Origin of the sequence: Lentibacillus jeotgali, assembly GCF_000224785.1 — a bacterium.
GTDB lineage: Bacteria > Bacillota > Bacilli > Bacillales > Amphibacillaceae > Lentibacillus > Lentibacillus jeotgali.
In genome coordinates, this window is record NZ_AGAV01000014.1 from 230,687 (window position 1) to 288,357 (window position 57,671).

Genomic DNA, 57,671 nt, shown 5'->3' on the forward strand with positions numbered 1-57,671 from the left:
CATACGGAATCAATTCACTCCAGAGCAAATCAGCCAAAACTTGCCCAGGGCCAACTGATGGCAGCTGATCCTCATCTCCTACAAGCAATACTTGCATATCATCCGGAATTGCCTTGAACAGACTATTGGCAAGCCAAATGTCAACCATAGAAAACTCATCAACAATTATATATTTGCCCGCTAGCTGCTCGTATTCATTTTTCTCAAAACCATTTTGTCCGTCCCAGCCCAATAACCGGTGGATCGTTACTGCTGGAAGACCGGTTGATTCGCTCAGCCGTTTGGCAGCCCTGCCAGTTGGCGCTGTTAAAACAAACGGATAATCTGTTTCAGAATCATAGGCATCCGGATCGGAGGACATTCCGTGAATGTCTGCATAGGCGTTGAGTATCCCTTTGACAACGGTTGTTTTACCAGTTCCCGGCCCTCCGGTGACAATCATTATTTTGGACCTGAGTGCCTGCTGGATTGCCTCGAATTGTTCTTTGCCATAACTGAGCACTTCCTGTTCCTCAATATCGCCGATAATCTTCATTAGTTCTGCTAAAGGGGTATCATGTTCAACAGGCTTGGTGATCAGTCGTTTAACATTAGCGGCAAATCCGTCTTCAGCATAATAAAGTGACGGCAAATACACATTTCCGCCGCTCATGATTACTGTCTTTTCTTGATTTAATTCTTCCAGACGATCTGTCACCATTTTATCTGTGAGGGAGGCATCAGGATTCACCAGTAAATCAATAACCTGGCGCACACACGTTTCCACCGGCAAAAATACATGACCAGCCTGGACGTTTTTTTGCAGAATATAAATACACCCGGCACCGATACGGCTGGGGTGTGTTAATGACAAACCATTCCCGCGGGCTATCTGATCAGCTGTCTGAAAGCCAAACCCTTCAATATCAAACACATACTGATAGGGGTCTTCCTGCAATACGTTAATGGCTTCGTCCTTATATTCCTTATAAATTTTTTGAGCCATCTTAAGGCCTATTCCGTATTTGGATAAATAAACCGCGATATGCTCAAAACCCTGATTTTCCGCCAGCTTCTCAGCAAGCTTGTCTGCTTTATCTTTTTTTAAGCCTGGAACATCAGCCAGGATATTTTTATCATTTAAAATCTTGGAAATCGCGTTGTCTCCCAGTGCTGTGACAATTTTTTCGGCCGTTTTTTTGCCGATTCCATGAAACATATCACTGGAAAGATATGCAATGAGTCCGTCTTTTGTATCCGGAATAAATGTCTGGTACGCGGACACTTTGTATTGCAGGCCAAACTTAGCATGCCGTTCAAAGTCTCCATAAAAATAATAGGCAGCTGTTTCCTCCAGACCTGAAAAATAACCTTTTATAACAATATCTTTTTCCGGGAAATCCTCATTTGTATCAAGAATTTTTATTTTGGCGATGGAGAAGTCTTCCTGATCACTATGAAATATCGTATACAGCAATTCTCCTTTTATAAACCCTTGCTCCTGCTGAGACTGTCTATCCGTTGTCATACGAATAACCTCGCTAACTTACATTTCGGTATTATCCCATACCTCCATGATCTGTTTTTTAGCATTTGCTGCCAGGACATGCTCAGGCTGAATCGCCAGCGCCTGATTGAAATGATCCAGTGCCGCGGACAGACTCTCCTCATATAGGGCAACCACTCCCAGGTTATAGTGTGCATCGCTGTGATCATCATCGAGCTTCAGCACTTCTTGAAAGACTGGCTTGGCTTCATCAACATGCTCGCTTTGCGCCAGTGACAGCCCGTATTGAAACAAGTACTCTGTATCCTCAGGGCTTAATTCCGCAGCACGCATTAAGTACGGGAGCGACAGTTTATACTGCTCCTGATGAAAGAACGTCATGCCAAGCAGATAATAGGCATCGGCTTCTTCCAAACCGATTTCAATGGTCTTCAACAAATATTTTTGCGCTCGTGGATAATCGGATTCTTCATAGCAGAGGTTTCCCAGACCATAATAGGCGGTGGCTGCATTTCCGTCCAGTTCGATTGCCCGTTCATAAAAGCGCCATGCACGTTCTGCGTCATTTATATGCTGCAATAAATTACCAAAATTTATATAGCCGACCGGGTCTTTTGGATTTTCTTCAATAATATCATTAAACAGTCCTGCTGCTTCTTCATATTTCTGTTCTTTCATGAGCTTAATCGCCCGTTCATTTTTATCCATCATCTCACCTCATCCTGGATAAACGTCCATTTCATTTATCATACATATAACGAGCCGTAATCCGTCTACCCGACATAGTCGAGGTAATAGTCATCTTTGATGATGTCATCGATTGTTCCGCCGCCTAAACAAACCTCGCTATTATAAAATACTACTGCCTGTCCGGGTGTTATTGCCCGTTGTTTTTCGGCAAATTCAACATGCACCTTGCCGTTTTCCATTTTGGTAACAGTGACAGCACTATCCTTCTGACGGTAGCGGAATTTTGCTGTACATGAAAATGATTCGTCAGGTATATTATTGATCCAGTTGACATCTGATGCAATCAGACCATCTGAATAAAGTTTATCATTATCAAAACCCTGATCAACATATAATATATTTTCATCCAGGTTCTTACCGACAACAAACCATGGCTCACCTGATCCGCCGATGCCTAACCCCTGGCGCTGGCCAATGGTGTAATACATAAGTCCGTCATGGCGTCCTTTTTCCTTACCGTCCAGCGTTTTCATCTGACCGGGTTGCGCCGGGAGATATTCACTCAAGAATTCCTTGAAATTTCGTTCGCCGATAAAACAAATACCGGTGCTATCTTTTTTCGAAGCGGTCACCAGATCATGTTCTTTGGCGATCTCCCTCACTTCACGCTTGTCAAGATGTCCCAGCGGAAACATAACTTTCTCGAGCACATCGTGAGACAACTGGTTCAAAAAGTATGTTTGGTCCTTGTTGTCATCAATACCGCGCAGCATTTCGTACTTACCGTCATTTTCTCTCACTTGTGCATAATGACCCGTCGCCAGATAATCCGCTCCGAGTGACATGGCATGTTCGAGAAATGCTTTAAACTTGATTTCTTTATTGCACATCACATCGGGATTAGGGGTGCGCCCTGCTTTATATTCATCAAGGAAGTAGGTGAACACTTTATCCCAGTATTGTTTTTCAAAGTTAACTGCAAAGTACGGGATATCCAACTGATTGCAGACCCTGACAACATCATCATAATCTTCGGTCGCAGTACATACGCCGTTTTCATCTGTGTCATCCCAATTTTTCATAAAAATACCGACAACGTCATAGCCTTCTTCTTTCAGTAGTAAAGCTGCTACAGAAGAATCGACACCGCCGCTCATACCAACAACGACACGTGTATTTTGTTTGTCTTTCATCGTTTTCACCACCTTTTAATTTGCTGCCCTTTTGACGATCTTTGCAACACGCTCAGCTGCCTCGCTTACATTCTCCGGTGTATTAGAGGATCCGAAACTGAACCGGATTGAATTCGTGGTCCGTTCATTATTATCGTCATACATGGCTGAAAGTACATGAGAAGGCTCGACTGACCCTGCAGTACATGCGCTTCCGCTCGATGCTGCCATCCTGTCCAGATCAAAATTGGTCAAGAGCGACTCCACGTTGGTACCCGGAAAACTGAGATTGAGAATCGCTGCAACCGCTTGTTCCAGGTTACCATTCACGTAATATTCTATCCCGTTTTCAGAGAGCTTTTCCATAAATTGTTCCTTGTAATTCATGTACGTTTGTTTTCTTTCTTCCTTTTCTGCCATCACCAGTTCAACAGCCTTTTGAAAACCAGCAATGGCTGCAACGTTTTCTGTACCCGGACGGCGTTTCCGTTCCTGTTCTCCGCCAAACTGAAGTGCTTCAATCTTTACATCTTTTGAAACATATAAAAACCCGATACCTTTGGGACCGTTTATTTTGTGGGATGAAACCGTCAGAAGATCAATCCCGGATTCCTTAACGTCAATATCCAATAATCCAAAAGCCTGTACAGCATCGGTATGAAAATACGCCTGATGATTTTTTAGCAGATTTCCAATTGTCTCGATTGGCTGAATCATGCCCGTTTCGTTATTAACATACATGACCGATACTAAAATGGTCTCGTCCGTCAAAGCATCATTCAGTTCATCAACACTAACCCTTCCCGTTTCATCAACGGGAAGATAGGTCACATCAAACCCCTGCTCCTCCAGAAATTCAGCTGTATGGAGCGCAGCATGGTGTTCCTGGACAGTGGTAATGATATGGTTCCCTTTTTCTTTATTAGCCATAGCGGTACCTATCATTGCCAGATTGTCTGCCTCAGTCCCGCCGCTTGTAAACACAATCTCTTTTTCGTTTGCCTGAATGCTTCCGGCCATTGTTCGTCTTGCTTCATCAAGATAAAGCCTTGCTTTGCGTCCAAATGAATGAACACTTGACGGATTACCGAAAACTTCCGTCATTACAGGCGTCATGGCTTCAATCACCCGCTGATCCATCGGGGCAGTTGCTGCATGATCCAAATAGATATATTCCATTTTTATTACCCTTTCAAGATGTTTACTAATTGAGATACAGTTAAAAAGCTTGGCTTACCGCCAATCTTTAATGGTGCCTAAGTTGTACTTATGCAGTAGAGGGTGGTACAAAAGCGTTTTTATAAATTCCGAACTATTCGTCTTTAAAGTTGTTTTTTGTTATGCTCCAGCCTCTTCATGCAAACATACAATAGCGTTCATTAAATCTTAAATATAAAACATATATGCATCCTGCACTTGATCATTTTCATGCTGTTTCAGATCTTCCAGTGTTGTTGTATCCAACACTTCTTTAACCGCATCCCTGATTCGTATCCATAGGGCCTGTTTTGCCGGTTCCTCTTCCTCTATCCCTTCGACAGGAGAAATTGGGCCTTCAAGCACGCGGATAATATCGCCTGTTTTTATGTCACGCGGATCTTTTGTCAATTCATAACCGCCATACGCGCCGCGGACACTTTTAATCAGCCCTGCATTCCTCAGCGGTGATGCCAATTGTTCCAGATAATGCTCGGATAACCCTTTCTCCCGCGCGATTGCCTTCAGGGATATTGGTCCCTTGCCATATTTTCTGGCGAGTTCCAGCATAATGGTTAAACCGTAACGGCCTTTTGTTGAAATTTTCATTGATTACACCTCGCGTTAGCTACAACGTTCATTAGTCACAATACAAAACATTATAGCATGAATAACCTGTTTCTTGCATTTTAACACAATCAGAATTACGCTTTTAAATATACATCTTATTATTTTATAAAAAGGACGATCAAATTGAAACAAAAACCACTTGCATTTCGTATGCGCCCTGAACACATAGATGACATTATCGGACAGGAACACCTGGTTGGCGATGGGAAGATACTCTCACGTATGATTGAAGCTGAGCGATTGGCATCGATGATTTTGTTCGGCCCCCCCGGGACAGGAAAAACCTCCATGGCATTTGCACTCGCCAAGAGCCTTGAGTTGCCGGTCAGAATGCTTAATGCGGTCGTTGACAAGAAAAGAGATATGGAAATTGTTGTCGAAGAAGCAAAGATGAGCGGGCAGGTCGTATTAGTGCTTGACGAGGTTCACAGGCTTGATAAGGCAAAACAGGACTTTTTACTGCCTCATATTGAAAGTAACTTGGTCACACTAATTGGCTGTACAACCAGCAACCCTTATCATTCTATTAATCCTGCAATCCGCAGCAGATGTCATTTATTTGAGCTGCATCCATTAACATTAGATAATATTAAAACAGCGGTTAATCGGGCTTCAGAAGATGAACAAAACGGATTGGGCTCTCAACCTGTCGAGCTGACAGAAGATGCATTGGGGCATTTTGGATTGGCAGCCAATGGCGACATGCGTACAGCGTTGAATGGCCTTGAACTTGCTGTATCTTCCACACCGAAAGATGCGACGGGCAACATTGTTATCACACTCGATATTGCCGAAGAATGCATGCAAAAGAAAAGCTTTTCCCATGATAAAGATGGGGATGCACATTATGACGTCTTATCAGCGTTTCAAAAGTCGATCCGCGGCAGTGACGCCAACGCTGCACTTCATTATCTCGGCCGGCTGATTGAAGCAGGCGACCTTGACAGCATTGCCCGCCGCATGATCGTATGCGCCTATGAAGATATTGGTCTTGCCAACCCGCAAGCGGGACCGCGTGCCGTGTCAGCAGTGCAGGCAGCCGAACGCCTCGGTTTCCCAGAGGCGCGTATACCATTGGCAACAGCAATCGTAGAACTCGCCTTGTCACCTAAATCAAATACAGCTTATAAAGCGCTGGATGCAGCCCTCTCCGATATACGCAACGGAAAAAGCGGAGACGTACCTGCACATTTGAAAGATTCCCATTATCAGGGTGCACAAAAGATGGGCCGGGGGATTGATTATAAGTACCCGCATAATTATGAAAACACCTGGGTCAATCAACAATATTTGCCAGATGCCATAAAAAATAAAGATTATTACAAACCGAAAGACAGCGGTAAGTTAGAAAAACAGCTCAAACAGGTTCATGAAAAAATTCAGTCTAAAAAAAATAATACTAGATTTTAGGAGTATAATTCTTTTTTCAGACGGTCAAACTAGACAATAAAGGTAAACCTATCGTTTGACTGGTATTGAAAAAGGAGTGGAAAGTAATGGCTAAAGTAAGACAGGATGCGTGGTCACACGAAGATGATCTGCTTCTGGCGGAAACGGTATTACGACATATAAGAGAAGGAAGCACACAATTACATGCGTTTGAGGAAGTAGGCGATAAATTGAATCGCACCTCAGCTGCCTGCGGATTTCGCTGGAATGCCGAAGTAAGAAATAAATATAATGATGCAGTTGAACTTGCAAAACGGCAGCGGAAAGAGAAGAAACGCGCGAATGCCAAAAAAGTAAAACAACCCGTCATCACGGTTCCCCCAAACGAGCAGAAAGAAACTGTAGAAACAACGGAAGCATCTGAGCAGCAGTCCATAACAATGGATTCTGTTATTCAATTTTTGAAGCAATTAAATAGAGACTATCAGGCTTCCAATCAATCAAAACAGTCATTGGAACAAGTACAGCAGGAAAATGAAACACTGAAGAACCACGTAAATGAATTGGAAACAAAATTGACACGGACGGCAAAACAGCTCGAAACCGTACAAGAAGATTACCAGGTATTCATGCAGATTATGGACAGAGCACGGAAAATGACTGTTTTTGAAGACCAGGATTCATTAAAATCCCCATCTTTCAGGATGGATAAAAACGGCAATCTGCAGCAGGTCGCCGATGGTCCAAACCAATAAGGGCAAAATGATGCAGTAAATAAACAAGGAATCGGCAGTTTAACCGATTCCTTTTAATTTGGCTGCATAGAATTATGTATCTATCAATCCCAATTGTGCCGTCTGTTGAGAAGTTTTGATCCCGCTCCAGGCAGGTGGGTGCCCTGTTCCATACTTGTTGTGCTTCCCCTATCGGGGCATGCACGCAATATGAAAACCTATTCGGGCTCCCGTTAATATAAGTGTTCGGTCAAAACGAATGTACCAGACGTACACATCAGGATTGACAGCCTTTTCCGGCTCATTGCCTTTAAATACATATTAACATACACATAACACATTATCAATATTCACTTTAACAAAGTATTCGTAACAAACGTTACAATTAACCAACTTTTTTAACATCAGCCTTATTTCTCATCATTAATTTGAATTGCCAGTTCATCCAGCTGACCCTTACTCACATCATTTGGAGCATCTGTCAGTAAATCTGAAGCCGAAGCTGTTTTTGGAAATAGGATTGTATCTCTTAGATTTGAACTTCCTGCCAGCAGCATGACAATTCTGTCCAGACCCAGGGCGATTCCGCCATGAGGCGGGGCACCATATTCCAATGCTTCGAGCAAAAAGCCAAACTGTTCATCTGCCTCTTCTTGTGTAAAACCTAATACGTCAAGCATCTTCATTTGCTGATCTTTCTTGTGGATACGCAAAGACCCTCCGCCAAGTTCATAACCGTTCAATACAAGATCATAAGCGTTGGCCCTTACATCACTCGGATCCATATCGAGCTTGTCAAGGTCTTCCTCAACCGGCATCGTAAACGGATGATGAGCAGCAAAATAGCGTTCAAGATCTTCATCATACTCAAGCAACGGCCAATCGGTAACCCAGAGAAAATTGAATTTGGTTTCGTCAATCAGATTCAATTCTCTTCCAAGTTTAAGTCTTAAAGCACCTAAACTGTCATAAACGACAGATGACTTATCACTGCCAAATAAAAGCAGGTCACCATCTTCAGCTGCGGACCTTTCAATCAGGCCGTTTGTCTCGTCATCAGAAAGGAATTTAGCTATCGGACCAGTCAGTTGACCGCCATCAACTTTTAGCCACGCCATCCCTTTAGCGTCATATATCTTCACAAAGTCCGTCAGTTGATCGATATCTTTTCGGGAATAATTGGCCGCTTGTCCTTTAGCATTTAACAGACAGACTTTACCGCCTGATTCAACGGCTCCCTTAAAGACTTTAAACGATGAATCTTTCACGATATCGGAAACATGAATTAATTCCATGCCAAATCGTGTATCGGGTTTATCGGATCCAAACCGTGACATTGCCTCGTCATAAGGCATCCGCGGCAGCGGCAGGGAAATATCCACATTTTTAACTTCTTTTAACACATGTCTCATCATTTGCTCAGTCATGTCCATAATCTCATCACTGGTCAGGAATGATGTTTCGATATCGACCTGAGTGAATTCCGGCTGCCTATCCGCTCGCAAATCTTCATCCCTGAAACAACGGGCTATTTGATAATATTTTTCAAAGCCACCCATCATGATCAGCTGTTTAAACAATTGGGGAGACTGCGGGAGTGCATAAAATTGGCCATGATGAACCCGGCTTGGCACAAGATAGTCCCGTGCGCCCTCAGGCGTGCTTTTTGTTAAAATGGGAGTTTCCATTTCCAAAAATCCATCATCATTCAAAAAATTCCGGATTGCCTGCGTCGTCCGATGCCGCATTTTAAATGTTTCCTGAAGTTTATTTCTGCGCAAATCAATATAACGATACTTTAAGCGCAAGTCCTCGGCAACATCTGTCTCTTCCTGGATCAAAAATGGCGGTGTTTTAGCTTTATTCAAAATGGTCAAATCTTTAGCGATGACTTCAATCCGGCCTGTTCCCATCGCTGGGTTAACTGTACCTTCATCACGCTTAACCACACTGCCCGTAATTTCCAGGACATACTCTGTTCTGACTGCTTCAGCTGCTTCAAGGGCAGCTTTTGAATGATCCGGATTGAACACAACCTGTACAAGACCGGATCTGTCGCGTAAATCGATAAAAATCAGTCCGCCAAGGTCCCGGCGCGTTTGCACCCAGCCTTTCAGCAATACCGATTGATCAACGTCATTTTCACTTAATGTTCCGGCTAATACACGTTCACTCATTAACATTTCCTCCTGACAGTTTTCCATACAGAAATTCAGGCAATTCAGCCAGTGATACTTCTTCCTGATCACCAGTTGCCATTTCTTTGACATTGATTATCTGCTGCTTTAGTTCATTTTCACCGAGAACGAGGACATATTTGGCATGATAACGGTCTGCAGCTTTAAACTGTGACTTCATCTTTCTGCCCTGATAATCCCGGTCGATCTGAACACCTTTTTTGCGCAGATTATGGAGAATCTTTACGGAAGCCTGTTCAGCTTCATCGCCAACAGCCACGAGAAAGCAATCCAATTCATCACCTGAAGGAATAGCGACATCCTCAGCTTCCAATGCCATCAACAGACGTTCAAGCCCCATACCAAAGCCGATTCCCGGAGTTTCGGGCCCTCCAAGTTCCTCAACAAGCCCGTTATATCTGCCCCCACCGGCAAGCGTGGTGATAGCGCCGAACCCTTCCGCTTCACTCATGATTTCAAACGCTGTGTGATTATAATAATCAAGACCGCGCACCAAATTTGGATCAACCTCATAGTCAATATTCATCAGTGATAAATAGGCTTTGACCTTTTCAAAATAAGCTTTAGAATCCTCATTCAAATAATCGAGAATTGACGGCGCCGCTTTCATGGCGGGATGATCTTTATCCGTTTTGCAATCCAAAATGCGCATTGGATTTTGAGCAAGCCGGGTCTGGCAATCACTGCACAATTCATCTTTATGTGGCGTGAAATGATCAACTAATGCCTGACGGTGGCGCTCGCTGCTCTCCTTGTCCCCTAACGAATTAATCACAAGTTTTAGCGACTTTAAACCAAGTTCGCGGTAACAGGTCATCGCTAGATCGATTACCTCGGCATCCACTGCCGGATCTGCACTTCCCATTACCTCAACCCCGAATTGATTCAGCTGCCGCATTCTGCCCTTTTGCGGGCGTTCATAACGAAACATTTGGGCAAAATAATAAAGTTTGACCGGCTGGCTGGGGTTACCATGCATTTTATGCTCAACAAACGGACGAACAACCGATGCAGTGCCTTCCGGCCGTAATGTTAGACTCCTGCCGCCCTTATCCTCAAACGTGTACATCTCTTTTTGAACAATATCGGTCGAATCGCCGACCCCACGCTGAAAAAGTTCGGTGTGTTCAAATAAAGGTGTACGGATTTCTTCAAAATGAAATCTTTTGCAAATATCTTTAATGGTTTCTTCAATAAATTGCCATTTCGCCGCTTCCTCTGGCAAAATGTCAGCCGTACCACGTGGTGCCTTTATATTCATCATCAATACCCCCTAAATCATTTAAAATATGGCGCCTTTAGTGTCGGTTACAGCTTGCAGCATAAACATCATTATCGTTTAACAAAGCTAAAAAGATAATAAAAACTCCCGTCCCTTATTATAAGGGACGGGAGTTAGTTCCCGCGTTGCCACCCTGGTTGGTGCTGTTAGAGCACCCGCTCTTCACAGTTAACGCCTGCAAAACGTCTATATCTACTACCGTTTATTCGATACAGAACCTAAGGAATGTCGTTCATCAGGACTAATTGCGAAAATGCTTCCAGCCGATGACATTTTCTCTCTTTGCACTAGCGACCTAATTACTCTTTCCCTCGCTGGTTAGTTTCGTTTTCATATTGAATGACTACTATATTAATGTTTCATGATAATATTGTCAAGTACGGATGATTTTTTTCTTAAGTCTTTTAACTTCACCAAGGGAAATACCCAGCTGTTCTGCTATTTCCATATGATTAAACTCGTCTTCCATTTCCGTAAAACGATGAAAATCTGCACCAAAGATTTCCTTATTTACATTTGTACTCCACTGTTTATCATTTACGCGCATCAGGTTTACCTCCCTCATTCACTTTAGTTTTGTCTATTTTACAACTTTTTATTACAATTAGAGGAGATAATGAATATAATGGGAGGAAACCGTGTGCGTTTTAAAAAATCAGCCGGATTGTTGTTGATTCTTTGCTTTGTTTTTATCCCCGTTGTACAAGCCGATAAAGCGGTTGTAACCACTGACGGACTAATCATTCGCTCCGGCCCGGGAACGGATTACAGCCGGATTGGACAGGTTAACACCGGTAAAGAACTGTATATTACCAGAGTTGAGAATGGCTGGGTGGAAATAGCATTCAATAATGGAAGTGGCTGGGTAACAAGTGAATATGTTGACATCCATTCAAATTCAAGCGATGGTTCTGACAACACCAACTCTGACGATGGAAGTAATGGCCTCGGCAACATATTTATTCAGCACGATAATACCCATTTGCGCAAAGGGCCTTCAACTTCATCAGACATCATCGGTTTTGCAAATAAAGGCGAGGAATTTAACGTGTTGTCAGAAGAGGAGAATTGGTACGAAATTGCAAACGATGAAATCTCCGGCTTTATAGTGAAAGAATTTGCCGCTAGTCATAGTATATTATCTTCAACGGGGCTTGAAGATAAAACGATCGTAATTGATGCCGGCCACGGCGGACGTGACGTAGGAGCAATCGGTGCGAGTGGCACATATGAAAAAGATTTTACATTCCAGACGATGAAGGAATTAAAAAAAGAATTGGTCATTCTGGGTGCTGAGGTTGTTTTGACCAGAAGAACGGATCGATTTGTTTCGCTCGATAGCAGAACGAGTCTGGCCAATATAACAGATACGGATGCTTTTATCAGCATCCACTATAACAGCTTTCCACAAACACCAGAGGTAACCGGAATCGGAACGTATTATTATCATAAACATAGCGAAGAACTTGCGCGGTCTGTGCAGGAAAGTCTAATCAGCAAAACCGGAGCAAATGATCGTGAAGCGCTCAACGAAGACTATCATGTTATCAGACAAAGTTTTAACCCATCCATTCTCGTTGAACTTGGCTTCATTTCCAATCCTGAAAAAGAGCAGCTGCTTGAGACTAACAGTTACCAAAAACAATTAGTCTCAGGAATTGTTGCAGGTCTTAGCAAATATTTTAAATAGGCTGTAAAATAACGAGGTTGGGACAAAATTTCAGTATAATAATGGAGTGAGTATTACCACCGCTGCGGAAAAATACGTCGCTTTCCGGGGGTGGCTGATGAGCCTCCTCGTGCCTTCAGCACTGCGGGGTCTCATCTATGCCTTGCTCCCCCAGGAGTCTCCGCATTTTTCCTCGCTGGTTTAGATGAATACACCTGTACTGTAACTTTTATCCCCTCCGCGGTTATTTATCATCTGAATCCAAAATAATAGTCACCGGTCCTGAATTTGTCAGCCGGACTTGCATCATTTCACCAAATTCGCCTGTTTTCACATGAATATCATGCTGAGCAATTAGTTGGTTAAAATACTGATAAAGCTCATTGGCCTGATCAGGTTTGGCTGCATTCATGTAGTTCGGCCGCCTTCCTTTCTTTGTATCAGCATATAACGTAAATTGTGATATTGACAGAACTTCTCCGGCAACATCTTTTAACGAGTGATTCATTTTACCATTCTCATCATCAAAAATACGCAAATGCACCAGTTTATTTACCAGATAGTCAGCATCTTCTTTTGTATCATCGTGTGTGACACCGAGTAGAACAACAAGGCCATGATCTATCGCGCCTGTTTCTGTCCCCCCGACTGTCACACTTGCATCCGCCGCACGCTGGATGACTGCTTTCATTGTCTTATGACCCCTTTTCAGATTATTAACTTATTGAACGGTCCGTGTTACTGTATAAACATCTTTTATCTGTTTAATCCGATCAACAATCCGTTTTAAATGTCCGGTATTATGAATAAGAATCGTAATGTTGATAACAGCCATTCTGTTTCGATCGGAGCGGCCGTTAACATACGTAATATTCGTCTTTGTTTCATTTACAGCCTGCAGGACCTCATTCACTAAGCCCCGCCGGTCAAATCCCGAGATCTCCAGGTCAACATGATACTGTTTCTTCTCGATATCATTGTTTTCCCATTCAACATGCAGACGGCGCTGCCTGGCTTCTTCTGTCTGGATATTGGGACAGTCCGCCCGATGTACGGAGACACCCCTGCCTTTAGTAATATAGCCTTCAATAGCATCCCCAGGGACCGGATTGCAACATTTAGCAAGGCGAACTAATAAATTATCAACACCCTCTACTTTGACACCTGCATCCCGTTTCTGGACCTTTCTGGTTACCTTATCAGTCTTCACTTCCTCGATTGTTTCTTCGAGGTTTTGTTCTTTTTCCTTTTCATGGCGCAATTTATCTGTCAGACGAGTTGCAATTAATGCCGAAGTAATACCTTGGTATCCTACCGCAGCATACATGTCATCCTCGCTGGAAAAATTAAACTTTTCGAAAACACGTTTAAGATTATCCTGTATGAGCACGTTTTTTGGTTCAAATCCAAGTGACCTGATTTCTTTGTCGACAGCTTCCTTTCCCTTACTGATATTTTCATCACGCCGCTGCTTTTTAAAAAATTGCTTGATTTTGCTTTTGGCCTGTGATGTCTGGGTAATCGACAACCAGTCTTGGGAAGGCCCATATGAATGTTTGGATGTCATCACTTCCACAATGTCACCATTTTTTAATTGATAATCAAGCGGCTCCATTTTTCCATTCACTTTTGCACCAATTGTCTTATTGCCAACCTCTGTGTGAATCCTGTAGGCAAAATCAAGCGGGACCGAACCGGACGGCAATTCGATGACATCACCTTTTGGTGTAAATACGTATACCATATCGGAAAACAGATCAACCTTTAATGTTTCCATAAATTCTTCGGCGTCATGTGTTTCGCTTTGCCAGTCAAGTATTTCCCGGAACCAGGTTAATCTATCCTCAAACGATTTGCTGCCTTTGGCTAATTGCTTTCCTTCTTTATAAGCCCAATGTGCTGCAATTCCATATTCGGCGATTTCATGCATCTCTTTAGTGCGGATTTGCACTTCAAGCGGATCGCCTTTCGGGCCGATGACAGTGGTATGCAACGACTGGTAAAGATTCGGTTTGGGCATTGCTATATAATCCTTGAACCTTCCCGGCATCGGTTTCCAGCAGGTATGAATGATGCCGAGCACTGCATAACAGTCCTTAATGCTGTGAACAAGAATCCGTACTGCCAGCAGATCATAGATTTCATTAAATTGTTTATTTTGTTTGGCCATTTTCCGGTAAATACTGTATAAATGTTTTGGCCTGCCTGATATATCTGCTTCAATATTGACATCGTCCAGCTGTTTTTCCAACTCATCAATAACCTCATCGATATAGGTTTCGCGCTCTTCACGTTTTTGCTTCATCAGCTGGACAATCCGGTAGTATTGCTGTGGATTCAGATAACGTAATGCGGTATCTTCAAGTTCCCATTTAATCGTCGAAATCCCGAGCCTGTGGGCCAATGGTGCAAATATTTCCAGCGTTTCGTTTGAAATCCTGCGCTGTTTATTCGGGGGTAGGTGTTTTAACGTACGCATATTATGCAAACGATCTGCAAGTTTAATAAGAATGACCCGGATATCCCTTGCCATCGCCACAAACATTTTCCGGTGATTTTCCGCCTGCAGGGCTTCTTTCGATTTATACTTAATCTTGCCCAGCTTTGTAACGCCATCCACGAGCATTGCCACTTCTTCGTTGAACGAATCCTCCAGCTGCTCAAGTGTCACTTCCGTATCCTCGACAACATCATGTAAAAAGCCGCCCGCTATCGTTACAGGGTCCATTTCAAGATCAACCAGAATCCCGGCAACCTGAACTGGATGAACGATGTAGGGTTCGCCTGATTTCCGGAACTGATCCTTATGGGCATCTTCGGCAAATTCATAAGCACGGTGAAGAAACACAGCATCCTCTTCCAAAAGGTACCCCCGGGCTCTATCAATCACTTCTTTACTTGTTAACAGTTCGTCTTTAGCCATAAAATCACCTGAATTCAGTTTGACAAAAACTTTACTACCGCCGGATTTTCCCTGGCTTCTCCGCGGGCCCCGGCCTGTCTGTATAGCAGAATTTGTTCAGAACCTTTTTCTATTGTCTATAGTATTAAAAATTTTTGCTGAAAAGTAAAGAAAAACGTCAGCTTTTTCACTTCAGGACTGTTCAGACAGTCTCATGAATAATTACAGGTCTGATAAATAATTTCAATCAGACCTGTAACATAATACTGAACCCTAATATCGCATTAACGTCAGCACGTCATACCCATCCAATTTTTCCAGTCCATTCAGGTAAGATAGTTCAATCAGAAAAGCACATCCGGCAACAATTCCACCCAGTTCTTCCACTAGATTGATTGTTGCCTCAATGGTTCCTCCTGTTGCTAGTAGATCATCAGTAATCAGAACCCGCTGTCCGGGCTTGATAGCGTCCTTATGAATCGTCAACACGTTTTCACCGTATTCGAGACCATAATCAACTTTAATCACTTCACGCGGTAACTTTCCTTCTTTTCTTACAGGCGCAAAGCCTACTTCCAGTGCATAGGAAACGGGGCAGCCAATAATGAACCCTCTTGCTTCAGGTCCGACGACAAGGTCTATATCTTTTTGTCTGGCGTATTCTACAATTTCATCTACTGCTGATTTAAACGCTTTTCCATTATCCATTAATGGTGTAATATCTTTAAATTGTACGCCTTCTCTTGGCCAATCATCAACAATTTGTATATGTTTTTTATAGTCCATAAACTACTTCCTCCTTGGAGCTCACCCTGTCTTTCAGGCATTCGGACAGCCACGTTTTCAGCTCATCATACGTTGAATAATATAGAGTTTTTTCAATTTCGGCTTTTGTCAGCCGTTCCTGATAGACAGCTGATGCCGTTAAATCGTTTTGAACAGGATTTGGATTAATTGTAATGAAACCATCCTCTATTTTAACAAACTCAAGGTCGAAAAACACGTCGGTCATAAATTTGATACGTGGTCTCGTCCATCCTTTTGCTTCCATGATCATGGGCAAGTCCTTATTTATATCAACCCTTTTTCGCTTGAACAGAAGTGCATACAGCCATTTAAAATCCTCTCTTGAGGGGAAAACATTCATGAACGCACTATCCTGCAGTTGAAAACATGCATGGATATTAGTCGGATTCAGTCGCTGCAGCAGTAATTTGAAAGTTTCCAAATCTGTTGGCATATCGAACAAGAATAACGTTTGAGCCTCTTCTAAGCTGTTCACATATGTATCATATGTCATACACCGTACATTACCGGGGAAATCAGTCTTGTTCGGCATTACCTGAAAAACTGCCGCATACTTATGATCAGACTGTACATATGGCGTTAGCTCTATCTGGTTCTTGCCCCGATGATCAAATAACTGGTGCTCATCAATTTTCATATCCTGCAACACAATCTGCACTTTCCGATAGCCATTCCACTCATTAATACCAAGCTCACCGACAACCGATATTGGTGTTTTTGGCGTCAGGTGGTTATATAAATCGCCTAACCCAAAGCCAATACCCTCAAGTGTTTTATTTTGATGACGGAAGTGCATTTTTAAATGTTTTTTATTATTTCCAATTTGCTTTATGTCTACAGGCACCTCTTCTAAATGGAAAACAGGTTTGGGGTTGGCCATGCCAAATGGTGCCAGTTGCCTGATTTCTTCAACTAATTCTTCATTAATCTCCGGTAAGGCTATTGACTTAGCAACCTCAATTTCCTGGGTGAAATCTTCTGAAGTCAGTTCCTGGTGGATCAGATTATTCAATTCGGTTCTTAACCTCTGGAGGTTGTCTATCGGGAGCGTCATTCCAGCAGCCTGGGCATGACCGCCGAAATGTGTGAACACATCCCTTATCTTCATACAGTTTGAAAATAAGTCAAAAGCGGGGATACTCCTGGCAGAACCTTTCATGACCCCATCTTCGGTCATAATGGACAGAACGATTGCCGGTCGATCATATTTTCTAACCAGGTTTGATGCGACAATACCCAATACACCCTGATTCCAGCCTTCTTTTGCTACAACAATGACGCCCTGGTCTTCAATAGGACCTGTCATTTCTTCAGCCTCTTTCACAATAGCACTGACGATATCTTTTCGTTCCTCGTTGATTGATTGGACCATCCCTGCAATTTGATCAGCTTCATCCTGTACATCTGTCAACAGCAGATGGACTGCCAAATCGGCATCCTGTAACCTTCCGACCGCATTCAACCTTGGCCCGATTGAAAATCCGATATCTTGTTCGGAGACGCTATCATCAATGCCACTAACTTTCATTAAAGCCTTCAGCCCTGGTTTGGCGGAACGTGACAAAGCTCTCAGGCCGTAATAAGCAATAATGCGATTTTCCCCCTGTAACGGTACAAGATCGGCAATTGTTCCAACAGCCGCATAATCAAGCAGCTGTTTCGGAAAATACCCGAGCAGACGTTCAGCAAGCTTAAGTGCGACACCTGCCCCTGCAAGCTCTTTAAAACCATAATCAGGGGAACATTTTGGATGAATGATCGCGTAAGCATCCGGCAGTTGCTCCTGTGGTTCGTGGTGATCCGTAATGATCAGATCTATCCCAAGATTTTTAGCGAAAGCTGCTTCATTTACTGCAGCAATACCGGTATCTACTGTTATAATTAAATAGTACCCATTTTCATATGCCGCTCTGAATGCTTCTTCGTTCGGGCCGTAACCTTCTGTGAAGCGATTCGGGATATAGTAATCACAGTGGGCGCCTAGCTCCCGCAGTGTTTTGATCATAATCGCTGTTGAACTGACTCCATCAGCATCATAATCACCGTATACAAGAATTTTTTTATCAGCTTTAATTGCTCTATGTACCCGTTCTGCAGCTTTATCTATATCTGACAACAACTGTACACTATATAATTGATCTAAATCAGGAGAAACAAACGCTTCAGCTTCTTCATGTGTTGTAATGCCCCGCTGAAGTAACAATTCTTTGATAAGCGGTGAGAATCGGTTGGAATCCCAATTAGGTATATCATTTTGACTGTCTCTGAATTTCCATTTCATTTTACTCTCTAACATAAACTCACCCCTGACTAACCCAGTATACAGGAGATAGCCACGGGGAGCAATCAGGTTTATTTATCGTCGGTTTCTTGTTTGTTATTGGCTGACTGGTCATATCCTTTCTGTTTGTAGGCATCTGTTGTATGTAAGCCATGTTTAGTCAAGATCTCTTTCATTTGTTTATTTTCTGATATGAGTGTATTGCGTTCGCGCTGCAGGCGGATCATTTTTACAAGTCCGACGGCTGCTGTTATGATCCCGCCCATTAATACAGAAAACAGGATAACCAATATTAACGGTGCCTCACCACTGCCAAAGAAGTAATTGACTTCCACTGGATCAACATTAATCACTGCAAAAATGGCGACAATTAATACAAAAATAATGGCTAGAATAACATAAGTCTGTCCTCGCAAATTTATCCTCCTTAATAAACGGCTTTGTAGTTAAGTTACCCTTTTTCATTTCTGGATAACCATAAGGAAACCCCTGAAGTTCTCTAACCTCAGGGGTCTGATTTAACCCACATGTAACTGTCCCTAAATGCCCGGTTCTGTTCAACTCCCACTGATTAAAGTTTCACTTTACTATACTTGCGGGCCTTCCGTACGTTTCTTTTTGGCATAGACAACCGGTTTGTTCTTGATATTTCTTCCGCGCCAGACAAGCCACAGCTGAGACGCAAGGAATAATGACGAATACGTACCGGCAAGAAGACCGACTGCCAGTGCGATGGCAAAGCCGGTAATCGACTGCGCACCAAGGAATAAGAATGCGAGTACCGCAATCATGGTTGTAACTGTCGTGTTAATACTGCGGGTCATTGTCTGCACAAGACTTCGATTGACAATCCTAGCTAGTTCCTTAAACGATTTAACCCGTTTCTTTTTCTTGAGATTTTCACGTATTCGGTCAAACGTGACAATCGTATCGTTGATGGAATAACCGATAATCGTGAGTATCGCTGCAACAATCGTCACATCAAACTCGATCTGCGTCAGACTGAAAACTGCCAATATGAAAAATGCATCATGGACCAGGGCAATAATCGCTGTAATACCGAAAAACAATTCAAATCGGATGGTGACATAGATGATCATGCCGATAGAGGCGATTGCCACTGCATAAAGCGCATTTTTCACCAGTTCCTCGCCAACTATCGGAGAAACAACACTGACACTCGTATCCGCATTGAAATTCTCCTGGAAGTACGATTGTATATCAGAAATCCGGTCTTCATCAATTACCCGGTCATAGCGGAGAATGGCTCCCCCATTATTATCGCCTGTCAGTACAACTGACTCGGCTTGCAAGTCCAGTTCTTCCAAACCGCTTTCTATTTCCTCAGTATTCAGGCTGTTTTCTGCCGATAGCTGAATTCTAGATCCGCTTGTGAAATCAATTCCGGGATTGAGCTGAAACATTCCCAGTGAAGCCGTTCCAAGAATAACCATCAACGCAGAAGCTACAAAGAATTTTTTGCGATGCTGAACCACATTGGGCTCCCGGTTAAACACTTTCGGCTCATATTCATTTGAATCGGCTATATCCTTAATATCTTTTCGCTTTACACCGAACCAGCCTGGGCGGTTCTTCAAGAATTTGCTCTTAACCCAGAGCCCCATCAATAATCTTGTGCCATAAACTGCTGTCAGAAAGCTGACAACTATACTGAGAATCAGCATCGTGGCAAACCCTTTAACAGCGCTCGTACCAAAAATGAACAGGACTGCTGCCGCCAGGATTGTTGTAATGTTAGCATCCACAATGGCTCTGAGCGAGTTTTTCGAACCTGCTCTGAAGGAAGCCTGTACGGATTTGCCTTCTCTCAGTTCTTCTTTAATCCGTTCAAAGGTAATCACATTCGCATCGACTGCCATACCGACACCAAGAATCAGCGCCGCTATCCCCTGCAAGGTGAGCACACCGTTCATCAGATTAAAGACTAATAGTACCAAAAAGATATAAACACTTAAATTAATAGCTGCAATAATGCCAGGGAAACGATATACAGCCATCACGAACAGAAAGACAATGGCAATGCCGATAATGCCTGCGAAGACAGTTTTATCCAATGCCTGTTCACCGAACTGTGCCCCGACTGTATTGGAATAGAGCTCAGTCATGTTGACCGGCAATGACCCGGCATTGATAATATCGGCCAGCCGCTGGGCAGATTCTACGGTAAAATCACCGTTAATCATCACATCCGTCGTATTCAGGGTTTGATCAACCTGAGGAGCTGAAACATATTTTGGATCCTCTGTGCCATATTCCTCTGCAAATGAATTACCTTCCTGATAGTCCATCCACATGACAAGCAGGTTATCCGGATAAGGCGTTTCCGGGTTTTGTTTGTCTTTTATTCTGCTGGTGATTTCACCAAATTGTGATCCATCCTTCAGCTGCAGTGTGACGATCGGTTGGTTTGTCTGCTGGCTGAAATCCTGCTGTGCAGCGCCTTCTACAAAGTCTGAACCATCCAGAAGCCTCTCGTCTTCAACATTCCGTAAAGACAATCGTGCAGATGTTGATAATAAGTCACGGGCTTCTTCTTGATTTTCAACCCCTGCCAGCTGTACGCGTATTCGATCGTCGCCTTCGATATTTATATTTGCCTCACTGATACCCAGACTGTTCACACGCTCATTAAGAATTCTGACGGTATTTTCGAGGAGTTCTCTGTCAGTTTCCTGGTCTTCCTCAACAGGCTCAACTTGATACAAAATTTCAAAACCGCCCTGAAGATCGAGACCCAGCTTAATATCTTTCGCAATTCCAGTTACCGTTGAACCAATCGTTCCTGCCAATACAAGTACGATCAGAAAAAAGGCAACAATTCTGCCTCTGGTTTTCATCTGTCGTTTTTCCTCCCTTAAATTCCGAGGGTCATTCGTTATGTATCATTCATTTATTTCTTCCTGATCATTTTCAGTCAATGCTGCAATTGACGCAGCCAGGTTATCATCCTGATAGGCGTTGATTGTTAAATAACTCATATAAATATTTGAAGACAAATGAAAAATATCCTGAACCACTTCATATAAACGTTTGGAAGGATCCCCCTTCCATACTTTCTCTTCAAGACATTGCCATACATCCTCAGCAGTTGCATGATTATACCCTATAAGCCGCAGTTCACCTGCTTTACTTTTTAACGCCGGTTCGATATCCGCTTTCCATTCACTGACTGCTTTCATCATACTCTCAACCATCCCCCCTTCGCAAACCCTTTGCCGCTTTATATCGTGATGCTTGTCATGCTTGGCCCACCATATTGCATATATATCATTGTATCTGAAAATATATTTTTTGAGAAGGTAGGTCGGCAATATTGACCAAACAAACATTTCTGCAGGGAACGCTAATCCTGATAATGGCAGGCATGATAACAAGACTGCTCGGCTTTATTAACCGACTGGTTATAGCAAGGGTGATGGGCGAGGAAGGTGTCGGTTTATATATGATGGCACTTCCCACACTATTTCTGGTTATCACACTCACACAGCTTGGGCTTCCAGTCGCGATTTCCAAACGCGTATCTGAAGCGGAAGCCAAAAATGATAAAGCTAAAATCAAGCGGATTCTTGTCATTTCAATGCTCGTAACCGGTATAACGAGTGTTGCTTTTACAATTGGTATGATTACCGCAGCTCCCTTTATTGCAACAACATTGCTGACTGATGAACGGACACTGTATCCGCTGGTTGCCATCAGCCCAATTGTACCGATTGTTGCCATCTCTTCTGTTCTCAAAGGCTATTTTCAGGGAAGGCAAAATATGAAGCCGCAAAGCTATGCACTGGTCATCGAACAGTTTATAAGAATTATTTTTGTTGCTTTTTTTGTAAAACTGCTGCTGCCTTATGGCGTTGAATTCGCTGCAGCCGGTGCCATGTTTAGTGTTATACTCGGTGAACTTGCATCGATGTTATATTTGAGCGGTGTTTTTAAACGGCAAAAAATTGTACGAGTCCGGAACCGATTCTTTCATTATGTCAAGTCCAGCAAAAGTACATTGCAGGAACTGTTTTCCATTTCATTGCCAAGTACGGGAAGCCGGCTGATCGGCAACATATCACACTTTCTGGAGCCGATACTCGTTGCGCAAAGTCTCGCCATCGCTGGTATTTCCAGTTCACTGGCGACTAAGCAATACGGTGAATTGACCGGATATGTATTACCATTGCTTTTTTTGCCTACATTTATTACAAATTCGCTATCAATTGCATTGGTCCCCTCCATATCGGAGGCTGATGCACATCAAAATAAACACCTAATCCATTATCGGATTCATCAATCCATCAGAATCTCATTTGCATCAGGAGCGATTGCAACCGTTGTGCTTACTTTATTCGCAGCTCCAATCTTAAATTATATGTATGGAACCGATAATGCAAGTCATTTTTTAGTACTTATGGCTCCTTTTTTCATCCTGCTCTATATTCAATCGCCACTACAGGCTGCACTGCAGGCACTCGACCTCGCAAGACCAGCCATGTGGAACAGTTTAATCGGTGCAGCCATTAAACTCACTGTTCTCTTCTTGTTGGCGTCAAATCCGAATTTTGGCATAAACGGTGTTGCAATCGCCATGTCCGTCGGTGTTATCCTTGTGACATTATTGCATCTAGCCAGCCTTTATAAGGAAATCGGATTTATGATAGCAGGCGGGGACCTGGTGAAAATGGGCATGCTTGTCTCTCTGACATGGATTTGCGGGAGTTTTTTACGAGGGATGTTTACAGGTCTGGAGTCCAACCTGTTTGTGTTTGCCCTGACGCTCATTGCTTTACTGGTCATCTATACCATTCTGCTCTTTATTTTACGGTTCCTTACAAAAGAAGAGCTGAAGCAAATACCTGTCCTGCAAAAATGGCTGTCATAGTATGAACAAGTGAAGACTCAAACAGCTGTTTTGCCTACTCTATATACTAAATTTTTATATCCTTCTGTTCTTTCTTTCCATATAAAAAACGCCGGTGCCCCCGGCGTTATATTTTTGCAACTAAAGCTTTCGCCATTAAAGCTTGGCGATCTGCCGGGTTTTCTAAACATTAAGACATATATGGAATTAAATACCGAATGTAAATATAAATTGTTGATACCACCAGTGATAAAACAACAAACGGAATGCCGTACAGCATATAACGAATGAACGACAGTTTTTCCCCCTCCCCTTCAGCGAGACCCGCCACCACCACATTGGCAGAAGCTCCGATAAGCGTTGCATTACCTCCCAGACAGGCCCCCAACGCCAGAGACCACCATATAGGATCCAAATAGACCATGCCATATCCCTGGAATTCTTCAACAACCGGAATCATTGCTGCCACAAACGGGATATTATCAACAATACCTGAAAACAACCCGGATACCCACAAAATTAAAATAGCTGTGGCAGCAAAGTCGCCATCGGTCCAAAGAATAATGGCTCTTGCCAATTCATCAATGATCCCGGCAGATTCAAGCCCGCCTACCAGCGTAAAAAGCCCGATAAAGAAGAATAACGTCACCCACTCAACCCTCGAAAAAATGTGTTCCGCATCCAACTCTTTTTCAGTCAACAAGAGTAAGAGAACTGCGCCGCTCAATGCAATGACAGTCAAATCGATATGTAGGAATGCATGCAGCAAAAAACCCAACAGTGTCATGGTCAAAACAGCTATTGACTGATATAGCATCGGCGAGCGCACAAGATAGGCAGATGCGTCAGCTTTCATCAATTCCTCCGCGCTGCCATTTTCAGAGCGCAGTGACCTTCTGAACAAAGGCAGCACTACCATCAGCATAATGATGAACATCAACAAGGCTACTGGTGCCAAGTGGTTGATAAACGACAAAAATGTCAAGTGGTCAACGGCCTGTCCGATCATTATATTTGGCGGATCTCCAATAAGAGTGGCAGTCCCTCCAATATTAGAACTGAAAATAACGACAAGCAGATAGGGAAAAACCGGCAGTTTTAATTGTCTTGTAATTTTCAGGATGATTGGAACAAGTATAAGAACTGTCGTAACATTATCCAATAGCGCTGAACCCATGGCAGTAAGTATGCTCACAGCAATTAACAGCGGAACCGGCGAACCCCGCACTTGCTGGGATAGCCGAACGGCAATAAACGAAAACAGACCGGTCTTTTCGGTAATCGAGATGAGAACCATCATTGAGAACAGTAATGCGATTGTGTTCCAGTCAATATATTTCGTAAACATGTCATCAACGCTGTAAATTCCGGTTAATAGCAGCAATGTTCCACCAGCCATTGCTACAACAGCCCGGTTAATCTTTTCAGTCATGATAAATAAATAACTGACAGCAAAAATGACTCCAGCCAATATAACGTCCATAAAGCATCCTCTTTCAGTGTAATAGGTGACCCTTCTTACAAATATATGCCAGAGACCATAAAATATTTTCAGTCTTTTTTTCGGTTTGGACGAATATGATAATGATGCATGGACACATGGACAATCATTTGGAGGGAGGCTGAACGAGCGTGCAGAAACAGCAATTTATTGGCCTGCTGTATGGATGGATTATTATTCTCGGGTTGTTACTGCTGACAAGTATCATTCTGGCATTTTTACTTCGATTTACCGGGATGAATGAAATGACGCTCTCCTGGATCACATTGGCTGTTGGACTGATCAGTTTATTTATCGGCGGCATTGTTGCCGGTGTTAAAGGAAAAGAAAAGGGCTGGGTCATAGGAACAATAACAGGGGCAGGTTTTACACTATTTACCTTCCTTGTGCAATACCTGGGCTACCAGCAAGGGTTTTCACTGGAACAGTCACTGCACCATGCAGGCTTCATATTGGCAGCACTTCTTGGTGGCGTTATCGGAGTGAATACGATCAAATCGGAAAGCTAAAAACATAAAGAAGTCAGTTGCGGATGCACTGACTTCTTTTTATTGGCGCTTTTTAGCTTCTGCCTTTATGTATTAACTCATAAAGTTCTACTGCGCATTATCAGTTTTAACTTCGCGGATTGCTGAACGATCATACGTCAGTTTCGGACCGTCACCAGCCTGAAGCACGACTGTATCTTCATCAAGTGCATGAATCTCGGCATGAAGACCGCCGATTGTCACCACTTTATCACCTTTTTGCAAATCAGCCTGCATTTGTCTTACTTGCTTCTGCCGCTTTTGCTGAGGGCGGATGAGCAGGAAATAAAAAATCACAAACATTAAGATAATCGGTAATAGTGACACTAATGTATTCACTTGCATGTCCCTCCTTTATTAAAAGTTCTTCGCATTCTCTTTATTAAAACCATACTGTTCAAAGAATGCTTCTTTAAAATCGCCAAGCCTGTCTTCAGCAATTGCTGTACGTACTTGCTCCATTAATTTTAACAGAAAATACAAGTTATGGTAAGTAGTAAGCCTGAATCCGAATGTTTCATTGCATTTTACCAAATGCCTGATATAGGCACGCGTATAATTCCAGCATACATGACAATCACAATCTTCATCAATCGGGCTGAAATCCCGGGCATATTTGGCATTACGTACAACCAGTCTGCCATCCGAAGTCATACATGTCCCATTACGGGCAATACGCGTCGGGAGTACACAATCAAACATGTCGATGCCGCGGATTGCTCCGTCGATCAATGAATCCGGTGAGCCGACACCCATTAAATAACGTGGTTTACCGGAAGGCAGCAGCGGGGTTGTATATTCCAACATGCGGTTCATGATATCTTTGGGTTCACCGACTGACAACCCTCCAATCGCATAACCGGGAAAATCAAGCGATACCAGATCCTCTGCACTCTGTTTTCTCAGATCTTTGTGCTCTCCCCCCTGGACAATACCGAATAATCCCTGTTCAGAAGTGCGTTCGTGGGCTCCCAAACAACGCTCTGCCCAACGTGATGTCCGTTCAACCGAAGCTTTCATATAATCATGTGATGCCGGGTATGGCGGGCATTCATCAAAGGCCATCATAATGTCTGAACCAAGTGAATTTTGAATGTTCATTGCTTTTTCAGGAGAAAGGAACAATTTCTCTCCACTCAAATGATTCCGAAAATGAACGCCTTCCTCCTTTATATCCCGCATATCACTCAGGCTGAAGACCTGAAAACCGCCTGAGTCAGTTAAAATCGCGCCACCCCAGTTCATAAATTGATGCAGTCCCCCTGCTTCCTCAACAATATCTTCCCCAGGCCGCAACCATAAGTGGTATGTATTGGACAAAATAATATTGGCATTCATCTCTTTTAATTCTTCCGGGCTCATCGTCTTTACGGTCGCCAATGTTCCAACTGGCATAAATGCCGGTGTGTCAAATGACCCATGCGGTGTATGGACCTTTCCAAGACGCGCACCTGTCTGCTTGCATGTTTTTATTTGTTCATACGTAATTGCGTTCATATTATTCGTTCCTTTGCTGTAAAGTGAAACTTCAATAAGGGGGCTCTTTTATCCCCCACTGATTGTTAGTTGAACAGAATCGGGCATTTAGGGCCAGATAGACGCTGTATTTTCTGCGGATTACTGTCCATTAGATGCGGGATATAAGATTCACCTTTTACTATCCTAATTTGAATTATAGAATTAACATCGCATCTCCAAAGCTGAAGAAACGATAGCGTTCATTTACGGCTTCCTGATAAGCATACATGATGCTCTCCCTTCCGGCAAATGCGCTAATCATCATGATCAACGTCGATTTAGGCAGGTGAAAATTAGTGATCAGTCCATCAATCGCTTGAAATTCATACGGCGGATAAATAAAAATATCCGTCCATCCGCTTGATTCAGCAAATTTACCATCATTGTCACGCACAATCGTCTCCAAGGTCCTTGTTGAGGTTGTACCGACTGAAATAATTCGCCCGCCCCGTTTTCTAACTGATGTAAGTGCATCAGCAGTTTCTTTTGACATGTGATAGAACTCTGCATGCATTTTATGATCTTCAATGTTATCGGTACTGACTGGCCTGAATGTGCCCAAACCAACATGCAGCGTAATAAACTCAATGCTCACGCCCATGTCCCGAATCTCGCCAAGGAGTTCATTTGTAAAATGCAATCCTGCAGTCGGAGCGGCAGCTGAACCTTCCTCTTTCGCATAAACTGTCTGATAACGCTCTTTCTCCGGTAACTGCTTTTTTATATAAGGCGGAAGCGGCATTTCTCCAAGTTCATCGAGTATTTCATAAAATATACCCTCATACTCCAACTGCAAAATTCGGCCGCCATGCTCTTTAAGTCCAACGCACGTTGCGCGGAGTTTCCCGTCACCAAAAACGATAACTGTTCCAACCTTAGCCTTCTTGGCCGGTTTTACAAGGACTTCCCATGTAGCCTCTTCCTGCTGATGAAGCAGCAGCACTTCTACTTTTGCCCCAGTTTCCTGCTTGATGCCATATAACCTGGCCGGTAGAACCCGTGTATCATTCAGTACAAGACAATCGCCTTTTTTTAGGTAGTTTTTGATATCTGTAAATTGTTTATGCTCCACTTCTCTTGTTCCACGCTGCAATACAAGCAAACGGGAGGCTGTGCGATCTTTCAAAGGTGTTTGTGCGATTAACTCTTCCGGCAGATTAAAATCAAAATCCTCTATATTCATGATGCTCTCCTAACTATATCTAGCGAAATTTTCCTATAATAAAAAAGATGAGTGTCAAAATGATACTGACAACAATTGATGTCATGATCGGGAAATGGAACGTAAAATTATCACGTTTAATGGTGATATCTCCTGGCATTTTGCCGATAAACGACCAGATGATACCAATCACAACAAAAATAATACCGAGAATGATAAACATTTTGCCCATATTCATTTACTATCTTTCCTTATGCCAAAATGATGGTATGCTTTCGGTGTCACAACACGTCCTCGTGGTGTGCGCTGAATAAAACCGATTTGCAGTAAATACGGCTCGTACACATCTTCAATCGTTTGCGATTCTTCTCCGATTGTCGCTGCTATCGTATCCAACCCCACTGGACCACCCTGAAAACCGTCGATAATAGCATTCAGTAATTTATGATCAATATGATCTAGTCCAGCCTTATCTACCTGCAGCATATCCAATGCATCATCCGTTGTTTGCAGACTGATCTCCGCCTCCCCTTTGACTTGCGAGATATCGCGAATCCGCTTCAGAAGTCTGTTAGCAATCCGGGGCGTTCCCCTTGAACGGCTGGCAACCTCCAGGGCTGCTTCATGGGTAATCGATGTTTCAAAAATCTCGGCTGTCCGTTCGACGATATCACACAATTCGTTTGAACCATAAAACTCCAGCCTGCTCAAGACCCCAAAACGATCTCGCAATGGAGCTGATAACAACCCGGCCCTTGTAGTCGCACCTACCAATGTAAACGGCGGCAAATCAATCTGCACAGACCGTGCACTCGGTCCGTTCCCAATAACAATATCAATAAAAAAATCTTCCATTGCCGGATACAATATTTCTTCAACAGACCTTGGCAATCGGTGTACCTCATCAATAAACAGAACATCACCGGGCTCAAGGGATGAAAGGATTGCAGCAAGATCACCAGAACGTTCTATCGCGGGGCCCGATGTTGAACGGAACTGAACCCCCATTTCATTGGCAATAATTGCTGCCAGCGTTGTTTTACCTAAACCCGGAGGTCCATATAATAATACATGGTCAAGCGCTTCATCACGCATTTTAGCAGCTTGAATAAAAATACTTAAATTATCTTTAACTTTCTTCTGACCGATATACTGATTCAGATTTGTGGGGCGGAGACTGAGTTCAACAGAGGAATCCTCATTCTGTAATTCACCTGTGACCATGCGCTCATCCATCATTATCCCACCTTGTTAATTTTTCATTAGCAATGCCAGTGCTTTACGTACGATTTCATCGGTATTAGTATTGCCTACGTTTTGCAGTTCAGGGGTAATTGTTTTAATTTCCCGCTCGGTGTAGCCAAGTGATTTTAATGCTTCCCGGGCTTCCTGCAGCTCTCTTGAAATTTCGCGAGATGGGGTATCCCCGGCAGATTGGACAGGTATAGCTGCGATGGCAGACAATTTTCCTTTTAAATCAAGAATAATCTGTCTGGCCGTCTTTTTACCTATACCTGGAAAACTGGTCAGAAATTTGTCGTCTTCGCGTTCAATCGCTTCAATGAATCCCTGTGTATCAACACCTGCGAGGATAGCTAATGCACCTTTTGGCCCGATCCCGGATACGGAAATAAGTTTTGTGAACAGCAATTTCTCATCTTCATCCCGAAAGCCATACAGAACCTGTGTGTCTTCACGGACATAATGATATGTATGAATGGTTACTTTGTCATCTAATGATGCCTGAAACGCAAATGGGCTGGCACAGAAAACCTCATATCCAACTCCCTGTACATCAACAATGACAGCATCTTCATGTATATTGATCAATGTTCCTTTTATATAAGCAATCATATGACTTCTCCTTATAGATCGTGTTCAAAAAGGAGGATAAAAAGAACCGAGAAGTTCGAGGCGGCACAGTTTCGAGCACAGGAGAAACTTCCTGAATTCACATCCCATGCGTCCCACGCGACATTAGTGCTATTCTTTTCCAAGGAGCGGAATGTACGCGTTTAGATACCTGAGCTGCGGAGAAACAAGCCAACTAGAAACACCGATGTGTCATTTTTACCGGACTTTTTGAACATCCACTTATAGACCTCACCCTAGTTTAACATAAGTATCCAGGTTAGCCAGAAAGAAAACTTCCATTCTCCATACAGAAGAATAGAAGTCTCTTGGATTAACTCGATGTTTCCATGTTGTGATGGATATCCTGTGTATCCTCACTGTCTTCCAGCATATCAATCAGGTTCAGCATCTTTTGTTCATCATCTTCGGAAGGGGTGCTGTAAGTTTGCGGGAAAAATGTTACGTCTGCTTGGTCGATTTCATAATTATTTTCACGCAATTGATCACGGACATTTTGAAAATTTTCCGGGTCGGTGTATATTGCATATACACCATCCTCGGCGACAATATCATCTGCACCGGCTTCAATTGCTTCCATGCTTATCTCATCCTCATCAATGGAGTCATCTTTATCTTCAACGAGAATGTAGCCTTTACGGTCAAACATAAAAGTTACACTGCCATTCTCCCCAAGATTACCGTTATTTTTCTTAAAAGCATGCCTGACTTCTGAAGCTGTACGATTTTTATTGTCCGTTAATACATTCACAATGACAGCGACACCTCCAGGTCCATAGCCTTCATAGGTGATTTCTTCATAATGAACACCATCAAGATCACCGGTTGCCTTTTTGATGGCACGCTCAATATTATCGTTCGGCATATTGTCCGATTTTGCCTTATCAACCGCTGTCCTTAGTGTCGCATTCATATCCATGTCACCTCCGCCCTCTTTGGCGGCAGTATATATATTTTTGGCATGGCGCATAAATATTTTGCCCTTTTTGGCATCCTGGGCGTTCTTTCTCCGTTGTATATTATGCCATTTAGAATGACCAGCCATAGGACATTCTCCTCTCTCCTCAAAAATTTCCTTTTTAACTATATCAAAAAAAAGCCAATCAATAAAGCGAAACTTCATTTAGTGAGGTGCCCTCCCACACTAAATGTTAGTTGAGCAGAATCGGGCATTTACGGACAGTTAGCCCAGGTTTTCCGGGGATTACTGTCCGTTACATGCGGGGTAAAGTGAAACTTCATTTAGTGAGGTGCCCCTGGTGGGGTGCCCCTCCCACACTAAATGTTAGTTGAGCAGAATCGGGCATATAGCCATTTATCGACAAAGCTTAAAAATCTTCTCTGTCACGGTTGAAGAATTCACGCAAAAACTCCCGCATATCCCCATTTAGTTGATCGGGCCGCGCATCCTTGTTACGCATGCGGTCCCAATATATATCATCTGTATAAACGTAAATTTCTTTTGTCGGGACCATATCCTGAACTTCCTGCTCGATTCGTTCGCGCATATCCGATGGTGCCTGATCGGTCAGCATAACGCCAACGACCACCCTGTCTTCAGATACGGCAACCTGTGCTTGCCGGACATCTTTACGATTTTTTAAATGTTTCGAAATGGACATCGACATTTCATTTGTGAACAAATCACTTTGCGCGTCTTCATCTCCGTCGTTCAGCTCTTTCTGTTCACTTTGCAGGTAACCGCCTTGTTCGTCAATTCCTTGGTCCTCTCTTCCAAGCCGTTCGTTCTGTTCCTTTTCTGTTTCATAATTGATTAGCTGGGAATTCATGTGTTCCTCGGAACCTTCTTCCCCTGTTTCATATTGTGCACAGCCGATAAATAAAAAGGAAACGGCTGGTATGGTTATCCATTTGATTATCCGCATAAAAAAACCTCCCTTATCTTTAGGGTGGATAAGCGAGGTTTTTTTAAACAGTTAAATAAAGGAATTATTTATCCGTACGGTGAAATTGCTTAACGGGTTCTCGTTTATGAGCAGTTCGCCGGTGCATGCTATCAATGATTTCTCTGTCCTTATCCGGGATTTCTTTACCCTCCAGATAGGCATCAATTTTATCATAAGTCGTTCCGATTTCTGCTTCATCCGTCTGTCCTTCCCAGAGTCCGGCGCTCGGTTTTTTTGTTAAAATGTCATCTCTGACACCCAGGTACTTTCCAATTTCTCTCACCTCTTGCTTGGTAAATTCCACCAATGGGAGAATATCCACACCGCCGTCACCATATTTTGTGAAATATCCAATATGCCACTCTGCCGCATTATCTGTTCCGACAACCAGATAGTTGTAATGCGCTGCAATCGTGTAAAGGGTGCTCATTCGCAGACGTGCCCTGAGATTGGCACCTGCAAGCTGATCATTCTCCTGTTCGAATGAATTATTCTGTTTTAACTCATCGCTTATCGACGCGTACATCATTTGATGTGTTTCAGTCAAATCAACTGTCATCTCATTGATGCCTGAGCTCTCAGTCACTTTTTTCGCATGATCCATATCCTCCGGGTTACTGTTAAGCGGCAGTATCACACCGAGTGAATCATCGGGAAAGGCGCGTTGAATAAGATGAGCGACAACTGCTGAATCCAATCCGCCGCTGACACCGACCAACACCCCGTTGACGCCCGCTTCACGGACACTTTCATGGAGCCATTGCACAATTTGATCTACTGTTTTTTCCATAACTACCACCTTATTGTTATTCAAATTTCCTATAGTTTAGTTTAGCACGGTTTGAACCATTTTCAAAAAAGATTGACGCTTATTCCAATTTGTCTCAAGTTCAGTTAAATAATCGTGGGCTAATCGGCTAGAATTACCATTAATATAGTGCAGCCATTCCCGCATAATATCACTTGGAAGCAGTATTGCATCCAGCCACAGCTTCAGGTGCTTTTCGTGAACCATTTTATATGACATGAGCCGGTTCAAATCCCAGTCCAAATAAGGCAGAAACCGTTGACCGAGCTGTATATAATCATATATACCCGAAGTGCATGTCAATAAATCAAAATCGATCATAAAAACGTGGCCGTCATACCGGATAAAGTTATGTGAGGCGACATCACCATGTATCCAGATGCCTGTTTTCAGAGATTCGTTTTCTAAATTAGATAAGGGTGAATGCGCTAGTTCCTGCAATTGGTGTTCAGTTGTTTGAACAATATTCAGGAACAGTGTGGCAAAGCCCAATTGTTTAAATAAATGCTCTGTGTTTTTAAACCTTTGCAGTCTGTTGTACCAGCGTTGATAAAACAATTCCTTTCTGAAAGGTCTATTAATCCTAATGCCTTTTGTTTCGGTATGAAATGTTTGTAACGTCCGTAAGCTAGCTGCACGATCACCGGGGGAGGCATAGTTTAATTTGCGCCCTGGGATATATGGTGAAATTGTCCAGCAGTATCCATTGTCAATCAGGAATCGCTTGTCATTCGGGAATCGTCGAAATGGGACAATGAACGAACATGTCTGCCGGTCAAAAAAATGCCATTGATGTTCAACTCTCAGCCTGTTGTTATGACGTTTAAGAATTAATTGGTCTCCATTTTCCGCTTCCATATAAAAGACATGCTTTTGAATCCGATACATATAAGTCGTTTTCAGCATGCTTTTTTTCCGCAAAAAAGAAGAGAGACGATCTAAACTCATCTCGTCTCCTTGATTTAAATTATTCATTTGCTGAATCTTCTTCATCTTCGCGGAACCAGGTGTCAAAACCAGGCGGTTGCGGCATTGGAGCATGACTGTTGTACGGCAAGGTTGACGGTGGCATTTGCGGGTTATGATAGCCGTGTTGCATTCCCATCGATTTTGGCGGGAATTTCGGCCCATATGCCCCATGGTTGGTCATATTGTGGTTTTGTGACGGGCTTTCCGGCATATTCATATAGGACGGTTGTTCCATCATATTACCATAATGCGGTAACTGCGGCATTTGTCCTTGATGGTGATACATGGGATGCATTTGCATCGGCTGCTCCATCGGCTTTGGCACCGAATAATGAGGCATCGGCATTGGTTGATGATACACTGGCATTTGCATTGGTTTCGGTCCGCCGCATCCGCAATCCTTGTATCCGCCGGAATATGGGCTTACTTGCGGTGCTGGTGGTGGCGGACAAGGCTCATGCTGATAAAATGCCAGATCAGGTTTAGGAAGTGAATGACAGCATATCTTTTCTTTTTCAATTGGTTTATCCTCAGGCTGCTTGTAGGCAGGTATTTGTGGAAGATTAATTGTGGTGTAGTAGTTCATTTCCTGCTCCATAGAAGGCATTTTCGGCTGCATCGGCATCTTAGGCTTTATATCTTTCGGCTGTTTAACATCATCTTCCTTTGTAACCGGCATTGGTTTTGGCGATGTGTCTTTATACGGCTTTTCAGCAATGGGCTTCTGTGTTTCTTTCTGAACTTCCTTATGCTGCATTTCCTCTTTTTTGACTGGTTTTGATGAAGCAGGTATTTTGATTTTCATGCCTGGCATAATCATATCCGGACTTGACAGCTGCGGATTCAACTGTTTTACTTGTTCAAAATCAGCCCCGTATTGTTTTGCTATTTCCCATAATGTATCGCCTTTTTGTACAATGTGAATTCTCAATTATAAACAGACTCCTTTCAATCCAGATTCGTACTGGGCAAATCACTCATTATCACCATATGCAGACAGATATCAAATGTTGAACTAAAAATAATAAAAAGCCGCCTGCACCTGATCAGTAACAGACGGCATTAATTATAAAGTGAAACTTAATCAGTGGGATTTTTCTTTATTCCCCACTTATCCTTTTTGGTTTTACATGCGGGACAAGTCGATTTGATAAACAGGGTATGTACCTAGAATTGTCACATTACAGCCGAGGGCTTCCAGTTCAGCTTTGACTCCGGGAAATAAAACATCATCATAAGGCTGATTGACATCAACAATGAAAAAATAATTCCCTAAACCTGTTTTCATTGGTCTTGATTCAATTTTGGAAAGGTTCATCCTGCGCCAGGCAAATGCTGCAAGCACTTGGTACAATGCACCGGCATAGTCACTTGGCAGTGTAATCAGCAGACTTGTCTTTTCCGCTCCAGCTTCGTGTTTAACATTGACGATCTCTTTATCTTTTGCCAGCACTGCAAACCTGGTATGGTTATTTGGATAATCGTGAATATTCTCATGGAAAATATCTAGGCCATATTCACTTGCTGCCAGTCTATTGCCTATAGCGGCTATATTGCGGTCACTGCCGCTGACCACCTCGGCCGCTTTCCCGGTCGATGAAGTAAAATTCAGTTTTGCATCCGGCATATGCATATGCAAAAATTGATGGCACTGGGCAATGGCATGACTATGTGAGAACACTTCCAGCACTTCGGATATTTCACCCGTAAATCCTGGTTTAACAAGCAAATTCTGCTGAATTGGAACGACTATCTCTGCCACTACCGGCAATCTGACCTGATGAACCAAATAATCAACTGTTATTTGCACTGTGCCTTCAATGGCATTTTCCAACGGCACAACTCCGATATCAATCTCCTCATGAAAAACTGCGTCTATACACTCCGGAACCGTTGTAAAGCTCTGTTTGTTTTCACCATTAAACGCTGTATCAACCGCCAGTTTTGTAAAAGTCCCACGCGGGCCCAAGTAACCTATTTTCACCATTCAAACTTCCCCCTATCCGCGACATCATGTATCAGCTAATCTATAAATTCAAATTCAAAATCATTCAACCTAATAATATCACCGTCGCTTGCACCACGCTTGCGCAACGCCTCGTCTACTCCCATTCCGCGCAGCTGCCGTGCAAACCGCTGTACCGATTCGTCTTTTGTAAAATCTGTCATTTTAAATAATTTCTCGACCCTAGCCCCCGACAACACAAAGATGCCATCCGAATCTCTTGTAATTGTGAACGGTGTTTCGTCTTTTTGATAGCGATAAACAACTTTTTCATCTACTTCATCGATCTCCTGTGTTTGTCTTGGAGTCCTGTCAAGCACATCCGCTACGGCATAAATCAGCTCCCTGAGTCCTTCCCTTGTCAGTGCTGAGATCGTATAAACCGGGACTTCACCCTCCAGTTTCCTTTTAAATTCATGCAGGTTTTCTTCCGCCCCCGGCATGTCCATTTTATTTGCTGCAATAATTTGCGGCCGTTCCATCAGTTTGGCATCATATTCCTTTAATTCACGGTTGATTTTAACAAAATCATCATAAGGATCTCTGCCCTCTATCCCCGCCATATCAAGGACATGGAGCATTACGCGTGTCCGTTCTACATGACGTAAAAATTGATGACCTAACCCGATCCCCTCGTGCGCTCCCTCGATTAAACCGGGGAGGTCAGCTATTACAAAGCTGCGCTGATCATCGGTATCAACGACCCCAAGGTTAGGCGTCAGCGTTGTAAAGTGATATTCGGCCGTTTTAGGCTTGGCAGCACTTACTACTGACAGTAGTGTAGATTTTCCTGCACTAGGAAAGCCAATTAACCCAACATCAGCAAGCAATTTTAATTCAACCTTTATATTACGCTCCTGACCTGGTTCTCCATTTTCAGACAGTTCCGGCGCCGGATTTCTTGCTGACGCAAAACGGGAGTTGCCGCGCCCTCCGCGGCCACCTCTTGCAATGACAGCCTCCTGATCATGATCAGTCAAATCAGCAATCACTTCCCCGGTGTCTTCATCGCTCACTGTCGTACCGGGCGGAACATTAACAACCAATGGCACCGCATTTTTGCCGTGTTTATTTTTGCTCATACCGTTCTCACCGCGCTTTGCTTTGTAATGACGATTGTAGCGAAAATCCATCAAGGTGTTAAGCCCTTCATCAACCTTAAAAATCACGTCGCCGCCATTACCGCCATCGCCGCCTGCAGGACCGCCTTTCGGGACATAGATTTCCCGCCGGTAGGCAGCAATACCGTCTCCGCCGTCACCAGCTTTGACATACACCTTAACCTGATCAACAAACATATTCGATCCACCTCATTTTATGGAATACTGACTGTACATTTGAATTCATCTTCCCGTTGTTGGATTGTCATATCCCAATCCAAGCTTTCCATTGTCTCTATTAAGGCTCTATTATCGGGAAATTTGCCGTTGACCGCAAATTCCAATCCAATCATATCCTGATCCACATCAAACAGTGATATGACCAATTCATATAATTGCATCTCATCAGATAACTTCACTATTGTTTTCATTACTTTTTCACAACGTTCTGCAAGCAGTTCGTCCACTGACTGTAACGATTTGTTGGCAGTGCGTATATGATATGTCATCCGAAAATTCGTATGTAAGAAATTAAATTGTAAAAGATATAGCGCAAACTTCGGGGCATTTAAATTGACGACTCTACCTTCCTCCTGCAGCTGCCCCATATAATCCTTTAATTTTTTTTGCACTTTGTCTGTTTTCCCCATGCTAAGATATCCCTGAATGATCTGCAAATGGTTCATTAGGTCGTGCCGATAATGACGGAGTATCTGGATGACGTCTGTCTCTTTCATGTTTTCTCCCCCTCAAGTAGTAAGAAAAGTATAGCAAAAATCGACGCACTATACCAAAAAAACCCCAGCCAAAACTGACTGGAGTTTGTATTGTTTGTTGAAAAAAGCTTATGCTTCTTTAGCTACCGGATAGACACTGACTTTTTTACGGTTGCGGCCAACACGCTCATATTTCACAACACCGTCAATTTTGGAGAATAGTGTATCGTCTCCGCCACGGCCTACGTTCATACCCGGATAGATCTTTGTACCGCGCTGGCGGTACAGAATGCTTCCGCCATTTACGAATTGACCATCGGCACGCTTGGCGCCAAGTCGTTTTGATTCGGAATCACGGCCGTTCTTAGTACTCCCGGCACCTTTTTTCTGAGAAAAAAATTGCAAATCCAAACGCAGCATTTTACGGCACCTCCTTATCGTTCCTTAATCGTTATAGATTCGCTGTATTCCTGTTCAATCGTTTTCAGGGAGACAAGCATACCTTCAAATAACAGCTGGACTTTCTCCATTGTATCATCCGTTACGCCAGCAGGGATAGCCACCCAAAGGTAACCGCCCTCACCCCCCTGCTCGATCTCCAGATCTGCATCGCTTAATGCCATTACTGCATTGACAGCCCCAAAGGAAACAGCCGAAACACCCGCACACACTAAGTCATATCCGTAAGGACCGCTTGCAGCATGACCGGACAATTCGAACTGTTTAATCTGACTCTCTTGTCTTTTTATAATGACATTAATCATAGTTTAAACCTTTAGACATTGATTTTGTCGATTACCAATTTTGTATAAGGCTGACGATGGCCCTGTTTACGGTGGTAGTTCTTCTTCGGCTTATACTTGAAAACATCAATCTTTTTCTGACGACCGTGTTTTTCAACTTTCGCCGTAACAGAAGCACCATCAACATATGGAGCACCGACTTTCACGTCATCTCCACTGATGAACAGAACTTTATCAAACGTAACAGATTCATCTGTATCAGCTGTCACTTTTTCAACATAAACTTCCTGTCCTTCAGTCACTTTGACCTGCTTGCCGCCTGTTTCAATAATTGCGTACATGTCTGCACCTCCCTGAATAACCAAGACTCGCCATACAGGTACTCCATTGATTATGGATTTTATAAACCTGTTCTGAGCGGTTGTAGCACTGGTGCTACGATGAATAACGTATAAATATTATCACGATACAAAATCAGTTGTCAAGCGTTACCGCAAATCATTTTATGAAACACGGGTAATGATCTCGCCAATTGTTTTGTTGTAACGCCGTTCGTGAAAATAACTGTGAAGGCATTCCATCTCGTCCATCTGCCGTCGGACGTTTCCAGGAAGTGTAACATAAACCCTATGTGCTCTGTCCCTACGAAAACGATTGAATACGTCCATTAACCTATCGCGGTGCGACACTTCTATTGGCTGAACACGCCTGAAATGGTTTTCCCCGTGGTAACGCCGCAATAAAAACCGTATAAAGACATAATAGCGCTGCTTCCAGTCCCTTCTATTTTCCATAACCAAAAAGGAGAACAAAAGAAATGCACTAAGTGTAAAAGGCATTACGAGCACTACTGCAGCTGCTAAAATCACATTCAAAATTAACGAAAATATGACAGCAAATTCGTATGCTTTACGATAGGGAAGTTTTTCTGAAAGTGTCAATAACACCAATTTGCCGCCATCCAACGGCCATATAGGCAGCAAATTAAACAATAGGATTACCGTATTATAAAAATATGCGGTTTCAATAATAGAGGGTAACATAAACTGGGTTCCGGACAGCATGAACAGGAACAGGTAAATGAAACCATGCTGAAGCGGTCCTGCCAGTGCAACACATACTTCTTCATGAAAGGGCCTTGTCCCATGCTCATCCGTATCCATAACACCGCCAAATATCCATAACATTACCCCGCGAATCCGCCAGCCAAACCATTTCGCAGCTGAAAAATGTCCCAGTTCATGAATCAGGACAATTGTCAGGATCACCATCAGTTCAATAAACGTACCGGTTAAAAATGAAATGATGATAAATATTAGTAAAATTGGGTGGATGTGGACTGACGGTAAAAGATTACTCCGAATCATCAACTTGAATCACCTGTACAGGGTCCACATACGAATTATTTTTTTCAATAGCAAAATAGACATTTTTATTGTTGGTATCCGGGGTGAATATGCCAAGTTTTTGACCGCGATTGATAAACTGATATAAATGAACATCAATCGAACTTAAATTACCGTACACGGTTTCACTGTTATCAGCATGCTGGACAACAACGGTCTTGCCTGTTTCCTGGTCATTGCCGGCAAACGTCACCACGCCCCCCTGCAAAGCTGAAACGGCTGTTTCTTGTTCTGGTGCCAGCTTTATTCCAGTTCCATTCACCTGAAATGTTTCAGAAACAGACCCGTTTACTGGAAATGCCAAAGCCTCACCTTGGTCGGGAGACTGAGATGAAGATATGGCCATCGGAGCTCCGAATGTTTCCTGATACCACTGGTTGACACTAGCAAAAGGGAATTCTTCTGTCAGCGTATTGGCTGTCCACTCTTTAGGTGCGGAAAGTAGTTCTGAATCAGTCTGAAATAGTAGCGCTGTTGAGAGGAAAAGCATTGCCGACAAGACCCCTTTAATGGCAAAACCAGTAATACGGCCATCACTGGGTTTTGAGGGCCCACTGTCATCAGTAAAGACAGGGAAGTAGCCGTGTTTTTCTTCTTCTTGCGGTAAGGATGATGACAGAATTTGTTTCGTGGAATTTTTTCCGGCCGTACCGCGCATTTTTTTCCGCTGATTAATCGATTTCCTTACGTCTTTTACCCCTTTTTTCATTCGCTTCACAACCCTTGTCATGCATTTGTACAAGTGTATGAACTTAAGGGGAAAGTTATGATATAAACGGTATGATGGTTTTCCTGCATTTAAACCGGTATATAATTTCCTAACTACCAAAAACACACGCAGCAATTAGTAAAAACTGCTGCGTGTGTTTGAACAGAATTGGACCTTTACGGCGGGAAAGTCAGGATCGTATTCCGAAAAACTGCTTCACCTTTTGTAACATTCCTTTTTCTTCTTCCAATGATTGAAGCGGAACAGTTTCGCCTAATATGCGGCGAGCAATGTTCCTGTATGCGATTGAAGCTTTGGAACTCCCTTGCAGTGCTACAGGTTCACCACTGTTGGATGCTTTGATCACTTCATCATCATCAATTACAATGCCAAGCAGATCAATGGAGAGTATCTGAATAATGTCATCTATATCCAGCATATCGCCGTTTTTCATCATATGGTTCCGGATGCGGTTGATGACCATTTTGGGCGGTTCGAGTTCCTCGTTTTCCAGCAGACCGACAATTCGGTCTGCATCTCTGACACTGGACTTTTCCGGAGTTGTGATAACGATTGCTTTATCGGCGCCGGCAACTGCATTTTGAAACCCTTGCTCTATGCCTGCCGGACAGTCGATAATAATATAGTCATAGGTTTGCTTTAATTCCTCAAGGATTTTTTTCATGCCATCTGTTGTTACAGCTGATTTATCACTCGTCTGGGCTGCAGGCAAAAGTGTCAGATCCTCAAATCGTTTATCTCTGATCAACGCTTGTTTCAGTTTACAGCGCTCCTCAATCACATCCACAATATCATAAATGATCCGATTTTCCAGACCCATGATAACGTCGAGATTACGCAGGCCAATATCCGTATCAATCAGGCAAACTTTTTTTTCCATAAGTGCCAATGCTGTGCCAATATTTGCAGTTGTGGTCGTTTTACCTACTCCGCCTTTTCCGGACGTAATGACTATTGCTTCACCCATACAGTATTCTCCTTTCAAACCCGCTTATATCTTTTCGTTTGTGTGAAAGAACCTGGAGCCGATCAATGGTTATTTTATCCTGCTTTTCATCAATGAGGCCGCATTCCATATAAACGCCTTCCGTCTCGTAGTCAGGCGCCCGGCTTATATAGTCTGCTATTCTAAGCTGGTTCGGTTTCATATAGGACGCGGCTATGACCGCCCCCCGATCCCCGTGTGCCCCGGCATGGGCAACACCCAGCAAATTCCCCATGATAAACACATTGCCTGTGGCTATAACTTTACCCCCGGGATTGACATCACCGATTAGCAGCAGATCCCCGGAATTTTCCAATACCTGTCCGGACCGTACAACTCTATTAATCACCTTAATATCACTGTCTTCTTTCCATTTAATAGCTTCATCCCGGTGGACAACATTAGAATCGAAAAGCTCAATCTTAAAACGGTTTTTATCACCAATCAGATCCCGCAGCTGCTGTTCTTGCCGGTCGTTTATATACCGGTTCCCCAATTTTACGGTGACCGGTACAACCGGGTCGTCAATTTTTGGATTATACTCCGAAAGCTTATCAGCAAGCTCCGCCGTTACCTCATCAAATGATTCCTGATCATCAATGACTAAGGTCAGTCCGTCTTTAGTCCCCTTAATTGTAATCGTTTGGTTCTTCTCACGCACGTTGCATTCACCCCAATAATTCTGCCTGACATCACATACGATTAAATTTCGTGCTGCCTGATAACTGTTCTTCTTTCCATTTGACAAGCCGCTTTACGAAAAATGGATATAATACGAGCAGAAATAAAATGTTGACAATAATGGTGGGGATCAGTCTATCAATTAAATAATCCCCCCACACTAATTCAGCTATCCCTGTAACGGAAAAAACTAAATTGACAAAAACCTCAACAAGTATTAAGCCTATAGTACCGAGCACTATCGTTACAAAAAAATTGGTGTGCAATATTTTAGTCAGCCCGTGTACGATATAAGCACCCAGTGCATAGCTGAACATATAAACACCTAATATTCCGGTATAGACAACATCTGTCAAAAGTCCAAATAACAAACCGTAAAAAACAGAAAAATATGTGTTTTCCCGATCATAGAACATAGCTACCAGGATAAGAAATATAAATACCCAGTGAGATACGAAAACCAGATCGCCCTTCAAAAAAGCTGCCGGTAATATATCCAGTGCAATACCTTCCAAAATCAACAGAAGAAAGAGTACCAGGGGAATCAGTAATCGTCTCATGACGACCCATCCTCCCCATTTTCTTCTGAAGCAGTCTCATCAGGCTGCGCCCGCTCGACAACTATAACATTATTGATATCATACATATCAACCATTGGCTCTACAAAGGCAGTGCTGGTCAGTCCATATTGGTCTGGCTTAACTTCCTTTATCTCACCGATTTGCAGACCTGCCGGAAAGACTCCACCCATACCGGAGGATAGGACCAATTCCCCTTCTTCCAAATCTTTGTCCGACTCCTCAATAATTCTGAACAGCAAGTGATCTGATTCTTTGTCATAGCCTTCGATCATTCCAACAATATCATTGCCTTCATCCCTGGAAATTTTAGCAGATATCCGGTTGAATTGATCGAACCCTGTCAGCAATTTGACCGATGAGGTGAACTTTGATGGGGTTTCTACTTTACCGACCATGCCTTCAGCCGTAATAACGGCCATATCCTCTTCAACTCCATCCTGAGTACCTTTGTTAATGGTTACCTGTTCAATCCACCGTTCGGTCGAACGAGAAATAACAGTTGCCTGAATCGGGTTATACTCACGAATTGATTCGGTTTTATCAAGTGTATTACGTAGCTCAGTATTGTCCTCTTTCAATTCCTGCACTTCATACTGAAGACTATTATATTCTGCTATTTTATTACGAAGTATCTTATTTTCCTCGTAAGTGTCTCTGATATCATCAATGTTTTTAAAAATGCCTGTAACGTAATTGACCGGCGTATGTATCAAATTCTGCGCCCATCCAACTGTATCTTTAATAAATTGTTCGGCAGTTGTCTCTTCATCCCCGTCCTGTAGTGAATAGCCGATTAGCGCCACAAGAATAATAAAACCAATTAAAAGGATAAATAATCGTTTTTTTTGCAGAAGCTTCATGTCAACACCTGCTTACTCAACAGTAGGACGGGAAGATACATTCGGATGGGAGCGGAAATGGTGAATGTACTCCAGGGATTTGCCTGTGCCGATTGCCACACTTTCCAAAGGATCTTCTGTAACAAAAACAGGCATTTTCGTCTCATCGCTGATTATTTTATCCAAGTTTTTCAAAAGGGACCCCCCGCCTGATAAAACAATCCCCCGATCCATAATATCAGCGGCAAGTTCCGGCGGTGTTGTTTCCAGTGTAACCTTTACAGCTTCAACAATATCTTCAACTGTATCATTTAATGAACCCGCAATCTCCCTGGCTGTAACCGTTATTGTCTTAGGGAGCCCGGTTAGCAAGTCACGGCCTCGAATGTCCATCTCAACATCTTCTTTAACTTCTCCAGCGACACCGATATCCATTTTAATTGACTCGGCAGAACGCTCGCCAATCATCAAATTATAATGTTTGCGAATGTAATTTGTGACCGACTCGTCCATATTGTCGCCTGCAGTCCGAATCGAACGACTTGTTACAATGCCGCCGAGTGAAATAACAGCAACTTCGGTCGTACCGCCGCCGATATCCACAATCATGCTGCCTGTTGGTTCCCAGACAGGAAGTCCCGCTCCTATAGCGGCTGCAAAAGGTTCAGCAATCGGATAAGCTTCCTTCGCACCCGCCTGTTTTGTTGCATCAACGACTGCGCGCTCTTCTACCATTGTAATGCCTGATGGTACACATATCATCACATTTGGCTTTTTAGCAAACAGTGATCGTCTGCTCATCGCCTGTTTAATAAAATATTTCATCATAACTGCAGTTGTATCATAATCAGCAATAACGCCATCTTTCATTGGACGGACAACTGATATGTTACCAGGGGTCCGGCCAATCATATTCCTTGCTGATTTTCCGACTGATTCAATTTCACCTGTCTCAATATTCTTAGCAACAACAGTCGGTTCCCGTACAACCACACCCTTACCTTTAACAAAAACGAGTGTGTTAGCTGTCCCCAGATCAATCCCTAAATCCTGTGACAAACTGAATCTTCCCAATACAAATCTTCCTTTCCCAATAGCCATTCATTTGCTGACTGCAAACGAGATTAAGTACCTATAATCATTTTTCATATGTTATATAAACAATCCGAGTCCTAATCCATTATTTTAAACATGTTTTAATGGAAAGTAAATATCCACATTTATCTAAAGCAAATTAAGCGCCAATCTCAAGTAAACATTAGAAACTGGCGCTCGCCCGAATGACGTCTATTCAATTATACGAAAAAAATAAAAAAATAGATAGTATTTATAGATAACCTTTTTCCTTCAGCGAAATAAATTTCCTGTCACCGATTACCAAATGATCCAAAAGTTCAATCCCAATCATTTTACCTGATTCGACCAGGCGTCTTGTGACATGGATATCTTCCTGGGAAGGCGCGGGATCGCCCGATGGATGATTATGGGCACAGATGATGGAAGCAGCCGAACGTTTGACAGCTTCTCTGTAAATTTCACGAGGGTGCACAATAGAGGCGTTCAAACTTCCGATAAAGATAGTTTGTCTGTGGATAACCTGATTTTTAGTGTTCAAAAATAGCACAACAAAGTGTTCCTGGTTCAATAGCCGCATATCTTCCATAATATAATCCGCTCCGTCTTCAGGCGAGCGGATGACATACCGGTCATCAGGTTTGTACCGATTCATTCGTTTTCCTAGTTCCAAAGAAGACAGCAGCAATACCCCTTTAGCCATACCAATACCTTTAATGGCCGTCAATTCCTCAATTGTTGCCTCCTTCAATAGGTTTAATCCTTCAAAATGCATTAAAATACGGTTCGATAAAGCCATTACTGACTCTTTCTTTGTCCCGCTTCCGATCAGAATGGCTAACAGTTCCTGATTGGATAAATGGCCTGGTCCATGTTTGAGAAAACGCTCCCGTGGCCGGTCTTCTTCCGGAACATCTTTTATCATAATCGGCGATGAGCTCATTCAAAAGTCCTCCCTATATTAAGATAGACTTATCGTACCCGTTCCTCTTCGTAGGGACAACTTCGTAAAAAACCATTCCAAAAGGGATTGGCATCTCTAAAGCCCAAAAATCCCCCGGGAAAAATTCAGCTTTTCAGCTTGACTGAATTGCTAAAATGCAAAATCAACTATTTTAGCAGTTAAAAAGTATAAATACTTTCTTATTGCATAAGTGCAACTTAGGCTTTCGCCATAAAAGCTTGGCGATAAGCCAAGTTTTCTAATAGTTAACTTGCCTCGCGTATTATCATTGTGAAATCAGTTGACTAAATTGTTCCCACATATTCAGGAGAATCACCTGATCCTGCCATTTGTCCGTCTGTCCCATTGCTTGATACTGTTCGTTCACAAATTCAATGAAGCCGGAAATGGATTCGGTATCTTCCGGAACTGCATCAATAACCTCCGACCAGGCATCTTTTGAAATATGATTGCCGCTGCTGACAGAACCGAACGATTCATCCCACTGCTGTTTATACATTTGAAGCCATTCTTTTTCGTTGTCTGTCAACGTGATTTCGTTCGCCTCTGTTTGCCATTCCTTGACATAAACTTCTATTCCATTATTAGTGAATTCGGTTGCCGTTTGTTCTGCCTGTTGCTCGGAATTGCTTATTCCGGATAGAACGAAATAAAAACTTTCATTCTCCCAAATCATGGCAGAAAGACCTGCATCCTGGACAGCTGTTGCCATTTCTTCGGCATTTGCTTGTTCACTGAATTTGCCTGCCTGAACCACATAAGCACTATGTGCATCGAATGCTGCAGCATCAGTTGATTCAGCATCGGCCGTATCTGTATTTTCCTCATCGGCTGCCGCGGACAAAGAGGGGCTTTCCTGCTGACTTATATTGCCGTTAATGTCCACGAACATATTAAGCATGAAAAAACCCAAAAATGCCCCGATAATGACCGCAGATATGGAAGCGATGAAAAATGGCTTGGCCATTTTGAATTTGGACTGTTGGTTATAGTAGATTTCCTTGCTATGACCTTTTTTGCCATCCTTACTTTCATACCTAAGGTATTCGGGTACATCGGAATTCTCCATTGCTGCTGCGTGCTCTTTGTTGGATTCATTAATAGAATGTTTTTTATTGTTTTTGGCATTCTTATTCTTCTTTGTTTTCTTGCCATTCGTCCAGACATCTACTTTTTTATTTTTCCCCAACCGTTTTTCCCTCCATATACAAGTTTGTTCCACTCTAGCATATGGATGGTAAAAAGTAAGACGATTATTGTCAATCTTCCAAAAAAACTTTCAACATAATACAACAAAAGCGAAAGTGCCCGGTTCAATAAGTTACAGCCACCCCATATTGTCAGCAGCAAAATTCCTTACCATACCAATAAAATGTAATGAACCGGTTATAAAATAACCCGCATTCTCCTGTTCAAAGCTGATTAGTCTGATAGCCTGGCGCCAGTCGCTCTGGTATCTGACATGCCGGGCCTCGCTGAATTGCTGCAGCTGCTCAAGTCCGGCGGCCCGCGGATGATCAAAAGTCGTCAATGTAACAGAAGAAAAATGGGGTTCCAACGTTTTGAGCATTTGTTTTAAATCTTTATCCTTAAATGCTGCAAAAAGGAGGTGTCTTTCCATATTGATAAAACGGTCTGCAAGTGTTTCCGTGAAAGCACGTACACCCGCAGGATTGTGAGCCCCGTCCAATATAATGGCTGGTCTCTGATGAATTTGTTCAAACCTGCCGGGAATCCTGGCAACTGTCAACCCACTCAAGTAATTATTCCGGCTCAGTTCAAACCCATTACGCTCGAGAATGACAAGTGTCATTATAGCCAAAGAAGCATTTCTGACTTGATGCTTTCCGGCTACCTGTAGTCTTGCTTCCATACTGATTCCGGATTCCGCACACCATTGGAACGTCTGTTCAGTTCCTTTCATGCCGGTGGTTTTATATTGAAATGATTCATCTGCCAGATAGAGCGGGGCATTTTTACTTTTTGCTTCAGCTTCTATGACCGATAATGCTTCACCAATCATTTCCCCGGCAATAACAGGCCTGTTTTTCTTTATAATGCCAGCTTTATGATACGCAATTGATTGAATATTTTCTCCAAGAAAATCCGTATGATCCCACGACACATTTGTTATAATGGACAAAATGGGGATAAAACAGTTCGTTGTATCTTCTCTGCCCCCCATGCCCGCTTCAACCAGAGCGATATCTGTATGATCAGCAAAATATAAAAACGCCATCACAGTCATAATTTCGAATTCAGTCGGGTGATTTTCTTCGTCATCAAGCTGGAGAACAAATGGATGGAGTTTATTAAGATAGTAAATAAACGCCTTTTCCGGAATCAGGGAATCATTAAGCAGAATATGACCTCTTAACCCTTTAAGGCTCGGTGAATCAAAAACACCGACCGTATATCCGTTCGCCATTAATGCATGGCTTAGATAATGAATGGTTGAACCTTTGCCATTTGTTCCGGCTATATGGACGGCATTCATTTTTTTCTCGGGATTATTCAGCAGATCCAATAGTTTATGTATTCTTCCCAGACCCGGTTTCACACCATAGCGTTTCCGATCCTGGAAAAATGCTTCAACTTCGTAAAAATGTTCGAACATCGTGCACACCGCTTTTCGTTTATTATTAGCATCCTTTTAACCTGAACAGCATCATTATAGCAATAATCAAACACAATTTGAATGCAGAAAGGAAGACAAGTATTGACTTTGAACGGCTGGATTGTTTATAACGGCTACTTGCCTAGCAATAAATTTCGCGACTTTGCTAAGTGGATAAAGCATGCCGCAGCTAAACAGCACATAGACACTACAATCTATAAAAACACTGAACTACTGGGACTGTTGAGTTCAGAATCAATAAATCTTCTGGGGGCAGGAAGAGATAACCTGCCTGATTTTGTCGTTTTTGCCGATAAAGACATCTACCTGGCAAAACAGCTCGAATTATTGGGGATTCGTGTTTTCAACAGTTCAGAAACAATTGCTGCCAGTGACGACAAAATCGCCTCGTATCAGTTAATGGCTTCGAATCATTTGCCGGTTCCCAAGACAGTCATTGCACCAAAATCATTTCACAGGACAACAGTGAATCCTATCGGGGACTATCAGGAAGCAATCGATATCCTCGGCTTTCCTATGATTGTCAAAGAAGCATTCGGATCCTTCGGTGAACAGGTTCACCTCGTTGACACGAAGGCTGAATTAGCTGAAAAAATCGGTCAGCTTCAAAGCCGTCCATTTATGCTACAGGAATTCATTGCTTCAAGCTTCGGAAGAGACATGCGTCTGCATGTTGTCGGTGATAAGGTTATTGCCGCCATGACCCGGCACGCAACAGATGATTTTCGGGCAAATGTCACAGCCGGGGGGACGATGCAAGTATACAACCCGTCGCCCGGGGAACAAAAGCTTGCCGTCGCAGCTGCTAAAGCGATTGGGGCTGATTTTGCTGGTGTGGATTTATTATTTGGGACCGACAACGCGCCGATTATTTGTGAAATTAACTCAAACGCGCATATCCGTAATATGTTCGACTGCACCGGAATTAATGTTGCTGATTCTATGATCGACTATATCAAAACTAAAATTCAGTGAGGGGGACTGCTATGAACGGCTGGCTGATTTACAATAAAAATGATGCAGAACATAACAAAGCATATATCAACTGGTTCCTTGAAGAAGCACACCTGCAAAACATCGCATTGCGTTTGATTCTGAGAGAAGATCTAACGATTGGGATTCTTGACAGCAAAGATACAATCATGCTTCACGGAGAACCGGTGTCATTGCCTGATTTTGCCGTCATCCGAACGATTGAGCCGCTTTTGAGCAGGCAATTGGAGTCATTCGGCGTAGCAGTTTATAACCCCGCTGATACAGCTGCCATTTGCAATAACAAAGCTTCGACTCACTTTTATTTGAGCAGGTTATCCATTCCCATGCCGGACACACTATTTATTTCTGGAAAAACAGGCCTGCCCGAATCACCCCCTTTGGCTTTTCCGTTTGTGATAAAAGGAGCTTATGGCAGAGGTGGCAAGGAGGTTTCACTCGTTAAAAACACTCAGGATTGGCACGACCAACAAAGAAAGCAGGCAATGGGGGATCTGATTGTTCAATCAGCAGCTAATATACAGCCCGGTAAAGACGTGCGTGTGTTTGTCATTGGCCAAGAAGTGATTGGTGCAGTCTTGCGCGAGAACAAGCATGATTTTCGCGCGAATTACAAACTGGGCGGTACTGCTTCATGGTACACTCTGAAGCCATATGAAATGGCGCTGATCAAACAAATTTATGAACAATTCGCCTTTGGGATGGCCGGGATTGACTTTCTGCTCGATCACGACGGCCGATTTGTTTTTAACGAAATAGAAGATGTCGTCGGTTCCCGCACATTGAGCGCTGTCAGCGATATTAATATAGTAGAAAAGTATATCGCATACATAAAAAGCGGAAATTCATCATCGTCATGAATTTCCGCTTTCCTGATTATGACTTTAACTCTTCAAGTCGTGCTTTTACTTTGGCCTGCTTCTCAAGATAATCTTTCTCTTTCTGTCTTTCTTCATCAACAACATGCTCTGGTGCTTTATTGACAAAACCTTGATTCGCCAATTTTTTCTGGACGCGTTCCACTTCGTTTGTCCACTTCGTCAATTCTTTCTCCAGGCGTTCGATTTCTTTATCGAAATCAATCAGCCCTTCAAGCGGCAGGAATAATTCCGCTCCGGTCACAACCGCTGACACAGCTTTTTCCGGTGCTTCCACGTTCGTTGCGATAATTAATTCGCTTGAATTGCAGAAACGCTCCAGATAATGACGGTTGTTTTCAATCTCTGATGCAATGTCTTCATTTTCCGTTTTAATAAATAGTTTAACTTGCTTAGACAGTGGTGTGTCCACTTCTGCCCGAATATTTCTGACCGATTTGATGATGGAGACCAGTCGTTTCATTTCGGTTGACGCTGCCTCATCGTGGAACTCCGGTTTTGCTTCCGGCCACTTGGAGACTGTGATGGATTCACCCTGATGCGGCAGCTGCTGCCAAATTTCCTCCGTAATGAACGGCATGTAAGGATGCAGCATCCGCATTGTCTGATCAAGGACATGAGCAAGAACTGACCGTGTCGTTAATTTCTGTTCGTCGTCATCACCATAGAGCGGCAGTTTTGCCATTTCAATATACCAGTCACACAGTTCATCCCAAATAAAATTGTACAGGTGGCGGCCTGCTTCACCAAATTCATATTTGTTCGTATTTTTCGTAACGTGTTCAATGGTTTCATTTAACCGTGTCAAGATCCATTTATCCGCAAGTGATTTTTCCCTGTTTAAATCAATATCTTCATAAGTGATGTTTTCCATATTAATCAGAGAAAATCGGGAAGCATTCCACACTTTATTGGCAAAATTCCACGTCGCCTCAACTTTCTCCCAATGGAAGCGCAAATCCTGGCCGGGTGTCGAACCGGTCAAAAGGAAGTATCTTAATGAATCAGCGCCATATTTGTCTATTACATCCATCGGGTCTACGCCATTGCCAAGTGACTTGCTCATTTTCTGACCTTCCGCATCGCGGATCAAACCATGGATCAGGACATCTTTAAACGGTCGTTTTCCTGTAAATTGTTTTGATTGAAAAATCATCCGGGCTACCCAGAAAAATATGATATCATAGCCGGTCACAAGCACGTCTGTTGGGAAATAACGCTTGAAGTCTTCAGATCCTTCATCAGGCCAGCCCATTGTTGAAAATGGCCATAATGCAGATGAGAACCATGTATCAAGTACATCCCCATCCTGTTCCCAGTTTTCAATATCGGCCGGTGCTTTTTTGCCGACATATAATTCACCTGTCTCATTATGGTACCAGGCCGGGATGCGGTGCCCCCACCAAAGCTGTCTTGATATACACCAGTCGCGGATATTCTCCATCCAATGCAAATATGTCCGCTCAAACCGATCCGGAACGAAATTGACTTTACCGTCGCCATCCTGCAATTCAATTGCTGCGTCTGCCAGGGGCTGCATATTGACAAACCACTGGGTCGACAAATATGGTTCCACAACGGCACCGCTTCGCTCTGAGTGGCCGACCTGATGAACATGGTCTTCAATATCAAACAATACATCCTGCTCCTGCAGATCTTTCACGATTTGTTTCCGGCACTCGAAACGGTCCATACCCTGATAGCGCCCTGAATTTGCGTTCATTGAACCATCTTCGTTCATGACGAGAATGCGTTCAAGATCATGGCGGTTGCCGATTTGAAAGTCATTCGGATCATGGGCAGGCGTTATCTTGACCGCCCCGGAGCCCAATTCCATATCGACATATGAATCAGCCACAATTTCCATCTCTCGTCCGACAATGGGCAGAACTACCGTTTTTCCAATCAGATGCTGGTAACGTTCATCATCGGGATGTACCGCAACCGCTGTATCCCCAAGCATCGTTTCCGGCCGGGTTGTTGCGATTTCAATCGTTTCATCACTGTCTTTAATCGGGTAGCGCATATGATAAAATTTACCCTGCACTTCCGCATATTCAACTTCGATATCGGAAAGGGCTGTTTTCGTATCCGGATCCCAATTAATGATGTATTCGCCGCGGTATATCAGCCCTTTTTCATACAAGGTGACGAATACTTCCCGGACAGCTTCAGACAATCCTTCATCAAGGGTAAACCGTTCGCGGGAATAATCCAGTCCGAGACCTAGTTTCTCCCATTGGGACCGGATAAAATCGGCATATTCCTCCTTCCAGTCCCAAGAAACATCCAAAAACTTTTCCCGTCCCAGATTGTGCCGGTTCTCACCTTGTTCCTTCAGTTTTGCTTCGACTTTTGCCTGTGTGGCAATTCCCGCATGGTCCATGCCAGGCAGCCACAGCACATCATAGCCCTGCATCCGCTTCATGCGTGAAATGGTATCCTGCATCGTTGTGTCCCATGCATGACCCAAATGCAGCCTTCCTGTTACGTTTGGCGGCGGAATAACAATGGTAAACGGTTCTTTTTTCTCATCACCTGTTGCTTCAAAAAATTTGCCTTCCACCCAAAATCGATATCTGTCTTTTTCAATTTCATTCGGATTATACTTTGATGACATCATTGATTTATTCTCTTCACTCACCAGGGGGTTCCTCCTTCAATCTTAGTTATAAGCATGGCCGTTTCCTGAAGATTGCTGTTTATAAGCGAATAAGCAACTTTTTGAGCAGGCTGCGGATCGGATAACAACAACCTGTGCAAAAAAGCCTTAAACAACAAAAATCCTTTCCATCCAAAAAGGACGAAAAGGACTGGCTTCCGTGGTACCACCTTTGTTCATAGGCGGAATACACCTATGCACTCATCGCAATGGTAACGGTCATAAACCGGCTTCTTCTACTGAATTCAAAGAAGCAGCTTCATGGGCGACCTTCCAGAATCATTATTACCGGGAAATTCCCACCGACATTCCCTCTCTTTGGGGTAACGAACCTGTACTCTTCCCAATCATCGCAATTAATTATTGTTGTTATTTTACCGTTTTTAAATAATAAAATCAACTTTTACAATAAGAATGGCACAAAACAGCCTACTGTATACATACTATAATACAGTAAAATAAGAAAGAGGTGAACCCAAAATGGCGCGTTATTATCGATATCGGCTGCCGCCCTGGGCACGAAACTGCATTATTGTTATCGAAAAAGTGACACTACCAATACTGCTTTTTCAATTGATTCGCACACTTCTTTTCCCAACTTCTCTGGACGTCTTTTTGCTTGGAGCTTTCACAGGATTATTTATTGCGTTCTATCTGGAATGGATTTAAGTTTCAGATTCTATTTCACTGGCGTCATTTTCAATCTGTTCTGTCCAGTGAAACCCGAATTCCAGCCGCCGAAAAGCGCGCTGCAACAGCTGAACATGTTTAACCATTGTGTGCTGTCCAGCGTTTGTCATATACTGATTGACTAATGCTATGTAATCAGACGGATCCATTAAGTAGATCGAGAGCAAGTATTGTTCACTGACAGTCAGTGGATTCTCATCCTTATAAACTGTAAACATTTCTGCCCAGTGATCATTCTGGCGGTTATGGAATTGTGCTTGTCTTTTCAGCAGTAACGACAGATCCAGGACAGCATTATCATATGCTGCTTCCTCCCAATTAATAAGGTAAGCATTGTGGTCATGAATAGAGTGGGACAGATCCGGATTACCGTGTAAAAGACTGTAGTTCCATTTTTGCTCCTGTGCCAGTTCATCTTTCAGCCGTTCAGTAAGTTGATTCAATTCAACTAAAACTTTCACCAGGACATGATAGTGTGTACAAACCTGCAGCTCGAATGGCGACATAAACCTGTTCTGTTCAAATAACTCAACATAAGTCAGCAATTCATTCTGGCATTTCGCACAGTACTTCTGAAACCGTGTGAATTGTTGAATGATTGGTTCAGTATCAATCGATACCGATTGTTTCGTTTTTGCGTGGACGTTTCCAAGCACTTCATATATATTTGTGACAGCCCGTTCCTGGCCGGGATTCTTGTCAATTATCCATGGTGTTAAATAATAATATAAATCCCCCATTTTCACGTATAAATCAGACCGCTCTGTCAGATAAACCGGCAGTATGGCTGATAGATTATAAGCATATGCCTGATGATAAACCTGCTCCCAGACATGAATCGTCCGATCCGTCAATTTGCTTTCTTTCAGGGCATACATGTTCTGCCCGTCACTCACTTTGTACAGTCGGTCTGATACCTGTTTTATATGATATGGCGATACCCCATATGCGCTGACTATCTCCTCAATCACTGCCACACGTACCGATCACCTCCTAAGGGGAAGCACAGCTACCCCTTACCGCAAACAAGCAAGGGGGTGTGCGTTTCCTATGATTTTTTCTTATATGGAATATACAGCAATTGACCTTCTTCCAGTCCTTCTTCCGTCAGCCTGTTTTGTTTCAGCAACTGGAGAGCGGATATTTCATACCGTTCCGCAATCGTTTCTACTGTATCATTGTCCTGCACAATGCATAACCTCATTTTAGTATATTGTTCTTCCTCATCGTGTCTGAACATATCAGCCAAATAACGCACATCTTCCGGTGATTCCGTTGACTCGGCCGTGCCTTCATCCTGATACACAGTATATTCAGGGGAATCAACCGGGTTTTCAGCATATTCCTCTTCATCCATGGACAAATCATGCTGTGACGATTCATGATCATCATTGCCAAAGAATTCAGCGAGTGTCTGCGATTTTTTACTTTTCCACCGGACCTTGGCATAAGATGGATCTTCTTCAGCACCCTCATCTACCTGATCTGCTTCATGTTGTTCTGTTTCTTGCGGCAATGCAGGAGGGGGGTCCTGATAAAAAGTATCGTCTGCTTCCGTCTCATCTTCTTTTTCCATCTTTATATCAAATTCAAATGTCTCGTCATTGCGAAACGGTAAAGCTGGCTCGTTTTCCTGTTCGCTTTCAGATGTATTTTCCGTGTCATCATTAATACCATGGATTTCAATTGTGGAACTCAGATTAAGTTGGTTTTGATTCGGTATTTCATAGTCAAATGATTCAATACCGACTGTCACATCATCCAAGTCAGATACACGATAAGCCGGCACGGAGATTTCAACCGGAAAACGGTGTGTAAATTCTGCCTGATTATCTTCCAGGCCAACGACCCTCTCAACATATCGTTTCGATTGATAATCATCGTCAAAATCCAACGCGCTCTCATCTTCTTCCTGGGATGCATCTTCTTTTTGATAAGAGCCGTTGAGCTCGATGACACCCCTGATTGAAACATAGTCATTAAATGGCTGGATGGAAATGTCCGGGTCCAGTGAAATTCCCGTCATTTCGCCAACTTCCTGTCCTTTTTCAAAATAAAGCGATTCATTCAAATCAAAGCGAAAAACTTCTTGTTCATTTCCCAAACGACTTCCTCCCTTCAACATATATTCCATGTACTTATATGTCTCAGTTCAACTATATGACTCAACATGGGAGGATATGCAAAACGTTCTCGGTTTTCATGCAGAATTAAAAATATATGAGACTTCAAAAAAGCAACACATTATAAGAACAGGCAACATAAAAAGCTATTCCGATTAATTGTTCGGAATAGCTTTTTTTCATTATTTCTCAATTTTTGAGAACGCTGTGCGTACCGCCTGGATTGTTTTGTCGATATCTTCATCGGTGTGGGCGGTTGATAAAAATACACCTTCAAATTGTGATGGCGGCAGGAAGATTCCTTGCTCTATCATCGCCCGATAGTATTGGGCGAAATAATCAACATTGGCATTCTGAGCTGTTTCATAGTTTATGACAGGTTCATTCGTAAAGAAAAAACCGACCATCGATCCGGCACGGTTTATATGAAGCGGAATACCATAGTCAATGGAAGCCTGTTTGTACCCTTCCACCAATTTATCAACTTTTCGATTGATTTCGTCGTATGATGATTCATCCAGAGCATTAAGCGTTTCAAATCCGGCTGTCATGGCAAGCGGATTGCCGGATAACGTACCGGCCTGATAGATTGATCCGGTCGGCGCTACGCTTTCAATAATCTCACGCTTGCCTCCGTAAGCACCAACAGGCAGACCACCGCCGATTACTTTTCCTAAACAAGTCATATCAGGTGTTACACCAAAATAGCCCTGAGCACAATTATAACCCACACGGAACCCAGTCATAACCTCATCAAAAATTAGGAGGGATCCATTATCTTCAGTTATTTTTCTTAATTCCTGCAGAAAGTTTTCCTGAGGCGGTACAACGCCCATATTGCCGGAAACTGGTTCTGCAATGACCGCGGCAATATCATCACCATATTCAGAAAATGCATAGCGCACACTTTCAACATCGTTATATGGGACGGTTATCGTATTTTTGACAATTGATTCAGGGACGCCTGGACTATCCGGCAATCCTAAAGTTGCAACACCGGAACCTGCTTTTATAAGTAAGGAATCACTGTGGCCGTGATAGTTGCCCTCGAATTTCAGGATTTTGCTCCGGCCGGTATAGCCGCGGGCGATCCGTAAGGCACTCATCGTCGCTTCCGTTCCCGAGTTCACCATTCGCAGCATTTCGATCGAAGGAACACGGTCGATAACAAGTTCGGCAAGCTTGTTTTCCTGAATGGTCGGCGTTCCAAAGCTAGTCCCTTTTGCGACAGCATCATTCAACCCGGATACGACCCGATCATCCGCATGCCCTAAAATGAGCGGTCCCCAGCTCAGGACATAATCGATATATTCATTGCCATCAATATCTGTTATTTTAGAACCTTTTCCCTGATCCATAAAAATCGGTGACATACCGACAGACTTAAAGGCACGTACAGGTGAATTCACGCCCCCCGGCATTAAATCTACCGCTGTCTTATACGCATTTTGTGACCTATCGAAATTTCGCATCATACTTCACCCCTACTTAAATATTTTCTCCCCAGGATTTCACTTTAACCCTAAAGCCATTTTGCCACGTCTTTTGCAAAATAGGAAATAATCAGGTCAGCGCCTGCCCGTTTCATGGCGGTCAGTTTTTCGAGTACAAGCTCCCGTTCGTCAACCCAGCCGTTCTGTGCAGCTGCTTTCACCATGGAATATTCGCCGCTTACATTATAGGCAACAACCGGCGCATTAAAGTTATTGCGTACATCACGGACAATATCCAAAAATGACATGGCGGGTTTCACAATCAGAAAGTCTGCACCCTCTTCGATATCGGTTTCCGTTTCACGTAATGCTTCCCGGCGGTTTGATGGATCCATCTGATATGTCTTACGATCGCCAAACTGTGGTGCACTGTCCGCCGCTTCACGGAATGGACCGAAAAATGCCGACGCATATTTTACAGCATATGACATAATTGGAATATTTTGGTGCCCAGCCTCATCCAGTGCTTGGCGGATAACGGTAACAAAGCCGTCCATCATGTTGGAAGGGGCAATGATATCGGCACCAGCCTCTGCCTGTGATACGGCGGTTTGAGCCAATAGTTTCAAGGATTCATCATTATCGACATCATGATTATGAATCACGCCGCAATGGCCATGTGATGTATATTCACATAGGCACGTATCCGCAACAACAAGCATTTCTGGAGCTTCATTTTTGATCAGACGTGTTGCTTGCTGGACAATGCCATTATCGACAAATGCACCAGACCCCTGTTCATCTTTCTCATTCGGAACGCCAAACAGCATGACAGCTTTAATGCCAAGCGACTGTAATTCCT

The 57,671-nt window shown here is 43.1% G+C and carries 56 protein-coding genes, 1 other RNA gene and 3 other annotated features (2 of these 60 running past the window's edge); of the genes, 8 read left to right on the plus strand and 49 right to left on the minus strand.

What is annotated here, in order from left to right; translation table 11 throughout:
* The 5 genes from recD2 to cymR form a co-directional block, all read right to left on the minus strand.
* On the minus strand, nucleotides 1–1,507 hold the 5' portion of the coding sequence (recD2, locus tag ON01_RS10935; protein WP_010531083.1) for an SF1B family DNA helicase RecD2. It extends 818 nt beyond the left edge of the window; the window shows 1,507 of its 2,325 coding nt (coding positions 1–1,507); its start codon is at nucleotides 1,505–1,507; the stop codon falls past the left edge of the window.
* 18 nt (nucleotides 1,508–1,525) lie between these two features.
* Complete coding sequence (locus ON01_RS10940) at nucleotides 1,526–2,194, minus strand: tetratricopeptide repeat protein (RefSeq protein WP_040912462.1); 669 nt, start codon at nucleotides 2,192–2,194, stop codon at nucleotides 1,526–1,528.
* Between the two features lie 65 nt (nucleotides 2,195–2,259).
* Nucleotides 2,260–3,369 carry a tRNA 2-thiouridine(34) synthase MnmA gene (gene mnmA / locus ON01_RS10945; protein ID WP_010531085.1) on the minus strand — a complete coding sequence of 370 codons (1,110 nt, stop codon included), beginning with the start codon at nucleotides 3,367–3,369 and terminating at the stop codon, nucleotides 2,260–2,262.
* A gap of 15 nt (nucleotides 3,370–3,384) precedes the next feature.
* Nucleotides 3,385–4,527: a cysteine desulfurase family protein gene (locus tag ON01_RS10950; RefSeq protein ID WP_010531086.1), complete on the minus strand. Its 1,143-nt coding sequence runs from the start codon at nucleotides 4,525–4,527 to the stop codon at nucleotides 3,385–3,387.
* Between the two features lie 207 nt (nucleotides 4,528–4,734).
* The gene (cymR, locus tag ON01_RS10955; protein ID WP_010531087.1) at nucleotides 4,735–5,154 is read right to left on the minus strand and encodes a cysteine metabolism transcriptional regulator CymR; all 420 of its coding nucleotides are present in this window, start codon (nucleotides 5,152–5,154) and stop codon (nucleotides 4,735–4,737) included.
* A gap of 144 nt (nucleotides 5,155–5,298) precedes the next feature.
* Here cymR and ON01_RS10960 point away from each other — a divergent pair, with 144 nt between their 5' ends.
* Nucleotides 5,299–6,585, plus strand: a complete 1,287-nt coding sequence (locus ON01_RS10960) for a replication-associated recombination protein A (RefSeq protein ID WP_010531088.1) — start codon at nucleotides 5,299–5,301, stop codon at nucleotides 6,583–6,585.
* Between the two features lie 86 nt (nucleotides 6,586–6,671).
* Entirely contained in the window at nucleotides 6,672–7,319 is a 648-nt protein-coding gene (locus ON01_RS10965; protein WP_010531089.1) for an RsfA family transcriptional regulator, read from the plus strand.
* An 82-nt stretch (nucleotides 7,320–7,401) separates the two neighbouring features.
* Here the strand turns inward: ON01_RS10965 and ssrS are convergent.
* The 4 genes from ssrS to ON01_RS19235 form a co-directional block, all read right to left on the minus strand.
* A non-coding RNA gene (gene ssrS, locus ON01_RS18960) (6S RNA) lies at nucleotides 7,402–7,585 on the minus strand.
* 123 nt (nucleotides 7,586–7,708) lie between these two features.
* Nucleotides 7,709–9,475, minus strand: coding sequence for an aspartate--tRNA ligase (aspS, locus tag ON01_RS10970; protein WP_010531090.1), 1,767 nt, complete (start codon nucleotides 9,473–9,475; stop codon nucleotides 7,709–7,711).
* A complete protein-coding gene (gene hisS / locus ON01_RS10975) occupies nucleotides 9,468–10,757 on the minus strand; it encodes a histidine--tRNA ligase (protein ID WP_010531091.1) in 1,290 nt (429 codons plus the stop codon). Before hisS ends, aspS begins: the two co-directional genes overlap by 8 nt.
* Nucleotides 10,758–10,877: 120 nt before the next feature.
* Nucleotides 10,878–11,102 (minus strand) — a binding site (T-box leader).
* Nucleotides 11,103–11,151: 49 nt separating this feature from the next.
* Complete coding sequence (locus tag ON01_RS19235; protein ID WP_010531092.1) at nucleotides 11,152–11,325, minus strand: sigma factor-like helix-turn-helix DNA-binding protein; 174 nt, start codon at nucleotides 11,323–11,325, stop codon at nucleotides 11,152–11,154.
* 93 nt (nucleotides 11,326–11,418) lie between these two features.
* On the opposite strand from ON01_RS19235, the gene ON01_RS10980 reads away from it, so the two are divergent.
* The gene (locus tag ON01_RS10980; RefSeq protein ID WP_029329098.1) at nucleotides 11,419–12,468 is read left to right on the plus strand and encodes an N-acetylmuramoyl-L-alanine amidase family protein; all 1,050 of its coding nucleotides are present in this window, start codon (nucleotides 11,419–11,421) and stop codon (nucleotides 12,466–12,468) included.
* A gap of 223 nt (nucleotides 12,469–12,691) precedes the next feature.
* On the opposite strand, the gene dtd is transcribed toward ON01_RS10980, so the two are convergent.
* The 7 genes from dtd to ON01_RS11015 all read right to left on the minus strand — a co-directional run bounded on the left by dtd (nucleotide 12,692) and on the right by ON01_RS11015 (nucleotide 21,652).
* Nucleotides 12,692–13,138 (minus strand): D-aminoacyl-tRNA deacylase, encoded by a 447-nt coding sequence (gene dtd / locus ON01_RS10985; RefSeq protein ID WP_010531094.1) that lies wholly within the window; start codon nucleotides 13,136–13,138, stop codon nucleotides 12,692–12,694.
* A gap of 30 nt (nucleotides 13,139–13,168) precedes the next feature.
* Nucleotides 13,169–15,370, minus strand: coding sequence for a RelA/SpoT family protein (locus ON01_RS10990; RefSeq protein WP_010531095.1), 2,202 nt, complete (start codon nucleotides 15,368–15,370; stop codon nucleotides 13,169–13,171).
* A 252-nt stretch (nucleotides 15,371–15,622) separates the two neighbouring features.
* Entirely contained in the window at nucleotides 15,623–16,135 is a 513-nt protein-coding gene (locus ON01_RS10995) for an adenine phosphoribosyltransferase (RefSeq protein WP_010531096.1), read from the minus strand.
* Nucleotides 16,125–18,452 carry a single-stranded-DNA-specific exonuclease RecJ gene (recJ, locus tag ON01_RS11000; RefSeq protein ID WP_010531097.1) on the minus strand — a complete coding sequence of 776 codons (2,328 nt, stop codon included), beginning with the start codon at nucleotides 18,450–18,452 and terminating at the stop codon, nucleotides 16,125–16,127. Before recJ ends, ON01_RS10995 begins: the two co-directional genes overlap by 11 nt.
* Nucleotides 18,453–18,508: 56 nt before the next feature.
* Nucleotides 18,509–18,853, minus strand: a complete 345-nt coding sequence (locus ON01_RS11005; RefSeq protein WP_010531098.1) for a LapA family protein — start codon at nucleotides 18,851–18,853, stop codon at nucleotides 18,509–18,511.
* Between the two features lie 171 nt (nucleotides 18,854–19,024).
* Nucleotides 19,025–21,295 carry a protein translocase subunit SecDF gene (secDF, locus tag ON01_RS11010; protein WP_010531099.1) on the minus strand — a complete coding sequence of 757 codons (2,271 nt, stop codon included), beginning with the start codon at nucleotides 21,293–21,295 and terminating at the stop codon, nucleotides 19,025–19,027.
* Between the two features lie 45 nt (nucleotides 21,296–21,340).
* Nucleotides 21,341–21,652 (minus strand): post-transcriptional regulator, encoded by a 312-nt coding sequence (locus tag ON01_RS11015; protein WP_040912444.1) that lies wholly within the window; start codon nucleotides 21,650–21,652, stop codon nucleotides 21,341–21,343.
* A gap of 119 nt (nucleotides 21,653–21,771) precedes the next feature.
* On the opposite strand from ON01_RS11015, the gene spoVB reads away from it, so the two are divergent.
* Nucleotides 21,772–23,325 (plus strand): stage V sporulation protein B, encoded by a 1,554-nt coding sequence (gene spoVB / locus ON01_RS11020; RefSeq protein WP_010531101.1) that lies wholly within the window; start codon nucleotides 21,772–21,774, stop codon nucleotides 23,323–23,325.
* 169 nt (nucleotides 23,326–23,494) lie between these two features.
* On the opposite strand, the gene ON01_RS11025 is transcribed toward spoVB, so the two are convergent.
* Entirely contained in the window at nucleotides 23,495–24,787 is a 1,293-nt protein-coding gene (locus tag ON01_RS11025) for an ArsB/NhaD family transporter (protein WP_010531102.1), read from the minus strand.
* A gap of 149 nt (nucleotides 24,788–24,936) precedes the next feature.
* Between ON01_RS11025 and ON01_RS11030 the strand changes: the two genes are divergently transcribed.
* Nucleotides 24,937–25,314, plus strand: a complete 378-nt coding sequence (locus ON01_RS11030) for a TIGR04086 family membrane protein (RefSeq protein WP_010531103.1) — start codon at nucleotides 24,937–24,939, stop codon at nucleotides 25,312–25,314.
* A gap of 87 nt (nucleotides 25,315–25,401) precedes the next feature.
* Here the strand turns inward: ON01_RS11030 and yajC are convergent, their stop codons facing one another.
* The 27 genes from yajC to ON01_RS11165 all read right to left on the minus strand — a co-directional run bounded on the left by yajC (nucleotide 25,402) and on the right by ON01_RS11165 (nucleotide 48,009).
* Nucleotides 25,402–25,671: a preprotein translocase subunit YajC gene (yajC, locus tag ON01_RS11035; RefSeq protein WP_010531104.1), complete on the minus strand. Its 270-nt coding sequence runs from the start codon at nucleotides 25,669–25,671 to the stop codon at nucleotides 25,402–25,404.
* Between the two features lie 18 nt (nucleotides 25,672–25,689).
* Complete coding sequence (tgt, locus tag ON01_RS11040) at nucleotides 25,690–26,829, minus strand: tRNA guanosine(34) transglycosylase Tgt (RefSeq protein WP_010531105.1); 1,140 nt, start codon at nucleotides 26,827–26,829, stop codon at nucleotides 25,690–25,692.
* Nucleotides 26,830–27,004: 175 nt separating this feature from the next.
* Entirely contained in the window at nucleotides 27,005–28,033 is a 1,029-nt protein-coding gene (queA, locus tag ON01_RS11045) for a tRNA preQ1(34) S-adenosylmethionine ribosyltransferase-isomerase QueA (protein ID WP_010531106.1), read from the minus strand.
* A gap of 19 nt (nucleotides 28,034–28,052) precedes the next feature.
* Nucleotides 28,053–28,244 carry a DUF2905 domain-containing protein gene (locus ON01_RS11050; protein WP_138919776.1) on the minus strand — a complete coding sequence of 64 codons (192 nt, stop codon included), beginning with the start codon at nucleotides 28,242–28,244 and terminating at the stop codon, nucleotides 28,053–28,055.
* Between the two features lie 2 nt (nucleotides 28,245–28,246).
* A complete protein-coding gene (ruvB, locus tag ON01_RS11055) occupies nucleotides 28,247–29,248 on the minus strand; it encodes a Holliday junction branch migration DNA helicase RuvB (RefSeq protein WP_010531108.1) in 1,002 nt (333 codons plus the stop codon).
* A gap of 15 nt (nucleotides 29,249–29,263) precedes the next feature.
* Entirely contained in the window at nucleotides 29,264–29,866 is a 603-nt protein-coding gene (ruvA, locus tag ON01_RS11060) for a Holliday junction branch migration protein RuvA (protein WP_010531109.1), read from the minus strand.
* Between the two features lie 331 nt (nucleotides 29,867–30,197).
* Nucleotides 30,198–30,929 (minus strand): YebC/PmpR family DNA-binding transcriptional regulator, encoded by a 732-nt coding sequence (locus ON01_RS11065; RefSeq protein ID WP_010531110.1) that lies wholly within the window; start codon nucleotides 30,927–30,929, stop codon nucleotides 30,198–30,200.
* Nucleotides 30,930–31,212: 283 nt separating this feature from the next.
* Nucleotides 31,213–31,770: a YhcN/YlaJ family sporulation lipoprotein gene (locus tag ON01_RS11070; RefSeq protein WP_010531111.1), complete on the minus strand. Its 558-nt coding sequence runs from the start codon at nucleotides 31,768–31,770 to the stop codon at nucleotides 31,213–31,215.
* A 64-nt stretch (nucleotides 31,771–31,834) separates the two neighbouring features.
* Nucleotides 31,835–32,581, minus strand: coding sequence for an NAD(+) synthase (nadE, locus tag ON01_RS11075; RefSeq protein ID WP_010531112.1), 747 nt, complete (start codon nucleotides 32,579–32,581; stop codon nucleotides 31,835–31,837).
* Nucleotides 32,582–32,617: 36 nt separating this feature from the next.
* Nucleotides 32,618–33,574, minus strand: coding sequence for a phosphotransferase (locus tag ON01_RS18575; protein WP_010531113.1), 957 nt, complete (start codon nucleotides 33,572–33,574; stop codon nucleotides 32,618–32,620).
* Nucleotides 33,567–34,499: a SafA/ExsA family spore coat assembly protein gene (gene safA, locus ON01_RS20080; RefSeq protein WP_010531114.1), complete on the minus strand. Its 933-nt coding sequence runs from the start codon at nucleotides 34,497–34,499 to the stop codon at nucleotides 33,567–33,569. Before safA ends, ON01_RS18575 begins: the two co-directional genes overlap by 8 nt.
* Nucleotides 34,500–34,694: 195 nt before the next feature.
* Entirely contained in the window at nucleotides 34,695–35,555 is an 861-nt protein-coding gene (pheA, locus tag ON01_RS11090) for a prephenate dehydratase (protein ID WP_010531115.1), read from the minus strand.
* Between the two features lie 35 nt (nucleotides 35,556–35,590).
* Complete coding sequence (gene obgE, locus ON01_RS11095; RefSeq protein ID WP_010531116.1) at nucleotides 35,591–36,871, minus strand: GTPase ObgE; 1,281 nt, start codon at nucleotides 36,869–36,871, stop codon at nucleotides 35,591–35,593.
* A 17-nt stretch (nucleotides 36,872–36,888) separates the two neighbouring features.
* Nucleotides 36,889–37,410: a Spo0B domain-containing protein gene (locus ON01_RS11100; protein WP_010531117.1), complete on the minus strand. Its 522-nt coding sequence runs from the start codon at nucleotides 37,408–37,410 to the stop codon at nucleotides 36,889–36,891.
* A 108-nt stretch (nucleotides 37,411–37,518) separates the two neighbouring features.
* Nucleotides 37,519–37,809 (minus strand): 50S ribosomal protein L27, encoded by a 291-nt coding sequence (gene rpmA / locus ON01_RS11105; protein ID WP_010531118.1) that lies wholly within the window; start codon nucleotides 37,807–37,809, stop codon nucleotides 37,519–37,521.
* A gap of 14 nt (nucleotides 37,810–37,823) precedes the next feature.
* A complete protein-coding gene (locus ON01_RS11110) occupies nucleotides 37,824–38,153 on the minus strand; it encodes a ribosomal-processing cysteine protease Prp (protein WP_010531119.1) in 330 nt (109 codons plus the stop codon).
* Between the two features lie 11 nt (nucleotides 38,154–38,164).
* On the minus strand, nucleotides 38,165–38,473 hold the full coding sequence (gene rplU / locus ON01_RS11115) for a 50S ribosomal protein L21 (RefSeq protein WP_010531120.1): 309 nt from the start codon (nucleotides 38,471–38,473) through the stop codon (nucleotides 38,165–38,167).
* A gap of 13 nt (nucleotides 38,474–38,486) precedes the next feature.
* Nucleotides 38,487–38,565, minus strand: a sequence feature (ribosomal protein L21 leader region).
* A gap of 70 nt (nucleotides 38,566–38,635) precedes the next feature.
* Nucleotides 38,636–39,499 carry a site-2 protease family protein gene (locus ON01_RS11120; RefSeq protein ID WP_010531121.1) on the minus strand — a complete coding sequence of 288 codons (864 nt, stop codon included), beginning with the start codon at nucleotides 39,497–39,499 and terminating at the stop codon, nucleotides 38,636–38,638.
* Nucleotides 39,486–40,247, minus strand: coding sequence for a M23 family metallopeptidase (locus ON01_RS11125; RefSeq protein ID WP_010531122.1), 762 nt, complete (start codon nucleotides 40,245–40,247; stop codon nucleotides 39,486–39,488). Before ON01_RS11125 ends, ON01_RS11120 begins: the two co-directional genes overlap by 14 nt.
* Before the next feature lie 190 nt (nucleotides 40,248–40,437).
* A complete protein-coding gene (gene minD, locus ON01_RS11130) occupies nucleotides 40,438–41,235 on the minus strand; it encodes a septum site-determining protein MinD (RefSeq protein ID WP_010531123.1) in 798 nt (265 codons plus the stop codon).
* Nucleotides 41,228–41,914, minus strand: a complete 687-nt coding sequence (minC, locus tag ON01_RS11135) for a septum site-determining protein MinC (protein ID WP_010531124.1) — start codon at nucleotides 41,912–41,914, stop codon at nucleotides 41,228–41,230. The genes minD and minC overlap by 8 nt, the downstream gene beginning before the upstream one ends.
* A gap of 31 nt (nucleotides 41,915–41,945) precedes the next feature.
* On the minus strand, nucleotides 41,946–42,494 hold the full coding sequence (gene mreD / locus ON01_RS11140) for a rod shape-determining protein MreD (protein WP_010531125.1): 549 nt from the start codon (nucleotides 42,492–42,494) through the stop codon (nucleotides 41,946–41,948).
* A complete protein-coding gene (gene mreC / locus ON01_RS11145) occupies nucleotides 42,491–43,375 on the minus strand; it encodes a rod shape-determining protein MreC (RefSeq protein WP_010531126.1) in 885 nt (294 codons plus the stop codon). Before mreC ends, mreD begins: the two co-directional genes overlap by 4 nt.
* Before the next feature lie 12 nt (nucleotides 43,376–43,387).
* Nucleotides 43,388–44,428: a rod shape-determining protein gene (locus tag ON01_RS11150; protein WP_010531127.1), complete on the minus strand. Its 1,041-nt coding sequence runs from the start codon at nucleotides 44,426–44,428 to the stop codon at nucleotides 43,388–43,390.
* A 253-nt stretch (nucleotides 44,429–44,681) separates the two neighbouring features.
* Nucleotides 44,682–45,371, minus strand: coding sequence for a RadC family protein (radC, locus tag ON01_RS11155; protein WP_010531128.1), 690 nt, complete (start codon nucleotides 45,369–45,371; stop codon nucleotides 44,682–44,684).
* A gap of 286 nt (nucleotides 45,372–45,657) precedes the next feature.
* Nucleotides 45,658–46,581, minus strand: a complete 924-nt coding sequence (locus tag ON01_RS11160) for an SPOR domain-containing protein (RefSeq protein WP_010531129.1) — start codon at nucleotides 46,579–46,581, stop codon at nucleotides 45,658–45,660.
* Between the two features lie 132 nt (nucleotides 46,582–46,713).
* Entirely contained in the window at nucleotides 46,714–48,009 is a 1,296-nt protein-coding gene (locus tag ON01_RS11165) for a bifunctional folylpolyglutamate synthase/dihydrofolate synthase (RefSeq protein WP_010531130.1), read from the minus strand.
* Between the two features lie 102 nt (nucleotides 48,010–48,111).
* Here ON01_RS11165 and ON01_RS11170 point away from each other — a divergent pair, with 102 nt between their 5' ends.
* Together ON01_RS11170 and ON01_RS11175 are read left to right on the plus strand one after the other, a co-directional pair.
* Complete coding sequence (locus ON01_RS11170) at nucleotides 48,112–49,005, plus strand: ATP-grasp domain-containing protein (RefSeq protein WP_010531131.1); 894 nt, start codon at nucleotides 48,112–48,114, stop codon at nucleotides 49,003–49,005.
* A gap of 11 nt (nucleotides 49,006–49,016) precedes the next feature.
* Nucleotides 49,017–49,883: an ATP-grasp domain-containing protein gene (locus ON01_RS11175; RefSeq protein WP_010531132.1), complete on the plus strand. Its 867-nt coding sequence runs from the start codon at nucleotides 49,017–49,019 to the stop codon at nucleotides 49,881–49,883.
* Between the two features lie 16 nt (nucleotides 49,884–49,899).
* Here ON01_RS11175 and ON01_RS11180 read toward each other — a convergent pair whose 3' ends face one another.
* Nucleotides 49,900–52,524, minus strand: coding sequence for a valine--tRNA ligase (locus tag ON01_RS11180; RefSeq protein ID WP_138919778.1), 2,625 nt, complete (start codon nucleotides 52,522–52,524; stop codon nucleotides 49,900–49,902).
* A gap of 173 nt (nucleotides 52,525–52,697) precedes the next feature.
* Nucleotides 52,698–52,923, minus strand: a binding site (T-box leader).
* A gap of 120 nt (nucleotides 52,924–53,043) precedes the next feature.
* Here ON01_RS11180 and ON01_RS11185 point away from each other — a divergent pair.
* On the plus strand, nucleotides 53,044–53,232 hold the full coding sequence (locus ON01_RS11185) for a hypothetical protein (protein WP_010531134.1): 189 nt from the start codon (nucleotides 53,044–53,046) through the stop codon (nucleotides 53,230–53,232).
* Here ON01_RS11185 and ON01_RS11190 read toward each other — a convergent pair.
* The 4 genes from ON01_RS11190 to hemB all read right to left on the minus strand — a co-directional run.
* Complete coding sequence (locus ON01_RS11190) at nucleotides 53,229–54,230, minus strand: protein kinase family protein (RefSeq protein ID WP_010531135.1); 1,002 nt, start codon at nucleotides 54,228–54,230, stop codon at nucleotides 53,229–53,231. The two genes, ON01_RS11185 and ON01_RS11190, sit on opposite strands and share 4 nt — an antisense overlap.
* 71 nt (nucleotides 54,231–54,301) lie before the next feature.
* Nucleotides 54,302–55,357 carry a stage VI sporulation protein D gene (gene spoVID / locus ON01_RS11195; RefSeq protein WP_010531136.1) on the minus strand — a complete coding sequence of 352 codons (1,056 nt, stop codon included), beginning with the start codon at nucleotides 55,355–55,357 and terminating at the stop codon, nucleotides 54,302–54,304.
* Between the two features lie 201 nt (nucleotides 55,358–55,558).
* Nucleotides 55,559–56,848, minus strand: coding sequence for a glutamate-1-semialdehyde 2,1-aminomutase (hemL, locus tag ON01_RS11200; RefSeq protein ID WP_010531137.1), 1,290 nt, complete (start codon nucleotides 56,846–56,848; stop codon nucleotides 55,559–55,561).
* 50 nt (nucleotides 56,849–56,898) lie between these two features.
* A protein-coding gene (hemB, locus tag ON01_RS11205; RefSeq protein ID WP_029329099.1) for a porphobilinogen synthase crosses the window boundary here: on the minus strand, nucleotides 56,899–57,671 show its 3' portion. The gene runs 202 nt beyond the window's last position; the window shows 773 of its 975 coding nt (coding positions 203–975); the start codon falls outside the window, past its right edge; it ends in the stop codon at nucleotides 56,899–56,901.

Excerpts from the sequence above, each read along its gene's own strand:
- ON01_RS10940 (WP_040912462.1), bottom strand. The coding sequence starts at position 2,194 with ATGGATAAAAATGAACGGGCGATTAAGCTCATGAAAGAACAGAAATAT.
- mnmA (WP_010531085.1), bottom strand. The coding sequence starts at position 3,369 with ATGAAAGACAAACAAAATACACGTGTCGTTGTTGGTATGAGCGGCGGT.
- ON01_RS10950 (WP_010531086.1), bottom strand. The coding sequence starts at position 4,527 with ATGGAATATATCTATTTGGATCATGCAGCAACTGCCCCGATGGATCAG.
- cymR (WP_010531087.1), bottom strand. The coding sequence starts at position 5,154 with ATGAAAATTTCAACAAAAGGCCGTTACGGTTTAACCATTATGCTGGAA.
- ON01_RS10965 (WP_010531089.1), top strand. The coding sequence starts at position 6,672 with ATGGCTAAAGTAAGACAGGATGCGTGGTCACACGAAGATGATCTGCTT.
- aspS (WP_010531090.1), bottom strand. The coding sequence starts at position 9,475 with ATGAGTGAACGTGTATTAGCCGGAACATTAAGTGAAAATGACGTTGAT.
- hisS (WP_010531091.1), bottom strand. The coding sequence starts at position 10,757 with ATGAATATAAAGGCACCACGTGGTACGGCTGACATTTTGCCAGAGGAA.
- ON01_RS19235 (WP_010531092.1), bottom strand. The coding sequence starts at position 11,325 with ATGCGCGTAAATGATAAACAGTGGAGTACAAATGTAAATAAGGAAATC.
- dtd (WP_010531094.1), bottom strand. The coding sequence starts at position 13,138 with ATGAAAGCAGTCATCCAGCGTGCGGCGGATGCAAGTGTGACAGTCGGG.
- ON01_RS10990 (WP_010531095.1), bottom strand. The coding sequence starts at position 15,370 with ATGGCTAAAGACGAACTGTTAACAAGTAAAGAAGTGATTGATAGAGCC.
- ON01_RS10995 (WP_010531096.1), bottom strand. The coding sequence starts at position 16,135 with ATGGACTATAAAAAACATATACAAATTGTTGATGATTGGCCAAGAGAA.
- recJ (WP_010531097.1), bottom strand. The coding sequence starts at position 18,452 with ATGTTAGAGAGTAAAATGAAATGGAAATTCAGAGACAGTCAAAATGAT.
- secDF (WP_010531099.1), bottom strand. The coding sequence starts at position 21,295 with ATGAAAACCAGAGGCAGAATTGTTGCCTTTTTTCTGATCGTACTTGTA.
- ON01_RS11015 (WP_040912444.1), bottom strand. The coding sequence starts at position 21,652 with ATGGTTGAGAGTATGATGAAAGCAGTCAGTGAATGGAAAGCGGATATC.
- ON01_RS11025 (WP_010531102.1), bottom strand. The coding sequence starts at position 24,787 with ATGGACGTTATATTGGCTGGAGTCATTTTTGCTGTCAGTTATTTATTT.
- tgt (WP_010531105.1), bottom strand. The coding sequence starts at position 26,829 with ATGAACGCAATTACGTATGAACAAATAAAAACATGCAAGCAGACAGGT.
- queA (WP_010531106.1), bottom strand. The coding sequence starts at position 28,033 with ATGAATATAGAGGATTTTGATTTTAATCTGCCGGAAGAGTTAATCGCA.
- ON01_RS11050 (WP_138919776.1), bottom strand. The coding sequence starts at position 28,244 with ATGGGCAAAATGTTTATCATTCTCGGTATTATTTTTGTTGTGATTGGT.
- ruvB (WP_010531108.1), bottom strand. The coding sequence starts at position 29,248 with ATGGATGAGCGCATGGTCACAGGTGAATTACAGAATGAGGATTCCTCT.
- ruvA (WP_010531109.1), bottom strand. The coding sequence starts at position 29,866 with ATGATTGCTTATATAAAAGGAACATTGATCAATATACATGAAGATGCT.
- ON01_RS11065 (WP_010531110.1), bottom strand. The coding sequence starts at position 30,929 with ATGGCTGGTCATTCTAAATGGCATAATATACAACGGAGAAAGAACGCC.
- ON01_RS11070 (WP_010531111.1), bottom strand. The coding sequence starts at position 31,770 with ATGCGGATAATCAAATGGATAACCATACCAGCCGTTTCCTTTTTATTT.
- nadE (WP_010531112.1), bottom strand. The coding sequence starts at position 32,581 with ATGGAAAAAACAGTAGATCAAATTGTGCAATGGCTCCATGAAAGTGTC.
- ON01_RS18575 (WP_010531113.1), bottom strand. The coding sequence starts at position 33,574 with ATGAATAATTTAAATCAAGGAGACGAGATGAGTTTAGATCGTCTCTCT.
- pheA (WP_010531115.1), bottom strand. The coding sequence starts at position 35,555 with ATGGTGAAAATAGGTTACTTGGGCCCGCGTGGGACTTTTACAAAACTG.
- obgE (WP_010531116.1), bottom strand. The coding sequence starts at position 36,871 with ATGTTTGTTGATCAGGTTAAGGTGTATGTCAAAGCTGGTGACGGCGGA.
- ON01_RS11100 (WP_010531117.1), bottom strand. The coding sequence starts at position 37,410 with ATGAAAGAGACAGACGTCATCCAGATACTCCGTCATTATCGGCACGAC.
- rpmA (WP_010531118.1), bottom strand. The coding sequence starts at position 37,809 with ATGCTGCGTTTGGATTTGCAATTTTTTTCTCAGAAAAAAGGTGCCGGG.
- ON01_RS11110 (WP_010531119.1), bottom strand. The coding sequence starts at position 38,153 with ATGATTAATGTCATTATAAAAAGACAAGAGAGTCAGATTAAACAGTTC.
- rplU (WP_010531120.1), bottom strand. The coding sequence starts at position 38,473 with ATGTACGCAATTATTGAAACAGGCGGCAAGCAGGTCAAAGTGACTGAA.
- ON01_RS11120 (WP_010531121.1), bottom strand. The coding sequence starts at position 39,499 with ATGATTCGGAGTAATCTTTTACCGTCAGTCCACATCCACCCAATTTTA.
- ON01_RS11125 (WP_010531122.1), bottom strand. The coding sequence starts at position 40,247 with ATGAAAAAAGGGGTAAAAGACGTAAGGAAATCGATTAATCAGCGGAAA.
- minD (WP_010531123.1), bottom strand. The coding sequence starts at position 41,235 with ATGGGTGAAGCAATAGTCATTACGTCCGGAAAAGGCGGAGTAGGTAAA.
- mreD (WP_010531125.1), bottom strand. The coding sequence starts at position 42,494 with ATGAGACGATTACTGATTCCCCTGGTACTCTTTCTTCTGTTGATTTTG.
- mreC (WP_010531126.1), bottom strand. The coding sequence starts at position 43,375 with ATGAAGCTTCTGCAAAAAAAACGATTATTTATCCTTTTAATTGGTTTT.
- radC (WP_010531128.1), bottom strand. The coding sequence starts at position 45,371 with ATGAGCTCATCGCCGATTATGATAAAAGATGTTCCGGAAGAAGACCGG.
- ON01_RS11165 (WP_010531130.1), bottom strand. The coding sequence starts at position 48,009 with ATGTTCGAACATTTTTACGAAGTTGAAGCATTTTTCCAGGATCGGAAA.
- ON01_RS11175 (WP_010531132.1), top strand. The coding sequence starts at position 49,017 with ATGAACGGCTGGCTGATTTACAATAAAAATGATGCAGAACATAACAAA.
- ON01_RS11180 (WP_138919778.1), bottom strand. The coding sequence starts at position 52,524 with ATGATGTCATCAAAGTATAATCCGAATGAAATTGAAAAAGACAGATAT.
- ON01_RS11185 (WP_010531134.1), top strand. The coding sequence starts at position 53,044 with ATGGCGCGTTATTATCGATATCGGCTGCCGCCCTGGGCACGAAACTGC.
- hemL (WP_010531137.1), bottom strand. The coding sequence starts at position 56,848 with ATGCGAAATTTCGATAGGTCACAAAATGCGTATAAGACAGCGGTAGAT.